Source organism: Leclercia sp. UBA1284, from assembly GCF_002308415.1.
In the GTDB taxonomy this organism is placed as follows: Bacteria; Pseudomonadota; Gammaproteobacteria; order Enterobacterales; family Enterobacteriaceae; genus Enterobacter; species Enterobacter pneumoniae.
Genome location: NZ_DBUS01000005.1, coordinates 57,672 through 114,874, shown reverse-complemented (window position 1 = coordinate 114,874; position 57,203 = coordinate 57,672). Strand labels below are relative to the sequence as shown.

Genomic DNA, 57,203 nt, shown 5'->3' with positions numbered 1-57,203 from the left:
GTACTACTGCACCTGGATTATGGGGTCGCCGGAGGTATTCGTCGCCTTCCTCACCACCTACTGCGTCGGCAACCTTATTGGCTCCGCGCTGGCGAAACCGCTCACTGACTGGAAATGCAAAGTCAGTATTTTCTGGTGGACCAACGCCGCGCTGGCAGTGGTGAGCGTGGCGATGTTCTTCGTGCCGATGCAGGCCACCGTCCTGATGTTCGCTTTTATCTTCGTCATTGGTGTGCTGCACCAGCTGGTAACGCCAATCCAGTGGGTGATGATGTCCGATACCGTCGACTACGGCGAATGGACTAACGGCAAACGCCTGACCGGCATCAGCTTTGCGGGCACGCTGTTCGTACTGAAACTGGGCCTGGCGCTGGGCGGGGCACTCATCGGCTGGATGCTGGCAGGCGGCGGTTACGACGCGGCGGCCAAAACCCAGAATAGCGCGACCATCAGCATCATCATCGGCCTGTTTACCCTGGTGCCGGCGGCCTGCTACGTGCTGAGCGCCATCATCGCCAAACGCTATTACACGCTGAAAACCCCCTTCCTGACCAAAATCATGGGCGAGCTGGCACAAGGCGCGCGCCGCAATCAGCAAGAGTTTGAAGCCCTGCCGGTCAGCAAAGAATTACGGAACTAAGAGGACGAGAGTATGAAAATCAGTGACGGAAACTGGCTTATTCAACCGGGTCTGAACGTGACGTATCCGGTTCAGGTGTTTGATGTGGAGCAGCAGGGCAACGACCTGGTGGTCTACGTGGCGCCGCGTGACGTGCGCGAGCGCACCTGGCAGCTCGACACATTGATGTTCACGGTTCGTCTGTTTGCCCCGCAGGAGGGGATTGTCGGGGTGCGTATCGAGCATTTCCAGGGTGCGCTGGATAACGGCCCGCACTATCCCCTTAACGTTCTCAACGACGTGAAGGTCGAGATTGAAAACAACGCGGATTTTGCCGAGCTGAAAAGCGGCAGCGTTAGCGTGCGCGTCACCAAAGGCGAGTTCTGGGCGCTGGATTTCCTGCGCAACGGGCAGCGCATTACCGGCAGCCAGCTGAAAAATAACGGCTACGTGCAGGACAGTAACACCGATCACAACTACATGTTCGAGCGTCTGGACCTGGGCGTGGGCGAAACGGTCTACGGCCTGGGCGAGCGCTTCACCGCCCTGGTGCGCAACGGTCAGACGGTGGAAACCTGGAACCGCGACGGCGGTACCAGCACCGAGCAATCGTATAAAAACATTCCGTTTTACCTCACCAATCGCGGCTACGGCGTGCTGGTGAACCATCCGGAAAACGTCTCCTTTGAGATCGGGTCCGAGAAAGTTTCTAAGGTGCAGTTCAGCGTTGAAGGCGAATATCTGGAGTATTTCGTGATCGACGGCCCGACGCCGAAAGAGGTGCTGAACCGCTATACGCAGTTCACCGGGCGTCCGGCGCTGCCGCCGGCATGGTCGTTCGGCCTGTGGCTGACTACCTCATTCACTACCAACTACGACGAAGCGACGGTAAACAGCTTTATCGACGGCATGGCCGAGCGCGATCTGCCGCTGCATGTTTTCCACTTTGACTGCTTCTGGATGAAAGCCTTCCAGTGGTGCGATTTTGAGTGGGACCCGGTGACCTTCCCCGACCCGGAGGGGATGATCCGCCGCCTGAAGGAGAAAGGGCTGAAGGTCTGCGTCTGGATTAACCCCTATATCGGCCAGAAGTCGCCGGTATTTAAGGAGCTGAAAGAGAAAGGCTATCTGCTGAAACGCCCGGACGGCTCCCTGTGGCAGTGGGACAAATGGCAGCCGGGGCTGGCGATTTACGACTTTACCAACCCGGAAGCCTGCCGGTGGTATGCCGACAAGCTTAAGGGGCTGGTGGATATCGGCGTGGATTGCTTCAAGACAGACTTTGGCGAGCGAATTCCGACGGACGTGCAATGGTTTGATGGCTCGGACCCGCAGAAGATGCACAACCACTACGCCTACATCTACAACGAACTGGTGTGGAACGTGCTGAAAGAGACGGTGGGTGAAGAGGAAGCGGTACTGTTCGCCCGCTCGGCGTCCGTCGGTGCGCAACAGTTCCCGGTGCACTGGGGCGGCGACTGCTATGCCAATTACGAATCCATGGCGGAAAGCCTGCGCGGCGGGCTGTCGATTGGCCTGTCCGGGTTTGGTTTCTGGAGCCACGATATCGGCGGGTTCGAAAACACCGCTCCGGCGCACGTCTATAAACGCTGGTGTGCCTTCGGTCTGTTCTCCAGCCACAGCCGCCTGCACGGCAGCAAATCCTATCGTGTGCCGTGGGCGTACGATGACGAGTCCTGCGACGTGGTGCGCCACTTTACTCAGCTGAAATGCCAGATGATGCCGTACCTGTATCGTCAGGCGGCGCTGGCGCGCGAGTTTGGCACGCCGATGCTGCGCGCGATGATGCTGGAGTTCCCGGACGATCCGGCGTGTGATTATCTTGACCGTCAGTACATGCTGGGGGAGGCGGTGATGGTTGCACCGGTCTTCTCCGAGGCGGGTGACGTGCAGTTTTATCTGCCGGAAGGGCGCTGGACGCACCTGTGGCATAACGATGAACTTCAGGGTAGCCGCTGGCATAAGCAGCAGCACGACTTCCAGAGCCTGCCGGTCTATGTGCGCGACAATACCCTACTGGCGCTGGGCAACAACAACCAGAAGCCGGACTACGCCTGGAACGAGGGGACGGCTTTCCAGTTGTTTAACCTGAGCGATGGCGCAACGGCGGTGAGCGAAGTGCCTGCGGCAGACGGCACTGTCGTATTTACGCTAACGGCGACGCGCAGCGGCGGCACAGTGAGGGTGAAAGGCGAGGGCGATGCCCGCAGCTGGACGCTGTGCCTGCGCAATGTGCAGCAGGTTGGAGGCGTGCAAGGGGCGTCTCATGCGGGGAGCGAGTGGGGTGTGGTGGTGAAACCGGAGGGGAGTGAGGTGGTGATTCAGCTCTGATGCGGTTTTCCTCCCCTCACCCTAACCCTCTCCCATAGGGAGAGGGGACCGTTATGTGCGGGCTGGGGATTGCCCGCTCTCCCTTTCGTGAAAAGGGGACCGGTAGGTGCGGGCTGGGTTTTACTCCCTCTCCCTTCAGGGAGAGGGCTGGGGTGAGGGTGAAACAGCCGGCGCCGTTGAAACCACGCCACCCGTCATCGTCTGCACCACCTGCTGTTTATCCATATTTATCGCACGCAGCTTGCCGTTCACCGTCGGTTTCAGCGGTGCGTTAGCCTGCACGCTTCCGCTGGCGGTAAGCTGTATATTGCCATCTCCGGTCACAGGCAGCGCGGGCCAGCCCCACTGCTGCAGCACGTTTAGCGGCACGCCGCGTCCGTTGAGGCTGATGGTAGTCTGCCGTGGCGGCAACTGCGAAACGGTGCCGGTGGCTTCCAGAATACCTCGCTCGGTGAAGGCGCTCAGCTCGCTAATATTTACCGTCGAGGCGTTGGCATTGAGCGCCAGCGACGGTCGACGTACATCCACGCGATTAAAGGTCGCCGCTGCGCCGTTCAGCGTCGCGCTACCGCTCCAAACTCCCCACTGACGATCTTTCGCCAGCTGCAGATTCGCGCCGTAGCCATCCAGCGCGGTGATCTGCCATGGGAAGGCGGGATCCACATCAATCACCAGGTTACGGCTCAGGCCGAATTTCTTCAGCGTTACGCTATTCAGCCAGGTCGGTAACTCAGCCATCCACTGATTTTTCCAGTTCTGCGGCAGGGTGTACTCCAGCCCGGCGATGGCCACATCGTCCAGCACCAGCGCCTTACCGTTGCGCAACCAGTTACCGGAAGTACGGATCATCCCCCCCTCCCAGCGGGAGGTAAACTGACGCAGCGCCACGCCCTGCGGGGAAAACTCCGCGTTCAGAATCGGGTCAAACAGGTGCAGCGAGCCATAAATAAACTCACTGGCGTTCATCGACAGGCGGCCATCGTCGCTCTGCCAGTCGCCATTGCGTAACGTCAGGTTGCGCAAGCTCAGATCGAGATCGGTCACCGCCCAGTCCGGCCCCTGCAGCCGGGCGTCGGTCACTTCGAGTCGGCCAATTTTAAAAGACGGCAAGGTGGTGATGGGGGTGAAGAAATCGGCTAAGGCTTTATCGCTCTGCAGGCGAATCTCGTTCAGGCGCAGGTTATCCACCACCCACCCGCCGTCGGCATTGCGACGAGCGGTGCCCGTGAGCGAGCCGCGCGCCATATCGGCGCCGATGGTGCTCAGCACCACCTCTTTGCCATTCAGCTCGCCCTGAATCAGCACGTTGCTGGTCTCTACACCGTTCAGGGTCAGCGACCCGGCGCTGATTTGAATCTGCGCTTTTTTGCCCAGCACATTACCTGCCTCGGGCTGCCATGGGTTAACGCCGCCGGTCACCTTCTGCGCGCTCAGATCCCACTCCATATTCGGGCTGTTAAAGGCCATGTTATTCAACTGCAGGCGATCGGCCTGGAAAGGAAGCGGCGCGGTCTGCGGGGAGAGGTTCAGGGTGCCGTCAGAGAGGGTGATGGTATCCATATGCAGCGGATCGGTCACCTGGCGGCTGCTCAGGCCGATATCCACGGTTTTGGCAACCAGCGTGGCAGGTTTCCCGTCCCGGCCAAAGGTGACATTTTTTAGCAGGATATGCGTCGGAGACGAAAAACGGTGATCCATCAGGTCGAAATTGAGCTCGTAATCGGTATTGACGGTGATCCAGCTACTCACCTGAGCCGCGCCCCAGCGGGTCTGGACCAGAAAATAGAGCGCAATAATCACAATCAATATGGCGACAAGAATATAGACGAGCAGCTTTCCAATAAATTTCATGGTCTTCCATCCCGCAAAACGCACATAGAGGAGTTATGCAACATTTGGGCGCAATGCTCAAGGCGGGATTGGTAAATCGATGTCACGGCAGCCGGACGCGGCTGCCGTGAAAAGGGGATTAGCTCTTCTCTGGCGGGAAGATCAGGTTGAGCACGATAGCGGTGATACCGCCGGCGGCAATGCCGGAAGAGAGCAGGTTTTTCACCCAGTCCGGCGCAAACTGCAGGATCAATGGCTGCTGAGAAACGCCCAGGCCCACGGCCAGAGAGAGCGCAATAATCATGATTGCACGACGGTTCAGCGGCTCACGCGAGACAATGCGCACGCCAGAGGCAGCGATGGTACCAAACATCACTAGCGTTGCGCCGCCCAGTACCGGTTCCGGAATGTGCTGAACAAAGCCGCTCACCGCCGGGAACAGACCCAGCACAATCAGCATCAGCGCCACCACAAAGCCAACGTAACGGCTGGCAACGCCCGTCAGCTGGATCACGCCATTGTTCTGGCCGAAGCAGGAGTTCGGGAAGGTGTTAAAGACCGCAGAAACAAACGAGTTCAGCCCGTTTGCCAGTACGCCGCCTTTCAGGCGTTTCATATACAGCGGGCCAGACACCGGCTGCTCTGAAACATCAGAGGTGGCGGTGATATCACCGATCGTTTCCAGAGAGGTGATCATAAAGACCAGCATCAGCGGCAGCAGCAGACCCCAGTCAATGCCCAGGCCGTAATACAGCGGCGTCGGGACGGTGATCAGTGCACTGTTTGTCGGTGCGGTGTTCTCGGGCAGCATGCCCATAGCCCACGCCGCCAGGTAGCCTGCTGCCATTGCAATCACCAGCGAGGCGACCCGCAGGTAAGGGTTACGCTGGCGGTTAAGCAGAATAATGATGGCCAGTACGATACCTGCCAGCAGCAGATTTTTCGGCGCGCCGAAGGTATGGTCGTTCATCGCTGCATAGCCGCCGCCGATGGACGTCAGCCCTACCTGGATAAGCGACAGGCCGATAATCATCACCACCACGCCGGAGACCAGCGGGGTAATGATGCGGCGCGCCAGATGCAGCACGCGGGAGATAACCATCTCGGTGCAGCTTGCCAGCATCAGGGTGCCAAACAGCGCTGCCATCATTGTCGGCACATCGGCGCCGCCGGTTTTCAGCGCGGTGCCGCCCATAATCAGCGGCGCCACAAAGTTAAAACTGGTGCCCTGGATCGACAGCAGGCCAGAGCCCACCGGACCCCAGGCTTTAATCTGGATAATAGAGGCCACGCCAGAGGCGAACAGCGACATACTGATAATGTGCTGGGTGTCCTGCGCCGGTAAACCGAGCGCCTGGCAGATCAGCAGCGCCGGCGTTATCACCGCGACAAACATCGCAAGCAGATGCTGGCAGGCGGCAAACAGGGTTTGCGCCAGCGGTGGGCGGTCTTCAAGACGGTAAATCAGTTCACTGTTATGCTGCTGCGCAATCGGTTGCGCATCTTGCTGTTCTACGGCGTTAACGGACATCGGCTGCGATCCCAGGAGGAAAAGCGGGCATTCTAGCCGATGGCGCAATAAAAGCAAACGATTGCCAGCGAAATTTACGGATAAAGGCCTCCAGTTTGTGCGGCTTTTTCTATATCGGGAGAAAAAAGTTAATTACACTTCCATCGCCGGGGCTCATGAGGAGCGCAAACCGGCCAGGATAACGCCGTGTGTGCATGGAACATACGCATAAAAGGAGCCTTCTATGATTCATCTCGATACGTTGTCGACGCTTGTTGCGGCAACGCTGGTTTTACTGCTCGGACGTAAGCTGGTTCATCGTGTTTCCTTTCTTCGTCGCTATACCATTCCCGAACCCGTCGCCGGCGGCCTGCTGGCAGCGCTGGCGCTGCTGGCGTTGAAGCAAAGCATGGGCTGGGAAATCAACTTTGATATGACTTTGAAAGAGCCGCTGATGCTGGCGTTCTTCGCGACGATCGGCCTGAACGCAAATCTGGCCAGCCTGCGCGCCGGTGGCAAAGTGCTGGGGGTGTTCCTGATTGTGGTGGTCGGACTGCTGGTAATGCAAAACGCCATCGGCATTGGCATGGCCTCTCTGCTGGGGCTGGATCCGCTGATGGGACTGCTCGCGGGCTCAATTACCCTTTCAGGCGGACACGGTACCGGGGCAGCGTGGAGCAAAGTCTTTATTGAGCGCTACGGCTTTCAGAATGCCACCGAAGTGGCGATGGCCTGCGCAACGTTCGGGCTGGTGCTGGGCGGGCTGATCGGCGGCCCGGTGGCGCGCTATCTGGTGAAACGCTCCTCCACGCCAAACGGCAGGCCGGACGATGAAATGGTGCCGTCGGCTTTTGAAAAGCCCGAGGTTGGCCGCGTGATCACGTCGCTGGTACTGATTGAAACCATCGCGCTTATCGCCATCTGTTTGACCGCCGGTAAACTCATTGCGCAATGGCTGGCGGGGACGACATTTGAATTACCGACCTTCGTTTGCGTGCTCTTTGTTGGGGTCATCCTCAGCAATGGCCTGTCGCTGATGGGGTTCTATCGTGTGTTTGAACGCGCGGTGTCGGTGCTGGGGAACGTCTGCCTGTCGCTGTTCCTGGCGATGGCGTTAATGAGCCTGAAGCTGTGGGAACTGGCCTCGCTGGCTCTGCCGATGCTGGCGATTCTGGCAGTCCAGACGCTGTTTATGGCCTTTTATGCCATCTTTGTGACCTGGCGATTGATGGGTAAAAACTACGATGCGGCGGTGCTGGCGGCAGGGCATTGCGGGTTTGGTCTGGGGGCCACGCCAACGGCGATTGCCAATATGCAGGCGATAACCGAGCGGTTTGGTCCATCACATATGGCGTTTCTGGTGGTGCCGATGGTCGGTGCGTTCTTTATTGATATCGTGAACGCGCTGGTCATAAAACTCTATCTGATGCTGCCCATTTTTGGCTAAGCCTCAGGCGTTGGAGTAGCGCTCGGTCTCGGGCATCCAGCGATCAATTAACGCTGCCGCTTGCTCAGGGTAGCGTTCGTGAATATGCCGCGCCAGGCGCTGAACTTCGGGGATCATTGCCTGGTCGCGCAGTAAATCGGCCACTTTGAATTCCGCATTCCCGGTCTGGCGTGTGCCCAGCAGTTCGCCAGGCCCGCGGATTTCCAGATCTTTTTGTGCAATCACAAACCCGTCGTTACTGTCGCGCAACACCTGCAGGCGCATTTGGGCGGTTTTCGAGAGCGGGGATTTATAAAGTAATACACAATGAGACGCCACCGCGCCACGGCCGACGCGGCCACGCAGCTGGTGGAGTTGCGCAAGGCCCAGACGCTCCGGGTTCTCGATAATCATCAGGCTGGCATTAGGCACGTCTACGCCCACTTCAATGACCGTGGTGGCAATCAGCAAATGCAGCTCGCCCAGTTTAAATGCCTGCATCACCGCCTGTTTATCGGCCGGCTTCATACGGCCATGTACCAGGCCGATATTCAGCTCCGGCAGGGCGAGCTTTAGCTCTTCCCAGGTCGCTTCGGCGGCCTGCGCTTCCAGCAGGTCGGACTCTTCAATCAGGGTGCAGACCCAGTACGCCTGCCGCCCTTCCTGCATGCAGGCGTTGCGCACGCGGTCGATAATCTCGCTGCGGCGCGTATCCGGAATAGCGACCGTGGTCACTGGTGTTCGGCCTGGCGGCAGCTCGTCAATGGTGGAGGTATCCAGATCGGCGTAGGCGGTCATCGCCAGGGTGCGCGGAATGGGGGTCGCGGTCATGATCAGCTGATGCGGGTGGAAACCCTGCTGCAGCCCTTTCTCCCACAGCGCCAGGCGCTGATGCACGCCAAAGCGGTGCTGCTCATCAATAATGACCAGCGCCAGGCCATTAAACTGCACCTGTTCCTGGAATATGGCATGGGTTCCGACAATCATCTGCACCTGGCCGCTGGCGATCGCCTCTTGTTGCGCAAGGCGCGCTTTGCCTTTTTGCTTTCCGGCCAGCCAGCCGACTTCGATGCCCAGCGGGGCAAACCAGTTGCGGAAGTTATTGGCATGCTGTTCGGCCAGCAGTTCGGTGGGCGCCATCAGCGCCACCTGTTTACCGTGCGCAATGGCGCGCAGGGCGGCAAGCGCGGCAACCAGCGTTTTACCGGAGCCCACATCCCCCTGAACCAGACGCATCATCGGTACGTCGAGCCCCATGTCGCGCTCAACTTCAGCCACCACCCGGGCCTGGGCACCGGTGGGTTTGAACGGCAGCGAGGCCAGCAGCTTATCTTTTAAATCATCGCGCGGCGTAAGAGGCAGAGCGTGGAAGCGCTGGGCGCCCGCACGCAGGGCCAGCATACTGAGGTTATGCGCCAGCAATTCTTCAAGGATAAGCCGCCGCTGGGCGGGATGTTGTCCGCTCTCTAAATCGCTAAGCTGCAATGACGGCGGCGGACGGTGCAGGGTGCGCATCGCTTCCGGCAGGCTCATCATCCCTTGCGCCAGCTCTGGCGGCAAAAGCTCGGCGATAGCGCAGGTATCCAGCAATTCCAGCGCCTGGTCGGTGAGTTTACGCAACGTCGCCTGTTTAACCCCTTCGGTGGTGGGATAAACCGGCGTCAACGTCTCTTGCAACTCAGGCGTACTGAGATCCCCCTGCACACGATACTCCGGGTGGATCATCTCCGCGCCGTATTTGCCGCGTTTGGCTTCGCCATAGGCTAAAACCCGTCGCCCGGTGGCGAGACTGTTTTTCATCGCCGCGCTGAAGTTGAAGAAACGCATCGTAAGAACGCCGGAGCCATCGCTAATCTGGCAGGTCATCATCCGGCGGCCGCCGAAGGTGATGTTGCAGTTCAGGACTTCGCCTTCAACTGTGGCGTATATGCCAGGCAACAGGTCGTCGATGCGGTAGAGATGGGTGCGATCTTCGTAACGCAGGGGGAAGTGAAGCAGCAAATCCTGCACGGTATGCAGGCCAATCTTCGCCAGTTTACTGCTTTGCGCCGCACCCACGCCCGTAAGCGTGTTAAGAGGAACGGCGTCGAGCAGGCGGCCTTTCATGATTTATCCCGCGTACTGCATGGTAGCCCACCACCCGGCATCGGCTTCGATCTCGCCCTGCGCGTTGACGTGGGGGTAGGGTAACTTTTTCTGCTTCGCCACGCGGGCCAGCACCGGATAACCACCTTCGAACAGCAGACGCTGTTGCTCCTCTTCCGGCAACATGCTGTTGCTACGCTGGTACATACCGGCGTTCTGACGCTGGCGCTGTGCTTCGTAGAGAATCAGAGCGGAGGCCACCGAGACGTTCAACGACTGCACCATGCCGATCATCGGGATGATAATGTCCTGATCCGCCAGATCTAACGCTTCCTGGGTGATCCCAGTCTTTTCCTGACCCATCAAAATGCAGGTAGGACGGGTGTAGTCGATCTCACGAAAATCGACGGCCTTATCGGAGAGATGGGTCGCCAGCACCTGCATTCCGCGCCCTTTAAGGTGCGAAACGGCTTCGCTGATGGTTTTGTGATTTTTTACCTGCACCCAGCTGTTGCTGCCCGCCGCCGCAGACACCATCGGGCGCATGCGGTGATCCTGCCAGACGGCGTGCACTTCGTGCACACCCACGGCATCGGCGGTACGGACGATAGCAGAGACGTTATGCGGCTTATGTACCTGCTCCATGCACACCGTCAGATCCGGCTGTCGCCTGGCGAGCATCTCACAGATACGCTCGTAACGTTTCGCGTTCATCAGCTTAGTTTCTGTTACGGGTGACTTTGATAACGTCCGGCATCACGCGGATTTTGCGCATAATGTTTGCCAGATGCACACGGTCACGGGCCGTCAGACGAATGAAGGCGCTGTAGACGCGGCCATCTTTCTCTTCCGTGTTCAAACTCTGGATATTGGAGGATGCCGTATTGATGGCAGCCGTCAGGTTCGCCAGTGCCCCCTGGTGGTTGAACATATCGACCTTAATTTCGGTGATAAATTCTTGCTCGGTCTCTTTATCCCACTCAACCGCCATGAACTTCTCAGGCTCTTTCTGGTAGCCGCGGATGTTACGACAGGATTCGTGGTGAATAACCAGGCCTTTACCTGGGCTGACGTGCGCCAGAATCGGGTCGCCAGGGATCGGGCGGCAACATTTGGCGAAGGTGATAAGCACCCCGTCTGCGCCTTTGATGGGCAGATGGGTGTGGCCAGACGCGCCAGGCGCTATCGGCGTGGCTTCGCCCTGTTGCAGGTTCTTCGCCACGACCACGCTCATGGCGTTGCCAAGACCGATTTCCGCCAGCAGATCGTCCATCGTGGCGAGCTTCATGCGCTCAAGCTCACGCTGAATGTTCTCTTTCGGAATCTCGTTCAGTTTACGACTGCCGCCCAGCGCATGGTTGAGCAGACGACGCCCCAGGCTGACGGAGTCGTCACGCTTGAGGTTCTTCAGCAGCTGGCGAATTTTGGCGCGGGCTTTGGAGCTGACGACAAAGTTAAGCCACGCCGCATTTGGGCGAGCGCCGGGTGCGGTAATGATTTCCACGGTCTGACCGCTGGTCAGCGGCTGCGACAGCGGATACGGCTGTCTGTCGACGCGGGCACCTACGCAGGCATGACCGATATCGGTGTGCACGGCATAGGCGAAGTCAACCGGCGTGGCGCCGGCAGGCAGTTCGACAATACGCCCTTCCGGCGTGAAAACATAAATCTCATCCGGGAACAGATCGGATTTAACGCTCTCGATAAATTCAAACGAGCTGCCGGCGCTTTGTTGCAGCTCCAGCAGGCTTTGCATCCAGCGCTGGGCGCGAATTTGCGCCGTAGTGCTGGTTTCACCGTGCTCTTTATACGCCCAGTGTGCCGCAACCCCCATCTCTGCCATCTGATCCATATCTTCGGTACGGATCTGCACTTCGACCGGCACGCCGTGTGGCCCGATCATCGAGGTGTGCAGAGACTGATAGCCGTTCGCTTTAGGAATGGCGATATAGTCTTTCATGCGCCCCGGACGCGGCTTGTAGAGGCTGTGCATCTGGCCCAACACGCGATAACAGGTGTCGGAATCATGGACGATGACGCGGAAGGCGTAGATATCCATGATCGAGTGAAAACGTTGCTCTTTAAGCACCATTTTGCAGTAGATGGAGTAGAGATGTTTTTCGCGACCGCTGACGCGGCACGGAATACCCGCTTCCTGTAGACGCCCTTCGATTTCAGAGAGGATTTTTTGAATCATCTCTTTACGGTTGCCACGTGCGGCTTTCACCACCTCTTTGATCACGCGGAAGCGGTTCGGGTACAACGCTTCAAAGCCCAGCTCTTCAAGCTCGGTCTTGATGTGATGAATACCTAAACGGTGCGCCAGCGGGCTATAGATTTCGAGGGTTTCACGGGCGATGCGGCGACGTTTATCCGGGCGAAGTGAGCCCAGCGTGCGCATATTGTGGGTACGGTCAGCGAGTTTAATGAGAATGACGCGGATATCCTGCACCATCGCCATTATCATCTTGCGAAAGTTTTCGGCTTGCGCCTCTTTCTTATCCTGGAATTTAAGCTTATCCAGCTTAGAGACCCCTTCCACCAGCTCGGCAACGCTTTTGCCAAACAGCTGTTCCATATCCTGGTAGGTGGCGGGGGTATCTTCGATCACATCATGCAGCAGCGCGGCCATCAGCGTTTCATAGTCGAGTTTCATCTCGGCCAGAATGCAGGCAACCGCCACCGGGTGCGTGATGTAGGGTTCACCGCTTGAACGTGTCTGGCCCTCGTGAGCGTCACGTGCAACGAGATACGCCTGCTGAAGACGCTTAATCTGGTCTTCAGGCAGGTAGGTTTGAATCAGTTGATTCAGGCTTTCAAACAGATACAAGGGCGACCCGCAGGTTTAATTAACGACGACCTTCAGCAATGGCGGTAACGGCCTGCAGTTCTGCGGCTTCCTGCTCTTGCTGCTCCTGGCGCTCACGCACGTCGAGGATCTGGTTGTTGATCAGACCTTCTTCGATTTCGCGAAGTGCAATAACGGTGGTTTTATCGTTTTCTTCCGGTACCAGCGGATCTTTACCGCCAACCTGCATCTGACGAGCGCGACGCGCGGCGACCAGCACCAGGTCAAAACGGTTACCAATTTTCTCTACAGCGTCCTGAACAGTTACGCGTGCCATACTTGAAATGCTCCACAGATGAAGAAATGACTGGGCATGATACTGAATGTAGGTTCAGTCTGCCAACAGTTTGGTGATTAATGCGTCATGACGCTGCTTCTGGCGGCTCATACGCAGACGTTCGGCGCGAAGAATGGTTTTGAGATCGCTCAGGGCGGCATCAAAGTCATCATTCACAATCAGGTAATCATATTCAGCGTAATGGCTCATTTCCGCAACTGCCTGAGCCATACGTTTGGCGATCACCTCTTCGCTATCCTGACCACGGCCACGCAGGCGGCGGTCTAGCTCATCTTTCGACGGCGGTAAAATAAAGATGCTACGCGAATCAGGCATTTTATTGCGGATTTGCTGCGCGCCCTGCCAGTCGATATCCAGAAACACATTTACGCCCGTAGCCAGAACTTGCTCAATGGTTTCGCGGGATGTGCCGTAATAGTTGCCAAAGACCTCGGCGTGTTCAAGAAACGCATCTCTGGCAATCATCGCTCTGAATTCGTCGTGATTAACAAAGAAATAGTGTTCACCGTGCACCTCACCTGGACGCGGCGCTCGCGTGGTATGAGAAACGGACACCTGCGTGTCGTACAACGGTTGGGTTTTTAACAGCGCCTGAATCAGACTGGATTTACCCGCGCCACTAGGGGCAGAAACAATATAAAGCGTGCCTTGAGCCATGAGAGTCTTTTGTATGTGTTAGCGAAGAAAGTCCTACATACGGGCTTATTATACACGTCGCCGCTGCGCGACGTAGCCTTTGTCACATTTTTTCCCTCTCTTGCAGATTTTTGCCTGCTTTTTTCCAGATTTATTGCCCGTTTGCTGCAACAAAAACAATTTCTGGATAACGCCTCGTGGAATTGGCTTTTGCCCATCGCACCCGGGAGTCGGTCTGCGTTATACCCATTCTCATTGCAGGGAGGGGTAACAATGTGGCGATGGGCTGGAGCAGTAATGATGGTATGGAGCGGCTACGGAATGGCGGTTTGCCCTGTCTGGTCGCACGCAAAAGCGGAGCAAGAGATAAACCGGCTTAGTGCGCAGATTGCCCGCTGGGATAAGGCTTACTGGCAGGATGGGGTGAGCAACGTCAACGACGAGGTATATGACCAACTGAGCGAGCGGTTAAAACAGTGGCAGCGCTGTTTTGGCGATGAGCACGCGGCACTAATGCTGCCCGCCACGCGGGGCACAACCCGTCATCCTGTTAGCCATACCGGAGTGGAAAAAATCAAAGATAGCGCGGCGCTTCGCAAGTGGATGCGAAATCGTGGCGATCTCTGGGTGCAACCTAAGGTTGATGGGGTGGCGGTCACGCTGGTTTATCGCCAGGGGCGACTGGTGCAGGCGACGAGCCGCGGAGATGGCCTGAAAGGAGAGGACTGGACAACAAAGGTGCAGGCGTTGCCGCGGATACCTGTTCATACGACGGGTCTGCTGGCAAACAGCGTCTTGCAGGGAGAGCTCTTTTTACGCCGTGAGGGGCACATTCAGCAGCAAATGGGAGGGATGAACGCGCGGGCCAGGGTTGCCGGGGCAATGATGCGACATGGTGAAAGCGCACTACTTAACGATATTGATGTTTTTATCTGGGCCTGGCCTGATGGGCCCGCTTCGATGCCGCAGCGGCTGACGGCGCTCACCCAGGCCGGTTTTCTCTGGACCGAAGCATGGACACGAAAAATCACCCGTGCAGAAGAGGCAGAAGCGCTCCGCCAGCAGTGGTATCACTCGCCATTGCCCTTCGTAACGGATGGCATTGTGGTTCGCTCGGGGCGAGAGCCAAAGGGAGAGGAGTGGTTGCCGGGCGAGGGGCGCTGGGTCGTGGCGTGGAAATATGCCCCGGCGGCCCGGGTGACAGAAGTGAAGGCAATTACTTTTACCGTGGGACGCACCGGGCGAATAGCGGTAGTCGCCACGCTGGAGCCCGTACAGCTGGATGACAAGCGTGTCCAGCGGGTTAACCTCGGTTCTGTGGCGCGCTGGCAGAGGCTGGATCTTGCGCCGGGAGATCAGATTCAGGTTAGCCTGGCGGGGCAGGGCATACCGCGCATTGACAGCGTGGTCTGGCGAGGGGCGGATCGTACAAAACCTGAACCTCCTGCCTCCGGGTATACCCCGCTAACCTGTTTTTATGCCACACCGGCTTGTCGTGAACAGTTTATCGCCCGGCTCGTACGGCTGAGCGCGCCATCGGTTTTGAATATCGAAGGCGTAGGGGAGGCAGGATGGCGTCTGCTTCATCAGATCCACCATTTCGAACATCTGTTTTCGTGGCTGACATTGAGCAAGGCGCAGTTGCAACAGACGCCGGGGCTATCAGCCCAGCGCGGGCTTCAGCTTTGGCACCGCTTTGATCTGGCGCGCCAGCTGCCTTTTACTCGCTGGCTGGAAGCCCTTGGGGTGCCACTACCGCGCACCGCTTTGAATGCGCTTCGCGACCAGGATTGGTTAACACTTCAACAACGAGATGAACGCAGCTGGCAGCAGGTTGCCGGGGTGGGACAAGCGAGGGCACGCAGGCTTATTGAATTTGTTCATCACCCTACGCTAATCGCCCTGACCTCATGGCTGAGGACGCAGGGCGTAAAAGGGTTCCAGGCGGAGGAGATTAGTGGCTGTCGTGGCGATAATGGAAAACCGGCAGACCCAGCTTCAGGCGCAACGCCAGCATGCGAGCCGTAAAGCCAAACAATAGAGTAGAGATAATCACCACATCCTGGCTGGAAACGTAATGTTGTAAGGCCACATATAACACGGCAGAGGCGAATGACACGCCGGCGTATAGCTCTTTCTGGAACACCAGCGGGATGCGCTTGCAGAACATATCCCGCAATACGCCGCCAAACACGCCGGTCACTACGGCAGCAATGGTCGCAATGACCGGGCCTTCGCCCATATCCAGGGCGATTTGGGCACCGATAATGGAAAAGACGATCAGGCCCAGGGCGTCCAGCACCAGGAACAGGCGGCGCAAATGCGGCATGACGGGGGCGACAATGGTCGTCAGCACGGCTGCTACGGCGACAATAATCACGTATTCAGGATGCTTTACCCAGCCAAGCGGGTAGTGACCCAGCAGGATATCGCGCACTGAACCGCCGCCAAGCGCCGTCGCTGTGGCAATAATGATCACGCCGAAAGTATCCATCCGTCGGCGGCCTGCGGCCAGCGCACCGGTCATGGCTTCGGCGGTGATACCAATAAGATAAAGGATATGTAGCAGCATATAACCCCCAGATGTGAGGGCGTCAGGGTAGCGTTTTGTGGGTTAGCTCACGATTTAGATTTTTTTGTGTGAGGCGCTTTCCCATACTTTTTCTAATGCGTGGATGGCGATAATGCAGGGGTTGAGTGATTTAAGGGAGAAATTAGGATTAGATTTACTCGGGGAAAATGAGTAAATGGCCCCAGACGGGGCCATAGGAGACAACGCGGGTTATTCGATGTTTTGAATCTGCTCGCGCATCTGCTCGATCAGCACTTTCAGCTCAATAGCAGAGTTGGTCACTTCAGAGTTAATAGACTTTGAAGCCAGAGTGTTCGACTCACGGTTGAACTCCTGCATCATGAAGTCGAGACGACGGCCTACTGCCTCTTTCTTCTTCAGGATGTTATAGGTTTCTTTTACGTGCGCTTCCAGACGGTCCAGCTCTTCAGCAACGTCTACGCGCTGAGCCATCAGCACCAGCTCTTGTTCCAGGCGATTGTTTTCGAGCTGAACTTCGGCCTCTTCCAGTTTGGAAACCAGGCGTTCACGCTGCCATTGCAGGACTTCTGGCATGTGAGTGCGTACTTTCGCCACTTCACCGCTCACCCCTTCCAGACGCTGCTCAATAAGCGCCTTCAGTGCCTGGCCTTCGGTTTCACGTGCGGTGATGAAATCATCCAGGGTGCTGTCGAGCGCGGCGAGGATTTCTGCGGCAATGGCGTCCAGATCCTGTTCCTGAGCCGCCATCACGCCTGGCCAGCGCAGGATATCAACCGGGTTAATTTCCCCTTCGTCACTCTGCATTTTGACCCAGTTCGCGGCATTAACCAGCTGTTTAGCCAGTTTTTCGTTCAGGACCAACTCCCCCTGTGCGCTGGCATCGGGTTCGTAGCGCAGGCTGCACTCGATTTTGCCGCGAGTCAGACGGGAGCGGATACGCTCACGAATCACTGGCTCGAGGCCACGGAACTGCTCCGGCAGACGAAAATAGGTCTCCAGGTAGCGCTGGTTTACCGAGCGCATTTCCCATGTGGCGCTACCCCATGCACCTTTGATTTCACGCCGGGCGTAGGCGGTCATACTGCGGATCATAGTCGTTCCTGTTTTTAAAGGAGAGATGGGGGGATTATAGCTTTCGGGGCCTTCCCAGGATAGGAATAAGCGGCATTAATCCGTATAATGCGCAGCCACATTCGTTTCAAGCCGGAGATTCCATCATGCGTCCAGCAGGTCGTAGCGCCAATCAGGTGCGCCCCGTCACCCTGACCCGTAATTACACAAAACACGCTGAAGGTTCCGTGCTTGTTGAATTTGGTGATACCAAAGTGCTCTGCACCGCCTCGATTGAAGAGGGCGTTCCACGCTTTCTGAAAGGCCAGGGCCAGGGCTGGATCACCGCCGAGTACGGTATGTTGCCGCGTGCCACACATACCCGTAACGCCCGCGAAGCGGCGAAAGGTAAGCAGGGCGGCCGTACTATGGAAATCCAGCGACTGATCGCGCGTGCGCTGCGCGCAGCTGTTGATTTGAAAGTGCTGGGTGAATTTACCATTACGCTGGACTGCGACGTTATCCAGGCCGATGGCGGTACCCGTACAGCCTCTATTACCGGTGCCTGCGTGGCGCTGGCCGATGCCCTGAACAAGCTGGTGGCGGCTGGTAAACTGAAAACCAACCCAATGAAAGGGATGGTGGCGGCGGTTTCCGTCGGGATTGTTAATGGCGAAGCGCTATGCGATCTGGAATATGTAGAAGATTCCGCTGCAGAGACCGACATGAACGTGGTGATGACCGAAGACGGGCGCATTATCGAGGTGCAGGGCACCGCAGAAGGCGAACCCTTCACCCATGAAGAACTTCTTACCTTGCTGGCGTTGGCCCGAGGGGGGATTGAGTCCATCGTAACGACGCAGAAGGCGGCGTTGGAAAACTGATTTTAAGGGCGACGTTGTCGCCCTTTTTTTTGTCTGTAGAAAAGTGAATGAGGAGCGAATCCATGAAAGCATATCAGCGCCAGTTTATTGAATTTGCGCTTAACAAGCAGGTACTGAAGTTTGGCGAGTTTACGTTGAAATCCGGGCGCAAGAGCCCCTATTTCTTCAACGCCGGGCTGTTTAATACCGGGCGCGATCTGGCACTGTTAGGCCGTTTTTATGCCGAAGCGCTGATGGATTCCGGCATTGACTTCGATCTGCTGTTCGGCCCTGCTTACAAAGGCATTCCGATTGCGACCACCACGGCAGTGGCGCTGGCTGAACACCATGAACGCGATGTTCCATACTGCTTCAACCGTAAAGAGGCCAAAACACACGGCGAGGGCGGCAACCTGGTCGGTAGCGAACTGCAGGGACGTGTCATGCTGGTGGACGATGTGATTACGGCGGGAACTGCGATTCGTGAATCGATGGAGATTATCCAGGCAAATAACGCGGAGCTAGCAGGCGTGCTCATTTCGCTGGATCGCCAGGAGCGTGGTCGCGGCGAGATTTCTGCCATTCAGGAAGTGGAGCGTGATTACGGCTGCAAAGTGATCTCTATCGTGACCCTGAAAGATCTGATTAGCTATCTGGAAGAGAAACCGGAAATGGCAGATCACCTGGCGGCGGTGCGTGCGTACAGGGAAGCATACGGCGTGTAATAAATAGCCCGGTGGCGCGATGCTTACCGGGCTTATACTTTTTGCAGAGTGAAACGGATGTTATTGCAATTGCGCGGCGACGAGCGGCCAGCGGGCATCGAAATCGTCGGTTGGGCGATATTTGAACTCGCTGCGCACGAAACGGGAGAGCATGCCTTCACAGAAAGCCAGCACCTGGCTTGCCAGCAGCGTTTCATCGATGGTGTAACCTTCACCTTCACGCATTCTCTTTTCGCGTAGCACTTGACGCAATTGCGCTTCGATACGCTCAAAAAGCTGGTTAATCCGCCCCTGCAGTCGATCTTGTTCGAACATCAGCGCGTGTCCGGTCAGGATACGGGTTAGCCCGGGGTTACGTTCACCGAATCCCAGAATCAATAGGACAATCAGGCGCAGGCGCGCAGAGGTGTCTTTCTCATCTTTCAGAATCAGGTTGATACGTGTAATCAGACTGTCTTCGATAAACTCGATCAGACTGTCGAACATGCGTGTCTTGCTGGGGAAATGACGATACAACGCCGCTTCCGACACGCCGACAGAGGCGGCCAGCTTAGCGGTGGTGATGCGTTGACTGCCGTCGCTGGATTCAAGCATCAGAGCCAGAGATTGAAGTATTTCTTCGCGACGATTCCTTTTCGCAGTTTGTTTTTCTGCCATGTTACAAAATACCCCTGAAAATAAGCACTTGTCAGGCTCGCATCCACACAGCGACCGCAAACTGGCGTTTGCGGTTTGTTATGACATTATGGCGCTGTGAAATACGGAGTGTTCGGGCGTTTATTTGCGCCCGGAATGGCCGAAGCCGCCTTCGCCACGGTCGGTGGCATCAAAGTCTTCCACCAGGTTAAATTCTGCCTGTACTACGGGTACAAACACCATCTGCGCGATACGCTCGCCCGGTTCAATGGTAAAGCTGTCCTGACCACGGTTCCAGACAGAAACCATCAACTGGCCCTGGTAATCGGAGTCAATCAGCCCGACCAGGTTGCCCAGGACGATACCGTGTTTATGGCCAAGGCCAGAACGCGGCAGAATAACCGCTGCCAGAGAAGGATCGGCAATGTGAATTGCCAGGCCAGTCGGTAACAGGGTGGTGGCGCCCGGAGCCAGTTCTACGGCGTTGTCGAGACAGGCACGCAGGTCAAGACCGGCAGAGCCGGAGGTGGCATAGGTTGGCAGCGGAAATTGCTGTCCAACACGCGGGTCCAGAATCTTAACGTCGATTTTTTTCATCATAACGGGTAACGATCTCGTCCAGTAATTGTTGGCCCAGGAGCGCTTTTCGCTCAAGCGGTAAGCGTTTTTCTCCATCCTGCCAGAATAAGTGCAGCGCGTTGCTGTCGCTGTTAAATCCTTGTGTAGCCAGCGATACGTCATTCGCACAAATCAAATCGAGATGTTTGCGGGTACGTTTTTGCCGGGCGTATTCTTCCACATTATTTGTTTCAGCAGCAAATCCAACAACAAAAGGTCGATTGATCTTTAATGCCCCCACATTCGCAACGATATCGGGGTTTTTGACCATTTTTATTGTAATTTCATCGCCTTGCTTTTTGATTTTCTGCTCGGCGATGTCAGCTGCGCGGTAATCCGCGACGGCGGCGCAGCCGATAAAAATATGCTGCTGCTGGACGTCTGACTGAACAGCCGCATCCATCTCCAGCGCGGTGGTCACATCAATACGGTGGACCTGCGGCGGCGTGGGTAGTGAGACCGGTCCGCTGACCAGCGTCACTTTTGCCCCGCGCTCTGCAGCGGCGGCAGCGATAGCGAAACCCATCTTACCGGAGCTCTTGTTCGTGATGTAACGCACCGGATCCAGGGACTCACGTGTCGGGCCCGCGGTAATCATGATGTTGAGATGTTGCAGATCGTTTACAGGCGAAAAATGGTCAGCGGCAAGATCGACAATCGCAAGCGGGTCGAGCATGCGCCCTGGACCGACATCGCCACAAGCCTGGCTGCCGCTGTCCGGACCCCAGGTAAGCAGACCGCGCGACGCAAGCGTCGCAAGGTTATGTTGGGTTGCGGCATTGCGATACATCTGCTGGTTCATGGCCGGAACTACCGCTACGGGGGCCGGTGTAGCCAGGCAAATTGTCGATACAAGGTCGTTAGCCATGCCCGCTGCAACGCGGGCGATTAAATCTGCCGTCGCCGGGGCAAGAATCACGAGGTCTGCCCATTTCCCCAGCTCAATATGGCCCATGGCGGCTTCTGCTGCCGGGTCGAGAAGACTATCGGAAACCGGAAAACCGGAGACGGCCTGTAAGCTCATGGGCGTGATAAAGGCTTTACCGCCTTCGGTGATCGCCACCCGTACTTCCGCTCCGCGCTCGCGCAAACGGCGCACCAGCTCTGGCGCTTTATAGGCAGCAATACCGCCGCTCACGCCAAGAACGATTTTTTTACCGGCCAGGCTCTTCATGATTCTTTCCTGTTGGGTTCACCAGAGAGTGGGGCATTTTATCACAATCCGAAAAGCATCGTGTTGTTGTCCCTTGAATCACTTTGCGAAGCGCTACGCAAGACGGCAAATTTCAGGTCGAGTGCTGTCCAGGCCTGTGGCAGCATGCTTTTGCAATAGTAAGGAGATAAGCATATGGAAATAACCTGCCCGATGCTGCCCCGGGAAAAGCTGCTGAAAGATGGCGTTGCCACCTTAACAGATACCGAGTTACTGGCGCTGTTTTTGCGCACCGGTACGCGCGGCAAAAACGTCTTTACGCTTGCCAGCGAAATGCTCGAACACTTTGGCTCATTGTATAGCTTGCTGTCGGCCGAGCTGGTTGATTTTGAGCGTGTCGAAGGTATCGGCATCGCGAAATACGCGCAGTTAAAAGGAATTGCTGAGCTGGCCCGTCGTTACTACGTGTCACAGATGCACGAGGATGACTCGCTGCTGAGCCCTGACCAGGCCCTCACCTTTTTACAAAGCCAGCTAAGTGAAGAAGAACGTGAGATCTTTATGGTGATCTTTCTGGATAATCAGCATCGAGTCATTCATCATTGCCGTCTGTTTTCAGGAACGCTGAATTCTGTTGAGGTGCATCCGCGTGAAATCGTGCGGGAGGCAGTAAAAGTAAATGCAGCCGCCGTGATCCTCGCGCATAATCACCCCTCGGGGCGGGCAGAGCCGAGCAAAGCCGACAAAGAAGTGACCCAACGTATCATAAAATGTTGTCAATTCATGGACATTAGAGTCGTTGACCATCTGATCATTGGCCGCGGAGAGTACGTTTCTTTTGCAGAACATGGTTGGATTTAGGCCATTTCACGCGATCCATAGGGATCTTTGTCTGTTCGGGACTTGAGCACACCGCCGAGTCAGCGTATACTACGCCACCTTTGAGAATCTCGGGTTTGGCATTTGGGCCTGGCAATCGAGAGTTCACTTAGAACTGCGATGACCGGGCTGTAAAGCCTGACGAGGCGCCGATACCCCATACGAAGCTCGAGCTAATTTGATTTTTGGAGAATAGACATGTCCCGAGTCTGCCAAGTTACTGGCAAGCGTCCGGTGACCGGTAACAACCGTTCCCACGCACTGAACGCGACTAAACGCCGTTTCCTGCCGAACCTGCACTCTCACCGTTTCTGGGTTGAGAGCGAGAAGCGTTTTGTCACCCTGCGTGTATCTGCTAAAGGTATGCGTGTTATTGATAAGAAAGGCATCGATACAGTTCTGTCCGAACTGCGTGCCCGTGGCGAAAAGTACTAAGTACTTAAAGAGGAAATAAATCATGGCTAAAGGTATTCGCGAGAAAATCAAGCTGGTTTCTTCTGCTGGTACAGGTCACTTCTACACCACCACGAAGAACAAACGTACTAAGCCGGAAAAACTGGAACTGAAAAAATTCGATCCAGTTGTACGCCAGCACGTACTGTACAAAGAAGCTAAAATTAAATAATTTTAGACTCCTTGTAGAAAAACCCCGCTTCGGCGGGGTTTTTTGCATTCTGCGTAGCCCAACGGAGGAAACATGCCTGAATTACCCGAGGTAGAGACCAGCCGCCGCGGTATTGAGCCTCATCTGGTCGGCGAAACCATTCTTCATGCGATTGTGCGCAACGGTCGCCTGCGCTGGCCTGTCTCAGATGAGATTCATGCGTTGAGCGACAAACCCGTGCTCAGTGTGCAACGTCGCGCGAAATATCTGCTTCTGGAGTTGCCTGATGGCTGGATTATTATCCACCTCGGCATGTCCGGGAGCCTACGCATCTTGCCTCATGAGCTGCCACCAGAGAAGCATGACCATGTTGATCTGGTCATGAGCAACGGTAAAGTGCTGCGCTATACCGATCCGCGTCGCTTTGGCGCCTGGCTGTGGACGAAAGAGCTGGAAGGGCACAATGTACTGGCTCATCTCGGCCCTGAGCCGCTGAGCGAAGATTTCGATGCTGATTACCTGAAGGCTAAGTGCGAGAAGAAGAAAACCCCTATCAAACCCTGGCTGATGGATAACAAGCTGGTCGTGGGTGTCGGTAACATTTATGCCAGTGAATCGCTGTTTGCTGCCGGGATCCATCCGGATCGCCTGGCCTCGTCACTCTCTGCTGATGAGTGCGCGTTGCTGGTAAAAGTGATTAAAGCCGTTTTACAGCGCTCGATTGAGCAGGGCGGCACGACGTTGAAGGATTTTCTGCAAAGCGACGGTAAGCCAGGCTACTTTGCGCAAGAACTGCAGGTTTATGGACGCAAAGGTGAGGCTTGTCGTGTATGCGGCTCGCCCATAGTGGCGACAAAACATGCCCAGCGAGCAACATTTTATTGCCGCCAGTGCCAGAAATGACATGGCAAGCCAGGCGATTATTTCAGCCTGGCTAACAGCGCCTGATGGACATTTTCTGGCAGGAAGTGTGTGACATCCCCGGCATGACGCGCCACTTCTTTCACCAGCGATGAAGAGATAAATGACCACTCTTTTGAGGGCATCAGAAAGACACTTTCCAGCTCGGGCATCAGATGGCGGTTCATATGCGCCAGCTGCATTTCATACTCAAAATCAGCAATGGCACGCAGGCCACGTATCAGGATGTTGGCCTGCTGTGTGCGGGCAAAATTCGCCATTAAATCGCTAAAACCGACCACTTCGACATTGGGCAGGTGAGCCGTAGCGCTTTCCGCAAGGGCGACACGTTCATCCAGGTCGAACAGCGGCTTCTTGCTGGGACTGGCAGCGATGGCCAGGATAACCTGATCAAACATGCTGGCTGCGCGCGTGACAATATCAATGTGACCGTTGGTAATGGGATCGAAAGTGCCCGGATAAATCGCCCGTTTAAGCATAACAGCCCTCAATGCGTTTTAGGTGGCAGATACGGTTCCAGTAACTGGAGTAGGCGTTGCAGAGCGCCCTGGTTTTGATACAGCACTTCAACGGCATGGCGGCCGTAAAAATTGCGGTAATCGGCATCGGTTAGCAAAGAGGAGACCTCTTTCGCCAGCGTCGCAGCATCGGTCACGGTAATCAGACCGCCTGCACTATCGAGACGGGCACAAATATCTTTAAAATTAAAAGTATGTGGCCCCATCAAGACGGGAATAGCATGCGCTGCCGCTTCGAGGGGGTTATGCCCACCACGTTCAACCAGCGAACCGCCCACGAAAGCGAGATCGGCAATGCCGTAAAGCAGCATCAGCTCGCCCATTGTGTCGCCGACCACAACCTGCGTGCTGGCAGAAGGCACTTCGCCAGATGAACGTGTGATATAGCTTAGACCCGCGCCACGCACAAGGTTAACGGCATCCGGGAATCGCTCGGGATGACGTGGCACCAGAATCAGCAGCAGATTAGGAAACTGTTCTAACAATGCCTGATGGGCTGCGATCACCGCGCTCTCTTCGCCATCGTGCGTGCTGGTAGCAATCCACACTGGACGGTGCGGCGCCCATTGACGACGCAGCGTGACGGCTTTCGCTGCAAGCTGCGGCGTGACGGAAATATCGAACTTAAGGCTGCCGGTGACGGTAACCTGATTGTTCTTTGCACCTAATGTCACAAAGCGTTCGCCGTCCTCTTCATTTTGTGCGGCAATCAGGGTAATACGACGTAGCAGTCGGCGTACAAATTTGCCCAGCTTTGCATACCCCGCCGCCGAACGAGCAGAGAGACGCGCGTTGGCAATCACCAGGGGAATTTTGCGTTTATGCAGGGCCGCAATCAGGTTTGGCCATAGCTCCGTCTCCATAATTAACACCAGCTTCGGGTCAACTTTATTCAGGAAACGGCCAACGGCATCAGGTAGATCGTAAGGCAGGTAAACATGCTGAACATCGCTACCAAAAGCTGACTGCACGCGCTCTGACCCTGTTGGAGTCATGGTAGTTACGGTGATCGGCAGATCGGGGTAACGGTGGCGTAAAGCACGAACGAGTGGGATTGCGGCCAGCGTTTCGCCCACAGAGACCGAATGCAGCATGATGCCGCCTGGCTTGAGTGGACGACGGTAGAACCCGTAGCGTTCCGCCCAACGTTTACGATAAGCCGGTGCTTTACGTCCACGCACCCATAGCCGTATCCAGATCAGTGGCTGAATGAGGTATAGAAGGGCGGTGTAAAGCAATTCGAGCATAGTAAATCGCTGGGTTATGGATGTGCTGGGGATTCTATGTATTTAGCTGCGCCTTTGCCATTACTTTTCCTGTTTTTGGTCTATTTAGACGCCTGTACCCCGCCACTTGCGATGCCTATGATTTTTGTATTTTTATGCGATTTGTTGAATTTTACCGCCAGGGGCACCCGGAACCAACGGGAATAAGCCGCTTTTACCGTAAATTATCATGTTTATCATGCTGATTTAACTGCATAAAATGAATGCTCTGATTAAATTTTATTCGTATCGGATTGAAGCGAAAGAAGTGTTACACTAGCGCACAAAAGTGAGTGCGGTATCAGTATTCAGGTAGCTGTTGAGCCTGGGGCGGTAGCGTGCTTTTTTCTGCCTGCCTTTACCGGACAATCACAACAAAAGAGCCGCTTGTGGAAAAGTCATTTCGAAAAATTCTGGTTATAAAGATGCGTTTCCATGGAGATATGTTATTAACAACTCCTGTCATCAGTACGCTAAAACAGAATTATCCTGACGCAAAGATTGATGTGCTTCTTTATCAGGATACGATGCCGATATTGTCTGAGAATCCTGAAATTAATGCGCTGTATGGCATTAAAAATAAGAAGGCCAACGCGGCAGAGAAAATAGCGAACTTCGCAAATTTAATTAAAACCCTCCGCGCTAATCGGTATGACCTGATTGTTAACCTGACAGATCAGTGGATGGTTGCGCTATTAGTCAGGCTTCTCAACGTACCCGTTCGGATTTCACAAGATTACAGCCATCGCCAGTCATCGTTCTGGCGCAATAGCTTTACTCATCTTGCCCCTTTAGTAGGCGAGAATGTGGTTGAAAGTAACCTCTCAGTACTGGCTCCCCTGAACCTGACCTCGTTCGTCAGCCGTACCACGATGAGTTATAACCCGTCATGCTGGGAACGCGTGCGTAATGAACTGGATAAAGCCGGAGTCGGCGAACATTATGTTGTCATCCAGCCTACGGCACGTCAGGTATTTAAATGCTGGAACAACGAGAAGTTTTCCGAGGTCATCGATGCCCTGCATGCAGAAGGCTATCAGGTCGTACTCACCTCCGGGCCTGGTAGTGATGATCTGGCCTGTATAAAGGCGATTGCCGAAGGCTGTAAAACACCTCCCGTAACGGCGCTTGCCGGTAAAGTGACTTTCCCGGAGTTGGGGGCGCTGATTGATCATGCGGAACTGTTTATTGGCGTGGATTCCGCGCCCGGACATATCGCGGCGGCGGTTAACACACCTCTGGTGTGCTTATTTGGTGCGACAGACCATAATTTCTGGCGCCCCTGGTCTACGAATATGATTCAGTTTTGGGCCGGTGATTACCGACCAATGCCGCCGCGCGAGCAACGCGATCGCAATGAGATGTATCTGTCCGTCATTCCTGCCAGTGATGTTATTGCGGCGGTAAAGAAAATGTTGCCTGTAAATCATGTGACGACAGTGGAAGGTGACGCACTATGATCGTTGCTTTCTGTTTATATAAATATTTCCCGTTCGGCGGTCTGCAGCGTGATTTTATGCGCATTGCTCAGACCGTTGCGGCTCGTGGGCATCATGTTCGCGTGTACACCCAGTCCTGGGAAGGTGAGTGCCCGGACGTATTTGAGTTGATACGCGTCCCGGTAAAATCCCGCACCAATCATGGACGTAACGCGGAATATCATGCCTGGGTACAGGCACATCTTCGTGACCATCCGGTGGATCGGGTCGTTGGCTTTAATAAGATGCCTGGCCTCGATGTCTATTATGCAGCCGATGTCTGTTACGCCGAGAAAGTGGCGCAGGAGAAGGGATTTTTCTATCGTCTGACTTCGCGCTATCGGCACTATGCGGCCTTTGAACGTGCGACCTTCGAGAACGGCAGGCCAACGCAATTACTGATGTTGACGGATAAGCAGATCGCTGATTTTCAGAAACATTATCAGACTGAAGCTGAGCGTTTTCACATCCTTCCGCCCGGTATTTACCCCGACCGGAAGTACAGCCAACAGATTCCAAACAGTCGCGAAATCTATCGTCAGAAAAATGGCATTAACGAGCAGCAGCACTTAATCCTGCAGGTCGGCTCTGACTTTAGCCGTAAGGGCGTAGACCGTTCTATCGAGGCGCTGGCGTCGCTACCTCAGGCGCAGCGTCAGAATACCCAGCTTTTTGTCGTTGGCCAGGACAAGCCGCGGAAATTCGAGGCGCTGGCGGAAAAACTCGGCGTTCGCAGTAATGTTCATTTCTTCTCCGGACGTAACGATGTTGCAGAGCTGATGGCAGCGGCAGATTTACTGCTGCATCCTGCCTATCAGGAAGCCGCCGGTATCGTATTGCTGGAGGCGATTACCGCAGGCTTGCCCGTACTGACAACGGCAGTTTGCGGCTATGCACACTATATTGAGGATGCTAATTGCGGCGTCGCCATTGCAGAGCCTTTCCGGCAAGAAGCGTTGAATGAAGCGTTACGCAAAGCGCTGACACAACCGTCACTGCGCGCTGCCTGGGCGGAAAATGCGCGCCATTATGCGGATACCCAGGATTTATACAGCCTGCCGGAGAAAGCGGCGGATATCATAACAGGTGGTTTAGATGGTTGAGCTGAAAGAGCCGTTAGCCACATTATGGCGCGGTAAAGATGCTTTCGAAGAGGTCAAAAATCTGCAGGGTGAGGTCTTCCGGGAGCTGGAAACTCGCCGTACCTTGCGCTTCGAGCTGGCTGGTAAAAGTTATTTTCTGAAATGGCACCGCGGGACGTCCCTGAAAGAGATCGTGAAAAATCTGCTCTCGCTGCGTATGCCGGTTTTAGGTGCCGACAGAGAGTGGCACGCCATTCATCGGCTGAGCAAGCTGGGCGTAGATACCATGTATGGTGTCGGCTTTGGTGAGAAAGGCCTCAATCCGCTCACGCGTACGTCCTTCATCATAACGGAAGATTTAACCCCGACGATTAGCCTGGAAGATTACTGTGCGGATTGGGCAACCAATCCTCCGGACGTGCGCGTGAAACGTATGCTTATCGATCGTGTTGCGACCATGGTTCGTAAAATGCACGCGGGAGGGATCAATCACCGCGATTGTTATATTTGTCACTTTCTTCTGCATCTGCCGTTCAGTGGCGGCGAAGCGGATTTAAAGATCTCAATGATTGACCTCCATCGTGCGCAAATTCGTGAACAAGTCCCACGCCGCTGGCGCGATAAGGACCTTATTGGGCTCTATTTTTCGTCAATGAATATTGGATTGACGCAGCGGGATATCTGGCGATTTATGAAGATTTATTTTGAGTTGCCATTAAAAGACATTCTTCGCCAGGAGAGCGATCTACTAACGCAGGCAGAAGAAAAAGCCAGTAAAATTCGCGAAAGAACGATTCGCAAGTCGTTGTAACCCGCCCGGGGCTATCCTTTCTCTTTATATTTAGCGGACAAGAATTAACATGTCTCAGTTTAGTGACAAAGATGTCATCCTTTCAGTATTTGATTATGACTATCGAGAAATTAAATCGAACGATAGCCTTAATATTGCATTCGGCATCGATAAAAACTTCCTCTTTGGCTGTGGTGTTGCGATAGCATCAATATTGCTGAATAATAAATCGCTAAATTTTGAATTCCATGTATTTACCGATTATTTTAGCGACGAAGATAAAGTACGTTTTTCCGAGTTGGCTGCGCAATACCACACTTCTGTTAAAGTTTATCTGATTAATTGCGATAAACTTAAGACGCTTCCGTTTACCAAAAATTGGTCTTATGCAACTTATTTCCGTTTTGTTATAGCGGATTATTTTTATCATAAAATTGATAAGTTATTGTATCTTGATGCAGACATCGCCTGTAAGGGCAGTATTCAAGAACTAGCCGAATATACGTTTGCGGAAAATGAAGTTGCAGCGGTGGTAACAGAAAGGGATAGCGAATGGTGGACCAATCGCGCGAATACCCTTACTACCCCAGCCCTGGCTTCAGGGTATTTTAATGCCGGATTTTTGCTAATCAACATTAATGAATGGCAAAAAAATGACATTTCTACCCGAGCGATTGAAATGCTGCGTATACCTGAGTGGGTAGAGAAAATCACGCATTTGGATCAGGACGTACTGAACATTTTACTGGCAGGTAAAGTGAATTTTATCGACGGGAAGTACAACACACGTTTTAGTATCAATTATGAACTGAAAGATGATGTTGTGAATCCTGTGAATGATAAAACAGTATTTATTCACTATGTTGGTCCTACAAAACCCTGGCACGAATGGGCAAATTATCCGGTATCGCAAAGTTTCCTTGATGCTAAGAAGCATTCTCCATGGCAAAACGTTGAGCTTTTAAAACCAGTAAATAGTAATCAATATAGATATTGTGCAAAGCATAAATTCAGGCAAGGAAAGACCTTGCAGGGTATTTTGAGTTACATTAATTATTATAAAAATAAACTTATTAAGTAATGATAAATACTTACTAAAAATTTAAAAATAACGGTTTCATTATGATTCAAAAAAAGACAATAGATAATTTAGTGGTTTTTGTAAAAGATAACGATCCCTTTTATGAAAATATTTTGAAAGATTTTCTTCGTTTTAATCTTAAAGTGACAAAAGTATTTCGTTCAATTGAAGATACTAAAGTCATACTGATCGAAACCGAACGCGGGCCGATAGTACTAAAAGTCTTTGCGCCGAAACATAAAAAAGTAGAGCGATTCCTGAAATCGTGCATAAAGAGAGATTACTACGAAAACTTAATTTATCAGACTAATAGAGTCAGAAGCGAGGGTGTATCCTCAATTAATGATTACTATCTATTGGCTGAGAAAAAGACATTGAATTTCTCCCATTACTTTATAATGTTAATTGAATACATTGAAGGTACAGGTTTAGAACAATATATTGACGTCCCTGAACATATTAAGAAAGAGATTTCAGATTCAATAAAAGAGTTACATGATCATGGTATGGTGTCAGGCGACCCACATAAGGCTAATTTCATTGTGTCGGAGCAGGGATTACGCTTGATAGATCTTTCTGGTAAAAAAACGAGCCCATTATTGAAAGCGAAAGACAGGCTTGATCTTGAGCGTCATTACGGAATCAAAAATACACTGCATGATTCTGGATATAACTCGCTCCTCTTTAAAAAGAAAGTTAAAAATATTATTAGAGAAATAAAGGTTAAGCTGGGTCTGAAGAAACGCTAGTTATTTCTGAAGACTTAGTAAGTAACAGTACGTGTAGATAATACGCCTGAAAGGTAAATAACTTGGATTTTAAACAATTAACCCGGTTTAAAGACATAATTGTGCTGGATAAACGCATTGAAAAATGCGACGACCGCGATACTTTTAATATTTCATGGGGTATCGATAAAAACTATCAGGTCGGTGCAGCAATATCCATCGCATCGATCCTGGAGAATAACAAGCAGCATGACACGCCGTTTACCTTTCATATTATTTCGGATGTCTTAGATCCTGAGTTTGTTCATCTGCTTACTGAGCTTGCTGAACAGTACAGAACAGTTATTAAGCTCTATCATATTGATGCAGCACCTTTATCGACACTACCCAAAACGAATATCTGGCCCGTGTCGATTTATTATAGACTGCTCTCGTTCGATTACTTCTCTGAACGGCTGGATAAACTGTTGTACCTTGATGCTGACATCACCTGTAAAGGCTCACTAGAAGAGTTGATTGCTCTGGAGTTTAACGATCAGTACGGTGCGGTAGTTGTTGATGTCGATTCTATGCAGAAGAAGAGTGCCGAGCGACTGAAAAATCCAGAGTTCGAAGGTCATTATTTTAACTCTGGTGTGATGTATATTAATCTGAAGCAGTGGTTGAATTCGCATCTGACGGAAAAGTTTTTTGATTTGCTTTCTGATCCTCAAGTGACAGAGAATATAAAGTATCCAGACCAGGATATTTTAAATATTATGTTCCTCCACCATGCTGAACTTCTTCCACGGGAATATAATTCAATTTATTCTCTTAAATCTGAGTTTGAAGAAAAGAATAAAGAGTATTACCTTTCATTTATCACAGATAAAACAGTGTTTATACACTATACAGGCGTGACGAAGCCTTGGCATGACTGGGCAAACTATCCGTCAGCCCGTTTTTTCCGTGATGTTTATGCGCTTTCGCCATGGAAAGTAAAGCCCTTGCAGCCAGCCGTAAGAAAACACGAGTGCCGCGAGAAATACAAACATTTATTATATCAAAATAAGTACTTTGCCGGTTTATACACAGCAATTAAATATAATTTGATGAAGAGCTAAATTAGAATGGTTGATAAAATCATCTTTACGGTTACGCCGATATTCTCTATTCCTCCTCGGGGCGCCGCAGCAGTAGAGACATGGATGTATCAGGTAGCTCAACGAACCACCATTCCTAATCGTATTGTGTGTATTAAAAACGAAGGATATTCTGATTATACGCAGGTGAACGATAACTGCAGTATACATCGCATCGGTTTTAGTCGGGTTTACAAACGCATTTTTCAGAAATGGACGCGTCTCGATCCTTTACCCTATTCGCAACGTATTCTTAACATAGCAAAAGATTTTCCGATTACCGATAAAAGCGTCATTGTCGTACATAACAGTATGAAGCTGTATCGACAGATCAGGGAGCGCGCGCCACAAACTAAAATTGTTTTACACATGCACAACGCGTTGGAAGTCAAAGGTCTTGACGCTGATGTCAAAATGATTGTACCAAGTATCTTCCTTAAAGATTTCTATCAAGCAAAATTGCCGCAGGCGAATATAGCAATCGTACCAAACGGGATTGATCTTGAAGCGTATCAGGCAAGTTATGAAGAAAAATCCAAAGTCGATCTGGGTCTTTCTGCAAATGATACGGTCATATTCTATGCAGGGCGTATTGTTCCTGATAAGGGGATTTTGCAATTACTTCAAGCATTCGAGAAAATATCCGAATCTCACGAGAATTTAAAACTCGTCGTGGTGGGCGATCACTTAGAAGTGAGTAAAAGTGATAAAGGTGCATACCAGCGTGAAGTGAGAAATATATCCGAGCGACTAAATGGAAAGTGTTTATTGCTTGGCAGTATGTCTCCCGAGCAAATGAATAATTACTATGCCGTTGGAGATTTGGTTGTAATTCCATCACAAGTACAAGAAGCTTTTTGCATGGTAGCAATAGAAGCTATGGGTGCGGGAAAACCCGTTTTGGTAAGTACGCGTGGAGGTATGACTGAATTTGTGAAACATAAACAGACAGGTTTTCATCTTAGAGAACCGATGACCGTTGATTCTATTGCAGAGGATATCGTTAATACCCTTAAGGATAAGAAATTGACGAATATTGCAATGAATGGAAAAAAATTTGTTTATGAGCACTACAGTTGGTTAGGAGTAACACAAGTTTTTGAAGATGTCATACGCCAATGGTTTGATTAAAGAACACGTTAATAAAAAATAATACCAGTCAGTTAAGCAACTGGCTGGCCCTTTTTTCGGGGCTGTAGTGTATTTCCAGATCTTCTCCCGGGCACCCTCAGAAAAGTTCCTTCTCTTCTTGTCGGTAACCTGACCGGCTGCCACCATGCTTCCTGGTCTTCAGCGTCAGCCTATTCAGCTGTATCGTCTGCTTTATCTACCTGTATCCCAGTTCGATTTCCCAGCTATGGCTGTGCAGGTCTGTCATTTCTGCGGCGGGGTAACGCATCGCATCTGCCATCGACGTCAGCAGGTGGCTGACTTTCCTTTGCGCATCAAAGATAGCAGGCGACGTATGTACAGGGTGACAGTGCCAGCCTCAGCAAGGCAACAGGAGAAAAGCTTCGGGTCCAGATAACTTCAATAAACTAGCTATTTAAGCGATGAGCCGTAACGGGATACCAGATCCAGAGCCTTTTAAATGTGCATAAAAAAACCGGAAACGAGTGAACATTTCCGGATTCTTACACAGCCATAGGATTCATCAACTGATCCTTAACTGATCGATAATACTGCCTTAAGTAGCCTTTATAACATCAAGCTTTTTTCCCTTCATTGCTAACAGAAATCCGACAAAAATCCCCAATAGATCTAACTCGATCTGCTCAACGTTACCGCGAATTATAAAGTATCCAATGAAAGATAGTAAAATAATCATATAAGCATTTAGAGGAGAATAATGATCCTCCTTAAAGGCATGTTTTATACACTCTCTTAAAATACCCGCATATAAAAGAATTAGAGAAAGAAGTCCTGCAATGCCCATTCCGAACCACACAAATAAGGCAAGGTTATGAGGGCCAATCGATTTTTTAAACTTCCAGCCAGGATAGTCTACAACTCTGTTATTATAAACATAGTCATAAGCTTTATTTCCGAAACCGTAGCCTACCACAGGGTTTTCTTTAATTAAATCCAGAGCGCTGCCCTGCGTTCCATTTTCATAACGGTATGAACTGTCGGTTTGCTGCAACTTAAAAACTAACCTTGCAGTTATGTCTTTATGTGAAAATATGGCCGTTAATGCGAGCACCGCAATGATTCCGCCCAAAACCAATAACTTCCACTGTTTATACATTAGCGTCCACACAACGCCAACGATAAGCACAGCCAACCACGCGCCTCGCGAGAGCGTACCTAACATTAAGAAAAGATAAATGACACTTAATGCCAAAAATGCAATACGTGCTTTTGTCGTTTTGAATAGCCATAGGTTCAGCAGCGCTGGAAACAAAAATACCATTGAGTCAGAAATCGTACGATGCTTAAATGTCGTAAAAGGCATAATACCTTGCTGGTAATCTTGTAAATATAGAACCAGTTCGGTAAGTGAGCGTAAGCACAATGCGGTTAAAAATGAAAATAATATTATTTTAGATATTATTTCTCTACTTTCATTTTTTAATAAAACCGAAATTGTTATAGAGCTTAATAGAAGGTTTTCAACAACAGAGTTATTGATGGCTTTGAAGCTTGCTTTAAGATCTGGTGTGTGAAACAACGAAAAAAACGCCAAAACTGTTAATAATACTACGCTACCAAAAATGAAAGTCTTAAATAACGTTGCATAATGACTGGGTTGTTTGTACAAATAGACTATTGTAGAAATTGTCATCAAAATGACAATAAGATGCTTATAGCGAGTAATACCATCTAAAAAGTAAGTCGCAATGAACAAAAAAACCAATGCTCTGTTCCAGTATTGCTTCCAGTTTTTATTCTCATTATTGAAAAGTAATGCTAAGGCCATTTTTTCTCCGACGTTTGCTCACGAGAGTTAAAATTTAGACGTTAATTGGTCAAACACAATAGAAGCGGGTAAGTTCGCAAGCATTTTATTTGCAGAACGGCACTCCAACTGGTTCATCCCATAACCCCCTATCAACCCAGGATCCGTTGGGCCATATAAAGTGATATTTGGGCGATCCAGCGCCGCGGTAAGATGGCTCAGACCTGTATCCACCGACACAACAAATTTCGCGCCAGCCAGGACCTTCGCCACCTCTTCAAGACTCATTCGTGGCAACACTTCCACGTAGTCAAACCCGTCTGCCAGCCTTTTGGCGCGCGCCTCTTCATGCGGCGCACCCCACGGCAGTTTGATTCGAATCCCTGACGCTGCCAGTAATCCGATCAACTCTCTCCAGTTTGCTTCCGGCCAGTGCTTATCATCACGGGTCGTGGCGTGTAAAAATACCGCATACTGGCCTGCATCTGCATTAAGATGATTCAAAAAATGCTGCGCTATCGCATAGTCGCCCTGTGATTGTGGTTTGCTGTAGCCCAGACTGAGCGCAAAAAGTTCACGAGTACGTTCCACCGCATGTTGCTGCTTTGGGACAGAGTGACGTTGGTTATAGAAAAGCGAAGCCAGGGGTTCGCGGGCGGACTGCCAGTCCATGCCGTGCTTAATCCCGCGCGCGAGGCGGGTGACCAGCGCAGCGCTTTTAACCAGACCCTGCGCGTCTATAATCACATCGTATTCTTCAGCCTGTACAGCCTCACGAAACGCTTTACGTTCCGCTTTTACCGCCGCTGAAAACCATGCTTTACGCCAGCGACGAATGGCTACCGGGATAACGCGATCGACCGCTGCATGCCAGGAGGGGATTTGAGCGAAACCTTCCTCAACCACCCAGTCGAATCGAATACCCGGTATTGCCTGCTGTGCGTCAGTCAGCGCAGGTAGCGTATGTAATACATCGCCCATTGAGGATGTTTTGACGATCAGAACCCGCATCTGTCAGCTTTCCTCTTGCAGTAACAGGCTGTTGAGTTCTTCAAGCACGCGCTGTGGAGTAATGTCGATGAGGCTTTGATGGTAACCCTCAGGCGCATCGCCTTTACGCACTTTGTGATAGCCCGTAATCAGGCGGATCACACGAGCCTTATGCGACAACGGTGGCGTAAAGTCCGGGCTGCTGGGACCATAAAGGGCAACCAGCGGGCGGTTAAGTGCGGCAGCGACGTGCATCAGCCCTGAGTCGTTAGTGACTACGGCTTTACAGGCGGCTATCAGAATGACCGCCTGCTCCAGCTGAGTCTCTCCTGCCAGGTTACGGCACCACGCCTGCTGCTCGTTGCTGAGTGTGGCGAGAATTTCATTGCCGGCTTCGTGATCTTTGGCTGAGCCAAACAACACGATTTGGAAGCCTTCATCAATAAGCTGTTTTGCCAGTTCGGCATAGTGGTAGTGTGGCCAGCGCTTCGCCGGGCCAAATTCTGCGCCCGGACAGAAGCCGATCATCGGACGTTCTGAAGAAAGACCAAACGTACTGCAAACCTGGGACTTTTCACCGTCATTCACCTGCAGTTGAGGCCAGAGCAGGGGCTGCGGTAAGTCCTTCGCTGTTTGCATCACGCCTTTATCATAGGCCAGCGCCACATAGCGCTCGACCATGAGTGGCCAGGCATCTTTATCCAGCACGCGCGCGTCATTGAGCAGGCCGTAGCGCATTTCGCCGCGCCAGCCTGTACGATGAGGAATACTGGCAAAAAAAGGCACCAGAGCAGATTTAAAGGAGTTGGGCAGCACATAGGCGCGGTCATAGCGTCGTTCACGCAGACTGTGGCCGAGCTTACGTCGCTCGCCAATTTCCAGCGCCCCGTGGCCGAGCGGCATCGGGATCGCTTCGTTCACTTCTGGCATACGCGATAAGAGCGGACGGCACCACGCAGGTGCCATCACATCAATAATCGCCTGGGGATAACGCGCCTTGAGCGTGCGATAGAGACTTTGCGACATCATCATGTCGCCCACCCATGACGGGCCGATCACCAGTATCCTCATTGCTTGCCTGCCTTACGCGTCGCGGTTCAGCCAGGCCATATATTCCGTTACCCCTTCGGCAACGGTCTTGAACGGCTTGTCGTATCCCGCTTTACGCAGGTTCGTCAGATCAGCCTGCGTGAACGCCTGGTAGCGGCCTTTCAGTTTGTCCGGGAACGGGATGTATTCAATGCTGCCTTTTTTGTGGTATGCCAGCGTGGCGTCAGCGACTGCCTGGAAGGACTCTGCGCGGCCTGTGCCCAGGTTATAGATACCGGACACACCGTTTTCCCAGAACCACAGGTTCACCGCTGCCACATCGCCCACGTAGACAAAGTCGCGCTTGAAGCCGTCGCTGCCTTCGAACAGTTTCGGACTTTCACCGTTATTCAGCTGAGTGTTCAGGTGGAACGCCACGCTCGCCATGCTGCCTTTGTGGCCTTCGCGCGGTCCGTAGACGTTAAAGTAGCGGAAGCCAACAATCTGGGAGTTCGCTTCTGGCAGGATCTGACGGACATATTCATCAAACAGGAATTTGGAGTAGCCGTAGACGTTCAGCGGCTGCTCATACTCGCGGGATTCGATAAAGTCAGATGTACGGCCGCCGTAGGTGGCTGCAGAAGAGGCATACAGGAACGGGATTTCACGTTCCAGACAGTAGTGCAGGATCTCTTTGGAGTACTGATAGTTATTGTCCATCATGTACTTGCCATCCCACTCGGTGGTGGAGGAGCATGCCCCCTCGTGGAAGATGGCTTCGATCTCGCCGAACTCTTCACCCGCCATAATCTGGATAAGGAAATCTTCTTTATCCATATAGTCAGCAATGTTCAAATCCACCAGGTTGACGAACTTGGTGCCATCTTTCAGGTTGTCCACCACCAGGATGTCGGTGATGCCTTTGTCATTAAGGGCTTTAACGATGTTACTTCCGATGAAACCTGCGCCGCCGGTAACGATGATCATAACTGTAACCTTTGAAGTGTGGAGCCCGGGGACAATCCCGGATGCTAATGGTTCTATCATATCATTAGTATGGCGACCCTTCAGCCATTCACCGATACACCACAGGGATACACGTGATTTATGCTGCAAAAACGACAACTGATGATGCGTCATCTCGTATCCCCGTATAGCTTTGGGTAATATGTGCCAAAATTTGCCGAGTCTGGAGAATTGCAATGCGTGGGGATTTTTACAAACAGTTAAACAGCGACCTGGAGACCGCACGTGCGGAAGGGTTGTTCAAAGAAGAGCGTATTATTACCTCTGCTCAGCAGGCCGACATCACCGTTGCCGACGGCAGCCATGTGATCAACTTTTGCGCCAACAACTACTTAGGTCTTGCGAATCATCCTGAGCTGATTGCCGCTGCCAAAAATGGCATGGACTCCCACGGTTTCGGTATGGCCTCCGTGCGCTTCATCTGCGGCACGCAGGATAGCCATAAGCAGCTTGAGCAAAAGCTGGCGAACTTCCTCGGGATGGAAGATTCCATTCTGTACTCCTCCTGTTTCGATGCTAACGGCGGTCTCTTTGAGACGCTGCTTGGCGCAGAGGATGCAATTATCTCCGACGCGCTGAACCACGCCTCCATTATTGACGGTGTGCGCCTGTGTAAAGCGAAGCGTTACCGTTACGCCAACAACGACATGGTTGAGCTGGAAGCCCGTCTGAAAGAGGCGCGTGAAGCCGGCGCTCGCCACGTGCTGATTGCCACCGACGGCGTATTTTCCATGGACGGCGTGATCGCCAATCTGAAGGGCGTATGCGACCTGGCGGACAAATACGACGCGCTGGTAATGGTTGATGATTCTCACGCCGTCGGCTTCGTGGGTGAGAATGGCCGTGGCTCGCACGAATACTGTGAGGTGATGGGCCGCGTGGACATCATCACCGGCACGCTGGGCAAAGCGCTCGGCGGTGCGTCCGGCGGCTATACCGCTGCGCGTAAAGAGGTGGTGGAGTGGCTGCGTCAGCGTTCTCGCCCATATCTGTTCTCCAACTCGCTGGCCCCGGCGATTGTTGCGGCCTCTATCAAAGTGCTGGAGATGGTAGAAGCGGGCAGCGAACTGCGCGACCGTCTGTGGTCCAACGCCCGTCTATTCCGCGAGAAAATGAGTGCGGCAGGTTTTACCCTGGCGGGTGCTGACCACGCGATCATCCCGGTGATGCTGGGCGATGCGGTGGTGGCACAGAACTTTGCTCGCGAGCTGCAAAAAGAAGGAATTTACGTTACCGGGTTCTTCTTCCCGGTGGTGCCAAAAGGTCAGGCGCGCATCCGCACCCAAATGTCTGCGGCGCATTCGCCTGAACAAATTGAACGTGCGGTAGAAGCCTTTACCCGCATCGGTAAACAGCTGGGCGTAATTGCCTGAGGACGTGTAATGAAAGCGTTATCCAAACTGAAAGCGGAAGAAGGGATTTGGATGACCGACGTGCCGGAGCCGGAAGTCGGTCATAACGATCTGCTGATCAAAATTCGTAAAACCGCCATCTGCGGCACAGACGTTCATATCTACAACTGGGACCAGTGGTCACAGAAGACCATCCCGGTGCCGATGGTTGTAGGTCATGAATATGTGGGCGAAGTGGTCGGTATCGGGCAGGAAGTCAAAGGCTTCAAAATTGGCGACCGCGTCTCTGGCGAAGGTCATATTACCTGCGGTCACTGCCGTAACTGCCGCGGTGGACGTACGCACCTGTGTCGTAATACCGTCGGTGTAGGGGTGAACCGTCCGGGTTGTTTCGCAGAATATTTGGTGATCCCGGCGTTCAACGCCTTCAAAATCCCGGACAACATCTCTGACGATCTGGCCTCCATCTTCGACCCGTTCGGTAACGCGGTCCATACCGCCCTCTCTTTCGACCTGGTGGGCGAAGATGTGCTGGTCTCCGGTGCCGGCCCGATTGGGATTATGGCGGCTGCGGTTGCGAAGCACGTGGGGGCGCGTAATGTTGTTATCACTGACGTGAATGAGTATCGCCTGTCGCTGGCACGTAAAATGGGCGTGACCCGCGCGGTAGATGTTTCGAAAGAAAGTCTGAATGATGTCATGGAAGAGCTGGGTATGACCGAAGGTTTTGACGTCGGTCTGGAAATGTCCGGCGCGCCGCCAGCGTTCCGTACCATGCTCGACACCATGAACCACGGCGGTCGTATCGCGATGCTGGGTATTCCGCCTTCGGATATGTCTATCGACTGGAACAAGGTCATCTTCAAAGGGCTTTTCATCAAAGGCATTTATGGCCGTGAGATGTTCGAAACCTGGTACAAGATGGCGGCGCTGATCCAGTCTGGCCTGGATCTGACTCCGATTATCACTCATCACTTCTCTGTCGATGAGTTCCAGAAAGGCTTCGACGCCATGCGTTCCGGTCAATCCGGCAAAGTCATCCTCAGCTGGGACAAATAATAAAAAAGGCCGAATTATTCGGCCTTTTCTTATAAGGCTTGTCCGAAATGTTGTAAATAAATGTCATTTGTCATAAATATTGCGTAATTGAGTTATTGTCTCGTTGTGCTGCTAATTTTAATTACCTAACCTGAACGTCAATACACTTTACACTTAGACGCCGCATACATTGCCAGCCTTAATACTTTCTTAATATAAGGGCTGTACAATGCCGCGTAACCTCAAGGGTATTTGGTAAGTGATGATGAATAGTTCAATCAGGCTCAGTGTGATTATTCCGTTGTACAATGCGGCAAAGGACTTTAATGCCTGCATGGAATCATTAATCGGGCAGACATGGACTGCTCTGGAAATTATTATTGTCAACGACGGTTCTACAGATAACTCCGTTGAAATTGCACAATATTATGCTGAAAACTACCCCCACGTTAAGCTGATTCATCAGAGTAACGCCGGGGCCTCTGTCGCCCGTAACCGCGGGCTTGCCGTCGCTACAGGCGACTACGTCGCCTTTGTCGATGCGGATGACCTGGTCTATCCAAATATGTACGAAACGCTGATGAAGATGGCGCTGGACGACGATCTTGATGTCGCCCAGTGTAATGCTGACTGGTGCGTGCGAGAAACGGGCAGTACCTGGCAATCCATCCCCACCGATCGTCTGCGTTCAACGGGTGTATTAACCGGCCCGGACTGGTTGCGCATGGCACTGGCATCACGCCGCTGGACGCATGTTGTCTGGATGGGTGTATATCGGCGTGAGGTTATTCTCAAAAACAAAATTATGTTTGTTCCGGGTTTACACCATCAGGACATTGTGTGGACCACTGAATTTATGTTTAACGCTGTCCGCGCAAGATATACCGAAGAATCTTTATATAAATATTTTTTACATGACCAGTCGGTAAGTCGCCTTAAAAGACAAGGGGATAAAAACCTTAATTACCAGCGTCATTATATGAAGATCACACGATTACTTGAGAAATTAAATTGTGACTATGCAAATCGCATTACGATTTATCCTGAGTTTCATCAGCAAATCACCTATGAAGCATTGCGCGTATGCCACTGCGTACGTAAAGAAAAAGATATCTCAACGCGCCAACGTATGATTGCTGAGATTTATGCTTCCGGGATGTATAAACGTATGGTCATGAACGTGCGCAGCGTGAAACTGGCCTGGCAGGCGATGCTGTGGACATATCGCCTGTGGAAATGGCGCGACAAAACGCTGTCGCCCCACCGTATTACCCGCAAAGTGCTCAATCTACGCTAACGTTTTTGCTACCGGGGGATCGCCCCCATCCCTGCCACTGATGCTGGAAATAGCTCACCAGCATGCTGTGAGCGATGCTGTCGCTCAGTACGCTAAAGAATCGGTCTGCATATACCGGCGCAGGCGCTCCCTTCGGTTTACAGATATTCACGCCGCGGAACGGATTTCGCGGGGTGTCAGGTGCACTGCCTTTCGGCGGCGTCATATTGGGTGTGGAAGTATCCACCTGCGGCTCGTTTAACAGGCTGCTTGGGCGCACCAGCGTAATGTCAGAGGGCAACGTCGGTAGCATCTGCTGCAATACGCGCACGGTAGAAGGGTGGGGATGCCCAATCGCAATGGCAGAACCATTGCGGCGTGCCAGCTGAACGGCACGATTAAACTGCACGCGGATATCCGCCTCGTTTTGCGTATCATCCAGAAACACTTTGCGCTTAATCACTTTCACACCTGTACCCTGTGCCGCACGCATCGCCTGGCTGTTGCCAATGGTCATGCTGTCGAGGAAATAGAGGTTATAGCGCTCCAGCGCCTGCATCACTTTCTGCATTCCAAACAGGCTTGAGGTCATGGCGCTGCCCATATGGTTGTTAAGCCCCACCGCGTACGGTACTTTGCCGTAGGCATCCCGAATGATCCGTTCAACCTCGTCGCTGCTCATTTCCGGGCGCAGTGTATCTTTTTCTAAGGGCTGTTTGCTTAGCGGTGCCATCGGCAAATGAATCAAGACCTCGTGACCGCTATTGTGCGCTTTGGTGGCCATTTCGCGAGCGTGGGGCGCGTTCGGTAATACCGCTACGGAGATGGCGGAAGGCATCGCCAGCACCTGATTTTCATTGTGCGGACGATAACCGAAGTCATCAATGACGATGGCAAGTTTGCCTGCGTAAACGGGTGCAACCAGCGCCAGTGCGCTGGCGACGGAGAGAACGATACGACGAAATTGAAGCAAAACTTATCTTCCCAACCACGGCTGTGGATTGACCGCCTGACCCTGGCGACGAATTTCGAAATAGAGTGACGGGCGGCCCTGACCGCCACTGCTGCCCACAAGGGCGATAGGTTGGCCGGCGCGCACCTGGGTGCCCACGCTGACCAGAGCGCTCTGGTTATAGCCGTAAAGACTCATATCGCCTTTACCGTGTTCCACCACTACCACCAGCCCGTAACCCTGCAGCCAGTCGGCCAGAATTACGCGGCCATCGGCAATGGCTTTCACTTCGCTACCTTCAGACGCACCGATAACAATCCCTTTCCAACGTAGCTCACCCTGCAGTTGTTCGCCATAGCGATGCAGAATTGTACCGCGTACAGGCCAGTAAGCCTGACCGCGCGGGGAGCCCAGGCCACCGGTACGCGACATCAATGAACGTTCGCTTTCAGTTGGTTTATAGGTGGTGCCTTTACGGGACGCTTCCTGCTGTTTGTTACGTACAGCCTGCGCCTCGCGCGCCTCTTTTTCGGCACGCGCTTTGGCAGCTGCTTCCGCACGGGCAATGCTGTTACGCAATTTAGATTCGTTAGCGCGCATTTCGCTGAGCTGACTCTGACCTGCCTGAATAGAAGACTCCAGCCCGCTCAGCGTTTTTTTACGCTCGTTGCGCGCCTGCTCCAGCTTCGCCTGCTGCGCCTGCTGTTCGTAGAGCAAGGTCTGCTGTTGGCTCTGCTTCTCTTCCAGCTCGGCTTTTTGTGAGGAGACCTCTTCGCGCGTCTGTTTCAACTGCGCAATGGTCTCCTGACGCGCCTGGTTCAGATAGCCAAAATAGGCCTGCAAACGCTGGCCACGCTGACTCTCTTCACCGCTCAAAATCAATTGAATGCCGGTATGTTCGCCCTGACGGAAGGCCGCGTCGAGCTGCGCCGCAAGATTACGCTCCTGGCTAATGCGCTGGCGTTCAAGTTTGGCGATCGACGCGTTCATTTCATCGATTTGCTTGTTGAGCTGAGTGAGGGTGTTTTGAGTTTCGCGCAATTTACGCGTCGCGGCAGAAATCGCCTCTTCCTGCTGCTTAAGTTGCGCAAGCAGTGCGGCGCGCTGCTGCTGTTGCTGGCGTACCGCACGCTCTTTCGCGGCGATATCGGCCTGAATAGATTTAAGCTGATCCCGGTCATCCGCATGGGCGGACGCAGCGCACAGCAATACGCCAGCGCTGAGCGCGCTGGCGTAAAGCAGAGGTCTGACTGATAACCGTATCGGCTTCACGACCCATGTGATTGAAAAAATCGCCTTTCCCCTCATGGGGAAGGATTATTCCACGATGAACAGCGCCTTGCCAGTCATCTCTTTCGGGATTTCCATACCCATCAGCGTCAGCATAGTGGGCGCGATGTCAGAAAGCTTGCCGCCTTCGACCGCTTTCACTGATTTATCACCCACGTAGATCAGCGGAACGGGCAGGTTCGTGTGCGCCGTATGTGCCTGCCCGGTAGACGGATCGCGCATCTGCTCGGCATTGCCGTGGTCGGCGGTGATCAGCAGTTGTCCACCCACCGCTTCCACCGCTTTCGCGACCTGCTCAACGCAGTGATCCAGGGCTTCAACGGCTTTCACCGCGGCTTCCATTACACCGGTATGACCAACCATGTCGCCATTTGGGTAGTTACAGATGATGGTGTCGTATTTCCCGCTCTCGATTGCCGCCACCAGTTTTTCAGTCAATTCTGCAGAGCTCATTTCAGGCTGCAGATCGTAGGTCGCTACTTTCGGGGAGTTAATCAGAATACGATCTTCGCCGCTGAACGGCTCTTCAACGCCGCCATTAAAGAAGAAGGTAACGTGAGCATATTTCTCGGTTTCGGAGATACGTAGCTGGGTTTTGTCATTCTTCGCCATCCACTCACCGAAGGTATTCTCCAGCGAAGCAGGGGGATAGGCGCAAGGGGCATTGATGTCAGCGGCGTATTCGGTCAGCTGGATGTAGTCGAGATTAACCACTTTTTTACGGGCGAAGCCGTCGAAATCGTGATTTACAAACGCACGGGTAATTTCACGGGCACGGTCGGCGCGGAAATTCATGAAGATCAAAGCATCGCCATCGTTCATGGCGGCATCAGGCTGGCCTTCAGCGCGAATGACGGTCGCTTTCACGAATTCGTCGTTTTCATCCCGTGCGTAAGCGGCTTCCAGGCCTTCGACGGCGGTCGCGAACTGGAATTCACCTTTTGCCAGCGTCATCAGGTCATAGGCCTGCTCAACGCGATCCCAGCGATTATCGCGGTCCATGGCGTAGTAACGGCCGATGAGAGAAGCCACGCGCCCTTTACCCAGAACAGCAAACTTCTCTTCAAACAGCTGCAGAGAGTGTTTAGCGCTACGCGGTGGGGTATCGCGACCATCAAGGAAGGCGTGAAGATAGATTTTTTCTGCACCGCGTTCTGCCGCCAGCTCGACCATCGCCAGAATATGATCTTCGTGGCTGTGCACACCGCCTGCAGAAAGCAGACCCATAATGTGTACTGCTTTGCCTGCCGCTACCGCTTTATCTACCGCGCCGCACAGGGTCGGGTTAGCAAAGAAAGTCCGTTCTTTAATTTCAACATCCAGACGGGTGAGATCCTGGTAAACAATGCGCCCGGCGCCCAGGTTTACGTGTCCGACTTCGGAGTTGCCCATCTGGCGATCCGGCAGACCAACTTCCAGACCGGAAGCATCAATCAAGGTATGAGGACGTTTAGTCCACAGTGCATCCATGACCGGGGTTTTGGCGTTGAGAATGGCGTTATCCTGACTCTCTTCACGGTAGCCATAGCCATCCAGGATCACCAGTACCATAGGTTTTTTCGAAACCGACATTGCGACAACCTCTGTGCGTAATAGACAAAAAATTTGCGTAATTTTACTACAGCTGAATCGTGCAAATAGCCGCAGAAGATCAAAGAAACCCGCGGGGCAGAGGTTCTTCAGGGCAATTTTGGTCTTTTTTTTCGTGGCAGGCCGCAGAAAATGGATTAGCTTAGTGTCGCTGGCTGTATTTGCTCCAACGCGCAGGTATACTCCTGTCCTGGTTTTTTATTCACTTAGTCGGGAGTCGTTACCCCCCATGCAAGAAATTATGCAATTTGTTAGCCGCCACCCCATACTTTGTATCGCGTGGATTGGTTTACTGGCCGCTGTGCTGTTCACTACTTTCAAAGGCCTCACGTCTAAAGTGAAAGTGATCACTCGTGGCGAAGCAACGCGTCTTATTAATAAAGAAGACGCGGTGGTTGTCGATCTGCGTCAGCGTGACGATTTCCGTAAAGGGCACATTGCAGGCGCTATCAACCTGCTGCCCGCTGAAATCAAAGCAAACAATTTTGGCGAACTGGAAAAGCATAAAGACAAACCGATTATCGTTGTGGACGGTACCGGCATGCAGGCTCAGGAGCCCGCCAATATTCTCTATAAGGCAGGCTTTGAAAAAGTGAGCGTCCTGAAAGAGGGTATCTCCGGCTGGAGCGGCGAGAATCTGCCTCTGGTTCGCGGCAAATAAACAGGAGTCAAGTCATGGCCAATATCGAAATCTATACCAAAGCGACCTGCCCGTTCTGCCATCGCGCAAAAGCGCTGCTGGACAGCAAAGGTGTCTCATTCCAGGAGTTGCCGATTGATGGCGACGGCGCGAAGCGTGAAGAGATGATTAAGCGAAGTGGCCGCACGACGGTTCCGCAGATTTTTATCGATGCGCAGCACATTGGCGGCTGTGATGATTTATATGCGCTCGACGCGCGCGGCGGGCTTGATCCTCTGCTGCGCTAAGGCGTTTTAAGACAATAAAAAAAGGGTTTTTTTCATGTCAGAACAAAACAACACCGAAATGACTTTCCAGATCCAGCGCATTTATACCAAGGATGTCTCGTTTGAGGCTCCAAATGCGCCGCATGTTTTCCAGAAAGACTGGCAGCCAGAGGTTAAACTTGATCTTGATACCGCATCCACCCAACTGGCGGATGACGTGTATGAAGTCGTGCTGCGTGTGACCGTAACTGCTTCTCTGGGCGAAGAAACGGCGTTCCTGTGTGAAGTACAGCAGGGTGGTATCTTCTCTATCGGTGGCATTGAAGGCAACCAGATGGCGCATTGCCTGGGTGCATACTGCCCGAACATTCTGTTCCCGTATGCCCGTGAGTGCATTACCAGCCTGGTTTCTCGTGGTACATTCCCGCAACTGAACCTTGCGCCGGTGAACTTCGATGCGCTGTTCATGAACTATCTGCAGCAGCAAGCTGGCGAAGGTACTGAACAACATCAGGATGCCTGATGAGTACTGTTAATGCGTCAATGACTGTGATCGGTGCCGGCTCTTACGGCACCGCTCTTGCCATTACTCTGGCAAGAAATGGCCACCAGGTTGTGCTCTGGGGCCATGACCCAAAACATATCGCAACGTTGCAAGCCGATCGCTGTAACGTGGCGTTCCTCCCTGATGTGCCTTTCCCCGACTCACTGCACCTTGAAAGCGACCTCGCGACGGCGCTGGCGGCCAGCCGTAACATTCTGGTTGTGGTACCCAGCCATGTGTTTGGCCAGGTTCTGCGTCAGATAAAACCGCTGATGCGAGCCGATGCGCGTATCGTCTGGGCGACCAAAGGGCTGGAAGCCGAAACCGGACGTCTGCTGCAGGATGTGGCGCGCGAAGCGCTGGGGGATGAGATACCGCTGGCGGTGATCTCCGGTCCGACATTTGCGAAAGAGCTGGCAGCGGGTCTGCCTACGGCCATCTCTCTGGCGTCCACCGATGAGACTTTTGCCGACGATTTGCAGCAGCTTCTGCACTGCGGTAAGAGCTTCCGTGTCTACAGCAACCCCGATTTTATCGGCGTGCAGCTGGGTGGTGCGGTGAAGAACGTGATTGCCATCGGTGCCGGGATGTCCGACGGTATTGGCTTTGGTGCCAATGCGCGAACGGCGCTGATCACCCGCGGCCTGACCGAGATGTCCCGACTGGGCGCTGCGCTGGGTGCCGATCCTACGACCTTTATGGGCATGGCGGGGCTGGGCGACCTGGTGCTTACCTGCACCGACAACCAGTCACGTAACCGCCGCTTCGGCATGATGCTCGGACAGGGCATGGATGTCACGGGCGCGCAGGAGAAGATTGGTCAGGTGGTTGAAGGCTACCGCAATACCAAAGAAGTTCGCGAATTGGCGCACCGTTTTGGTGTCGAAATGCCAATAACCGAGGAAATTTATCAGGTATTGTATTGCGGAAAAAATGCGCGCGAGGCAGCATTGACCTTATTAGGTCGTGCGCGAAAGGACGAGCGCAGCAACGAAGCCTCCCCGAAATAACCGGGGCCGCAGGGTAATAACCAATAACCCTGCAGCCTGATGTCGGTCGGGGATAATCGCAGGGATCCTTTGTCATCCAACGACACGGCCAGCAGAGACTGGCCGGTCGTACCATTACGTCTGGAGTAAGCAATGCCGTGTGAAGAACTGGATATCGTCTGGAACAATATTAAAGCCGAAGCCCGGGCTTTGGCCGACTGTGAGCCTATGCTGGCCAGCTTTTATCACGCGACGCTCCTCAAGCATGAAGATCTTGGCAGTGCCCTGAGTTATATGCTCGCCAATAAATTGTCTTCCGCCATTATGCCCGCCATTGCCATTCGCGAAGTGGTCGAAGAGGCCTATGCCGCCGACCCGGAAATGATCGCCTCTGCCGCCTGTGATATTCAGGCTGTACGCACGCGTGACCCGGCGGTGGATAAATACTCCACCCCTCTGCTTTACCTGAAAGGGTTTCATGCGCTGCAGGCCTACCGCATCGGCCACTGGCTGTGGAATGAAGGCCGCCGCGCGCTGGCGATTTTTCTGCAAAACCAGGTTTCGGTCACCTTCCAGGTCGATATTCACCCGGCCGCGAAGATTGGGCGGGGCATCATGCTCGACCACGCCACCGGTATTGTGGTGGGTGAAACGGCGGTGATCGAAAATGATGTTTCGATCCTGCAGTCGGTGACCCTGGGCGGTACCGGTAAAACCAGCGGCGATCGCCACCCGAAAATTCGTGAAGGGGTGATGATTGGCGCCGGGGCGAAGATTCTGGGGAATATCGAAGTGGGGCGCGGTGCGAAAATTGGTGCCGGCTCAGTGGTATTGCAACCTGTTCCTCCTCATACCACCGCCGCAGGCGTTCCGGCGCGTATTGTCGGTAAGCCCGATAGCGACAAGCCGGCGATGGATATGGATCAGTTCTTCAACGGTATTCACCATACCTTTGAGTATGGTGATGGCATCTAACTTCTGAGGATGGCGCCGGCATAACCTAGCTGGCGCCAGGCTTCATAAACCACCACCGACACCGCATTAGAGAGGTTCATACTGCGGCTGTCCGGCATCATCGGAATACGAATTTTTTGCTCAGCAGGCAGCGCATCCAGAATCGTTGCGGGCAGGCCGCGCGTCTCTGGGCCAAACAGCAGATAATCCCCTTGCTGATAGCTCACGGCACTGTGCGCTGGCGTACCTTTGGTGGTCAGGGCAAACATGCGCTGGGGTTTCTCTGCATCCAGAAAAGCCGCGAGATCCCGATGGCGAACCACAGCGGTAAATTCATGGTAATCCAGCCCCGCGCGACGCAGGCGTTTGTCGTCCCACGTAAAGCCCATTGGCTCAATGATATGCAGGCGAAAACCGGTGTTAGCGCACAGGCGGATGATATTGCCGGTATTCGGCGGAATTTCTGGTTCGAAGAGTACGATGTTAAGCATGCTGACTGCCCCCTTATTTGCGGGGGGCAGGATAGCATTTTCACTACGCCGCGTCGCCCTGCGACAAGGGGGCCAGTGCAGCCGGAAGCTTACTCAACTCTTGCACCAGAGAGTCTTTGCTGATCTCACTAATCGACCTCGCGCCGGTTAGCGTCATCGCCACCCTCATCTCTTTCTCGATCAGGTTCAGCAGATTCGCCACGCCCGCCTGGCCGTGCGTCGCCAGCGCATAGAGATAAGCGCGCCCCAGCAGCACGCTGTCTGCGCCCAGCGCAATCATGCGTACCACATCCAGCCCGTTGCGGATGCCACTGTCGGCCAGGATGGCGATATCCCCTTTCACCGCGTCGGCAATGGCAGGCAATGCCCGTGCTGAAGAGAGCACCCCATCCAGCTGGCGGCCACCGTGGTTAGAGACCACAATGCCATCGGCACCAAAACGGACCGCATCGAGGGCATCTTCCGGATCGAGGATCCCTTTGATCACCATCGGGCCGTCCCAGAATTCACGGATCCACTCCAGGTCTTTCCAGGAGATGGAGGGATCGAAGTTATTCGCCAGCCAGCCGATGTAATCCTCCAGCCCGGTGGGTTTCCCCAGATAGGTAGAGATATTCCCCAGATCGTGTGGACGGCCGTTAAGCCCCACATCCCATGCCCACTGAGGATGGGTTACAGCCTGCCAGTAGCGACGCATCGCTGCATTGGCGCCGCTCATACCTGAGTGGGCATCACGGTAGCGCGCGCCGGGGGTGGGCATATCCACCGTAAAGACCAGCGTCGAACAGCCCGCCGCTTTAGCGCGCTCCAGCGCGTTGCGCATAAAACCGCGATCGCGCAGGACATACAGCTGGAACCACATCGGGCGCTTAATGGTCGGCGCCACCTCTTCAATGGGGCAGACGGAAACGGTGGAGAGGGTAAACGGAATACCTTTCGCATCGGCCGCCGCCGCGGCCTGCACCTCTCCACGCCGGGCATACATGCCGCACAAACCCACCGGCGCCAGAGCCACCGGCATCGAGAGCGTTTCGTTAAACAGCGTTGTCTCGAGGCTAAGATCGGACATATTCTTCAGCACGCGCTGACGCAGGGCCACTTCCGACAGGTCTTCTACATTACGGCGCAGGGTGTATTCGGCATAAGCACCGCCGTCGATATAGTGAAACAGGAACGGGGGCAGGATGCGCTTCGCTGCGGCGCGGTAGTCACTGGCTGCGGAAATAATCATGCTTTGGTCTCCCTGGTAGTGTCGTTGTCGCCAGGCAGACGGGTAATACGCGCCTGTCGGGCCTGATCTTCATCGAATTGTTTGATGGTGGTGTGGACAAAGCCCAGGTGCGCCATCATCGCCTTGCGCGCCGCTTCGGCATCTCCGTTCAGAATGGCGTTCAGCACCGCCTCGTGCTGCTCAGTCAGGCGGGCAAAGACCGGCGGTACCTGATACATACGCTGGCGGCTCTGCTTCACGGAGGATTGCAGCAGGTCGAAAAAACCGCGCATGGTCTGCAGCAGCACCACGTTGTGCGAGGCTTCAGCAATGGCAAGGTGAAAACGGACATCCGCCTGGGAGGCGATATCCGGGTCGGGGCTTTGCGTCGCGTCGAAGCAGGCTTTTAGCTTCTCTTTGTCGGCCTCCGTCGCCCGCATGGCCGCATGCCATGCCGTGCTGGTTTCGATTGCGTGACGCGCTTCCAGGATATCGAAGCTGTAGTCCGGATCGTTCTCCATCAGCGTTTTTAACGGTTGAACAATGTTTTGTTCCGACCAGTCATCATGCTGCCAGCGCACAAAAGTGCCGCCGCCACGACGGCTCAGCAGCACCCCTTCATTCACCAGCGTCGCCAGGGCTTCACGTAACGAGTTACGCGAAACGCCAAGCTGGGCTGCCAGCTGGCGCTCGGCGGGCAATTTCATGCCCGCCTCCAGCTGTTGTTCTTTAATCAGCGTCTTTACGCGAGAGGCAATCTCGTCGGAAAGACGTCTGGGCATCACTATCATGGAATCATCCAGGTTAAGACGTAGGCCTGTAGCGTGGTGATCACGCCCACCATACAGGTGAATATCAGGCTGTGTTTGACGGTAAAGCGGAACAAATCGGACTCCTTGCCCACCAGGCCTACCGCCGCACAGGCGATAGCGATGGACTGCGGCGAGATCATTTTGCCGGTCACCCCGCCGGTCGTGTTAGCCGCGACAAGCAGGACGTCGGAGACGCCAATCTGCTGGGCCGCCGTCGCCTGTAGCGCAGCAAACAGGGCGTTGGACGAGGTATCTGACCCGGTCAGGAACACACCCAGCCAGCCGAGGAACGGCGAGAAGAAGGTAAACGCGTGCCCAGTATGCGCCAGGGCCAGGGCCAGCGTCGACGACAGCCCGGAGTAGTTCGAGATAAACGCGAACGCCAGAACCATCCCGATGGAGTAGATCGGCAGCGCCAGCTCTTTCAGCGTGCTGGCAAACGTCTGCACCGCGGCGGCAGGCTTCATGCGCAGCCACACCACAGAAAGAATAGCGGCAAACAGGATGGCCGTACCGGTGGCGGAGAACCAGTCGAACTTATAGACCGCCGCATAGGGTGTCGCCTCGCTAACCACCGGCGGCATACGCGCGACCATCTTGTCGAGGAAGGGCACGGAGATATTAATCACCATGTCATACAGCGCGCCGCCTGGGGCGAACAGGGCTTTAAACGGCGGAATGCTCCACAGGGTGACGGTTGCCGTCAGGAACAGGAAGGGCGACCAGGCGCGAATGATTTGTCCTGGAGTATAACCGGTACGCGCCAGGGTCTGATCGACGTGTGAGGCGCCCATATCGGCAAAACGGAAAATACGCACCGGCTGCCAGCGCTTGAGGAACAGCGTCAGGCATACCAGAGAAACCAGCGACGAGATAATGTCCGGCAACTCCGGGCCGAGGAAGTTGGAGCTGAGGTACTGAGCGATGGCGAAGGAACCGCCTGCGACCATCACCGCAGGCCAGGTCTCTTTCACGCCGCGCCAGCCGTCCATAATCGCCATGATCCAGAACAGCACAATAATGGTCAGGAACGGCAGCTGACGTCCTACCATCTGGCCAATCTCAAAGCTGTCCAGCCCGGTCACCTGACCGGCCACCAGAATCGGGATCCCCATTGCGCCAAAGGCGACCGGCGCGGTGTTAACGATCAGACAGAGACCGGCGGCATAGAGCGGGTTAAAGCCTAAACCTACCAAAAGGGCTGCGGTGATGGCCACCGGCGCGCCAAAGCCAGCCGCCCCCTCCAGGAATGCCCCAAAAGAGAAGCCGACAATCAGCATTTGTAGGCGCTGGTCCGGGGTGATGGAGAGAATCGACGAACGGATAATGTCGAACTGACCGGTTTTTACCGAGATTTTATAGACAAATACGGCGGCAATAATAATCCAGGCGATGGGCCATAGACCGTAGAAGAAGCCATAGACAACCGAAGCCAGCGCGCGATCGACCGGCATTTTATAAAAGAACAGCGCGACCAGCAGGGCGATGGCGACAGTCCAGGTCGCGGCAAGGTAGCCCTTCAGCTTGAGCTTAATCAGCGCAAAAAAGAAGAACAGAATGGGTAGCGATGCGATCAGGCTCGATAGCCAGATATTGCCGGCCGGATCGTAGTTTTGTTGCCAGAGGCTCATTGCAGGTCTCCTGAGGACCACCCGCCCTGTACGCGGTGAGTCTGCGCTCATCTCAGCGTCACAATACGTGTAAAAGTGGTCCTGCCAATAGGGTGATGTAGGGGTAATGACAATGAATGGTTAACCAGATGTTATGGTTGGGCAACGATTTTGTGATGGGAAATAATGGAAATGTGAACCAGTGGACAGTCAAAGGGGGAATTGGTTGGGCCAATTTTGGGCGGGGTAAGGCCTGATGCCCTCACCCCGGCCCTCTCCCCGGAAGGGGGAGAAAGGCGCAGTTCCCTCGCCTCTTTAGGAAGAGAGGGAGGGGAAATTATCAGAACGCCGTCTTACAAAAGCCGGTCATCTCTTTCAGGCCCATTTCACGGCCAAGTTCGGTCATCGGGTGCACGACGACCAGACCACGAACGCTTTTCTTCAGCTTGCCCATATCAGCCTGCTCTTTTTTGGTGATCGGGCGGCGGTGCGGCATGTCCATCAGCTTCTGCGCTTCTTTACTCAGCTTGTGGTTTTTCACTGCGCGCAGGCGATCAATTTCGGCTTCCAGCGTCGCGGTCTCTTTTTCCAGCTCGGCATACTTCTCGGCAGACTCAACCAGCGAGAGGCCAGCCATCTGGTGGCGGATCAGATCCAGGCGGTCGCTCAGGCGTTTAATTTCGTTCTTTTCGACTTCTTTCATCACAAATAACTCTAAAAACGGGGGAGATTACAGGGAAGGATACACCAATGTGCGCAGGCTTACTTCTGAAACGCTTTTTTTAAGCTGATCCGGGAAATCAGCTCAGTTAAAGAGAGCACCATGGTGGAGCGCACCATCTGCTGATAACGCTGCTTCTGCATGGCGTAAAGCTCAGGATCGCTGGTATCGAACTGCGGCGCCGGGGGAAGAGCCGTGACGCAATGTAGCTCACCCAGCGGCCCGAGGATCTCGTCGTCGGTGAAACCATACTCATTGCCGTCGTGATTTAGCTCTTCCCGCAAGGCCATCAACAGTTCGGCATCTTCGTACTCCGGTCGGCTAATAACGCCCAGACCGTAGATTAACTTCAGGCGGACAGATAAATCGCCCAGCGGTCCGTCGCCGTCCAGTAACGGTTCTACCGCATATTTCACCGCGTAATCGTCTTTGCGAAACACCTGAAGCACCAGGATATTCACCGCCTCGGTGAGTAACTCGACGGCGGAAATCAGGAAACTTCGTACAGTTTTGCCAGCATTCAGACGTTCAAGCACACGATTTTCAAAGGCCTGGGTTTGTTCCATTATTGCCTGCATATCTGACAATCTTTTATCCGGGCGCAGGATGACCTGCGCCAGTTCCTGCATCATTTGGTTGCGTTGTAAACGTTAACCGCCTCCACAACCACTTCGCTATTTGCATCCAGTCCGGATACCTGCGCCAGTGCGGCCTGTGGGCCATTATCGTTAATTAATTGCGCCAGTTCCTGAGCTTGCGGATCCTCTGCGCTACGGTAATGCATGGCGGCGGCAATCCCCGTGACCAGGTTTTTGTTAGGCAGGCCATATTCCAGGGTGCCCAGTACCGGTTTAATCAGACGGTCGCCTGCGCTTAGCTTACGCAGCGGCTGACGGCCCACGCGCTCGACGTCATCTTTCAGATACGGGTTTTCAAAACGACCGAGGATTTTCTGAATGTATGCCGCATGTTTTTCGGCATCAAAACCGTAGCGTTTGATCAGCACCGCGCCGCTCTCTTCCATGGCACCTTTTACCACAGCGCGAATTTTCTCATCGAGAATCGCGTCACGGATGGTCTGATGGCCGGCCAATTTTCCGAGGTAGGCGGTTATAGCATGCCCGGTGTTCAGCGTGAAGAGTTTGCGTTCGACAAAGGCCATCAGGTTGTCGGTCAACTCCATACCCGGAATGGTGGGCAGGGGGCCTTTAAACTGGGTTTTATCGACGATCCACTCGCTGAAGGTCTCAACGGTCACTTCCAGCGGGTCATTGGTCGCGGAGGCAGACGGCGGCACAATACGGTCTACGGCGGAGTCCACGAAACCAACGAGCTCTTCAACCCAGGCTTTATCTTCTTCAGCCACGGCGGCCAGCACATGGCCTTTCAGCTGGGAGGTGCCACGCACCATGTTTTCACAGGCGATAATGTTCAGCGGCGCGTTGTTGCCCTGGGCTTTACGTTTGGCCAGCCCTTTTGCTACGGCGGGGGCGATACGCTCCAGGACGACAGGGCCAACGGCGGTGGTCACCAGGTCTACTTCAGCGATCAGGTCAATGACCTCGTCGCCAATGCTGCTGACCGCGTTAACACCGCTCACGGTATCTACCTGTTCGTTTTCACCCACCACGTGCACCTGATAGCTATGACGGGCATTCAGGGCATCAAGGACTACCTGATTCACATCGGCGAATGTCAGCGTAATGCCCGCGTCTGCCAGCAGTTTGCCGATAAATCCACGACCGATATTACCTGCGCCAAAATGTAATGCTTTCATAGTGTTAACCTTCATTAATGTTTTTACCCGAGAGGGCTGGGGTGAGGAACTTTTCCCCTCACCCTAGCCCTCTCCCCATGGGGGAGAGGGAAGAGAACGAACTTACTTATTCAACAGCGCCAGCACTTCTTCAACGCTGGTGGTGTTAGCCAGACGCTCAATGACGGTTTCATCGTCGAGGGCGTTGGTCAGGCTGGTAATCACCTGGATGTGCTCGTTGTTGCGTGCGGCGATACCAATCACCAGACGGGCGATGTCATCTTCTTCTTCACCGAAACGTACGCCCTGCGGATACTGGCAGAACACAACGCCGGTTTTCAGCACGCGGTCTTTCGCCTCAACCGTACCGTGTGGAACCGCAATGGATTCGCCCAGGTAGGTCGGGGTCAATTTTTCACGTTCCAGCATCGCTTCAACGTACTCTGGCTGAACGTAACCGCCGGCAACCAGCTGCTCACCTGCAAAGCGAATGGCTTCTTCTTTCGTAGTAGCAGTACGGCCAAGGAAGATGTTTTCCGCGCCCAGTCGGAACAGATGCGCGTTGCTCTCGTCGAAGCTGTCCTGCAGGCTGGTACGCACTTTCACTTCGTTGCTTTCGTGACGCTGCGCAGCAACCAGACGTTCGGTCAGGCTGGTATACAGGCCGCTGTCGAGGAAGTTGGTCAGCGAAATGTGCTGCGCCTGCGGCACCTGGCGCATCGCGCGTTCGGTCAGGTCGCGGTGGGTGATGACCAGGTCAACGTCCCCTGGCAGGCTGTTAATAGCACTGTTGGTGACGGAGATGTTGGTCAGGCCCGCGTCCTGCACTTTCTTACGCAGTACGCCTGCACCCATTGCGCTGGAGCCCATACCGGCGTCGCAGGCAACGATGATTTTACGCACGTGGCTCAGGTCGTTAGAGACATCGCCAGCCGCCAGCGGGGTTACGCCTTTGGATTCCGCTTTCATGTCGTGCATACGACGGGTTGCCGCTTCGATATCGTCTTCTTCTTTCACCTTGCTGGTTTTCAGCAGGATAGCCGAGACCACGAAGGAGACCGCCATGGCTGCACAGATAGCGGCGATGTTAGCGAAGTAAGCGCCTTTCGGGGTCATCGCCAGTACCGCCAGGATAGAACCTGGGGAGGCCGGAGAAACCAGACCACCGCCCAGCACGCTCAGGGTGAACACGCCGGTCATACCGCCAAGGATAACGGCAAGGATCAGACGTGGGTTCATCAGCACGTACGGGAAGTAAATTTCGTGGATACCACCCAGGAAGTGGATGATCGCCGCGCCGCCTGCAGACTGTTTTGCACTGCCGCGACCGAAGAACATATACGCCAGCAGCACGCCCATACCCGGACCCGGGTTGGCTTCAATCAGGAAGAAGATGGACTTGCCGAGGTCATGCGACTGCTGAATACCCAGCGGGGAGAAGATACCGTGGTTAATGGCGTTGTTGAGGAACAGGATTTTCGCCGGTTCAACAAAGATAGACGCCAGCGGCAGCATGTCGTGCGCCACCATGAAGTTAACGCCTGCCGCCAGAATTTTGGACAGAACTTCAACCGCAGGGCCAATGCCGAGGAACGCCAGAATCGCGAGGATCATCCCGATGATGCCCGCAGAGAAGTTGTTCACCAGCATTTCGAAGCCGGACTTGATCTTACCATCCACCCAGACGTCGAATTTCTTAATCGCCCAGCCGCCCAGAGGACCGGCAATCATCGCGCCGAGGAACATTGGCATATCTGCACCGACGATCACGCCCATAGTGGTAATGGCACCCACTACGCCGCCGCGGTCACCGCCCACCAGACGACCACCGGTATAACCGATGAGCAGTGGCAGCAGGTAAGTAATCATTGGGCCAACAAGTTTTGCCAGCGTTTCGTTAGGCAACCACCCTGTCGGAATGAACAATGCAGTGATGATACCCCACGCGATAAACGCGCCGATGTTTGGCATCACCATATTGCTGAGGAAACGACCAAAGCTTTGAACTTTGATCTTGAAATCGGATGACATAAAACACCCCTTCTTCTGTGTACGCAGGCTAGTAGCCCGAGGTTTGTTGTTAATGCGGTGGCAGAGG

At 53.5% G+C, this 57,203-nt stretch carries 54 protein-coding genes and 1 pseudogene (1 of these 55 only partly in view); 25 read left to right on the top strand and 30 right to left on the bottom strand.

Translation table 11 applies throughout. The features are described 5' to 3' along the window. On the top strand, positions 1–640 hold the 3' end of the coding sequence (locus tag B3511_RS02570; RefSeq protein WP_286775647.1) for a glycoside-pentoside-hexuronide family transporter. The gene continues 752 nt to the left of window position 1, outside the view; only the last 640 of its 1,392 coding nucleotides appear in the window; the start codon falls outside the window, past its left edge; the stop codon is at positions 638–640. A gap of 12 nt (positions 641–652) precedes the next feature. Beyond that, complete coding sequence (gene yicI, locus B3511_RS02565; RefSeq protein WP_286775646.1) at positions 653–2,971, top strand: alpha-xylosidase; 2,319 nt, start codon at positions 653–655, stop codon at positions 2,969–2,971. Between the two features lie 135 nt (positions 2,972–3,106). Here yicI and B3511_RS02560 read toward each other — a convergent pair whose 3' ends face one another. Together B3511_RS02560 and B3511_RS02555 are read right to left on the bottom strand one after the other, a co-directional pair. After that, positions 3,107–4,822 (bottom strand): AsmA family protein, encoded by a 1,716-nt coding sequence (locus B3511_RS02560; RefSeq protein WP_286775645.1) that lies wholly within the window; start codon positions 4,820–4,822, stop codon positions 3,107–3,109. A gap of 118 nt (positions 4,823–4,940) precedes the next feature. Then, positions 4,941–6,332, bottom strand: a complete 1,392-nt coding sequence (locus B3511_RS02555) for a nucleobase:cation symporter-2 family protein (protein WP_040077815.1) — start codon at positions 6,330–6,332, stop codon at positions 4,941–4,943. Between the two features lie 223 nt (positions 6,333–6,555). On the opposite strand from B3511_RS02555, the gene gltS reads away from it, so the two are divergent. Beyond that, a complete protein-coding gene (gltS, locus tag B3511_RS02550; protein ID WP_207292723.1) occupies positions 6,556–7,758 on the top strand; it encodes a sodium/glutamate symporter in 1,203 nt (400 codons plus the stop codon). 3 nt (positions 7,759–7,761) lie between these two features. Here gltS and recG read toward each other — a convergent pair whose 3' ends face one another. Genes recG through gmk form a run of 5 tightly spaced genes read right to left on the bottom strand, consistent with a single transcriptional unit; the run spans position 7,762 to position 13,625 of the window. Then, positions 7,762–9,843 carry an ATP-dependent DNA helicase RecG gene (recG, locus tag B3511_RS02545; protein ID WP_263616511.1) on the bottom strand — a complete coding sequence of 694 codons (2,082 nt, stop codon included), beginning with the start codon at positions 9,841–9,843 and terminating at the stop codon, positions 7,762–7,764. A gap of 3 nt (positions 9,844–9,846) precedes the next feature. After that, entirely contained in the window at positions 9,847–10,536 is a 690-nt protein-coding gene (gene trmH / locus B3511_RS02540) for a tRNA (guanosine(18)-2'-O)-methyltransferase TrmH (RefSeq protein ID WP_040077819.1), read from the bottom strand. A 4-nt stretch (positions 10,537–10,540) separates the two neighbouring features. Next, positions 10,541–12,652, bottom strand: coding sequence for a bifunctional GTP diphosphokinase/guanosine-3',5'-bis pyrophosphate 3'-pyrophosphohydrolase (gene spoT / locus B3511_RS02535; RefSeq protein WP_040077821.1), 2,112 nt, complete (start codon positions 12,650–12,652; stop codon positions 10,541–10,543). Positions 12,653–12,671: 19 nt separating this feature from the next. After that, positions 12,672–12,947 (bottom strand): DNA-directed RNA polymerase subunit omega, encoded by a 276-nt coding sequence (rpoZ, locus tag B3511_RS02530; protein WP_000135058.1) that lies wholly within the window; start codon positions 12,945–12,947, stop codon positions 12,672–12,674. Between the two features lie 54 nt (positions 12,948–13,001). Beyond that, complete coding sequence (gmk, locus tag B3511_RS02525) at positions 13,002–13,625, bottom strand: guanylate kinase (protein WP_040077822.1); 624 nt, start codon at positions 13,623–13,625, stop codon at positions 13,002–13,004. Positions 13,626–13,877: 252 nt separating this feature from the next. Here gmk and ligB point away from each other — a divergent pair, with 252 nt between their 5' ends. Beyond that, on the top strand, positions 13,878–15,632 hold the full coding sequence (ligB, locus tag B3511_RS02520; RefSeq protein WP_286772630.1) for an NAD-dependent DNA ligase LigB: 1,755 nt from the start codon (positions 13,878–13,880) through the stop codon (positions 15,630–15,632). Here the strand turns inward: ligB and B3511_RS02515 are convergent. Together B3511_RS02515 and B3511_RS02510 are read right to left on the bottom strand one after the other, a co-directional pair. Next, a complete protein-coding gene (locus B3511_RS02515) occupies positions 15,559–16,176 on the bottom strand; it encodes a trimeric intracellular cation channel family protein (RefSeq protein WP_040077823.1) in 618 nt (205 codons plus the stop codon). The two genes, ligB and B3511_RS02515, sit on opposite strands and share 74 nt — an antisense overlap. A 210-nt stretch (positions 16,177–16,386) precedes the next feature. After that, positions 16,387–17,250, bottom strand: coding sequence for a YicC/YloC family endoribonuclease (locus B3511_RS02510; protein ID WP_040077824.1), 864 nt, complete (start codon positions 17,248–17,250; stop codon positions 16,387–16,389). A 125-nt stretch (positions 17,251–17,375) separates the two neighbouring features. Between B3511_RS02510 and rph the strand changes: the two genes are divergently transcribed. Together rph and pyrE are read left to right on the top strand one after the other, a co-directional pair. Further along, positions 17,376–18,092: a ribonuclease PH gene (gene rph, locus B3511_RS02505; protein WP_040077825.1), complete on the top strand. Its 717-nt coding sequence runs from the start codon at positions 17,376–17,378 to the stop codon at positions 18,090–18,092. Positions 18,093–18,154: 62 nt separating this feature from the next. Next, a complete protein-coding gene (gene pyrE / locus B3511_RS02500; protein ID WP_040077826.1) occupies positions 18,155–18,796 on the top strand; it encodes an orotate phosphoribosyltransferase in 642 nt (213 codons plus the stop codon). A 60-nt stretch (positions 18,797–18,856) separates the two neighbouring features. On the opposite strand, the gene slmA is transcribed toward pyrE, so the two are convergent. The 3 genes from slmA to coaBC form a co-directional block, all read right to left on the bottom strand. After that, on the bottom strand, positions 18,857–19,453 hold the full coding sequence (gene slmA, locus B3511_RS02495) for a nucleoid occlusion factor SlmA (RefSeq protein ID WP_040077827.1): 597 nt from the start codon (positions 19,451–19,453) through the stop codon (positions 18,857–18,859). Between the two features lie 120 nt (positions 19,454–19,573). Further along, entirely contained in the window at positions 19,574–20,032 is a 459-nt protein-coding gene (gene dut, locus B3511_RS02490; protein ID WP_040077828.1) for a dUTP diphosphatase, read from the bottom strand. Further along, on the bottom strand, positions 20,010–21,224 hold the full coding sequence (coaBC, locus tag B3511_RS02485; RefSeq protein ID WP_040077829.1) for a bifunctional phosphopantothenoylcysteine decarboxylase/phosphopantothenate--cysteine ligase CoaBC: 1,215 nt from the start codon (positions 21,222–21,224) through the stop codon (positions 20,010–20,012). The genes dut and coaBC overlap by 23 nt, the downstream gene beginning before the upstream one ends. Before the next feature lie 174 nt (positions 21,225–21,398). Between coaBC and radC the strand changes: the two genes are divergently transcribed. The 4 genes from radC (at position 21,399) to mutM (ending at position 23,589) form a co-directional block, all read left to right on the top strand. Next, positions 21,399–22,064, top strand: a complete 666-nt coding sequence (radC, locus tag B3511_RS02480; RefSeq protein WP_212478178.1) for a RadC family protein — start codon at positions 21,399–21,401, stop codon at positions 22,062–22,064. Between the two features lie 216 nt (positions 22,065–22,280). Further along, entirely contained in the window at positions 22,281–22,517 is a 237-nt protein-coding gene (gene rpmB / locus B3511_RS02475; protein WP_002436699.1) for a 50S ribosomal protein L28, read from the top strand. Between the two features lie 22 nt (positions 22,518–22,539). Then, the gene (rpmG, locus tag B3511_RS02470; RefSeq protein ID WP_003024094.1) at positions 22,540–22,707 is read left to right on the top strand and encodes a 50S ribosomal protein L33; all 168 of its coding nucleotides are present in this window, start codon (positions 22,540–22,542) and stop codon (positions 22,705–22,707) included. 72 nt (positions 22,708–22,779) lie between these two features. Beyond that, positions 22,780–23,589, top strand: coding sequence for a bifunctional DNA-formamidopyrimidine glycosylase/DNA-(apurinic or apyrimidinic site) lyase (gene mutM / locus B3511_RS02465; RefSeq protein ID WP_046886307.1), 810 nt, complete (start codon positions 22,780–22,782; stop codon positions 23,587–23,589). Between the two features lie 17 nt (positions 23,590–23,606). Here the strand turns inward: mutM and coaD are convergent, their stop codons facing one another. Then, positions 23,607–24,086 (bottom strand): pantetheine-phosphate adenylyltransferase, encoded by a 480-nt coding sequence (gene coaD / locus B3511_RS02460; protein ID WP_286772320.1) that lies wholly within the window; start codon positions 24,084–24,086, stop codon positions 23,607–23,609. An 8-nt stretch (positions 24,087–24,094) separates the two neighbouring features. Beyond that, positions 24,095–25,372, bottom strand: coding sequence for a lipid IV(A) 3-deoxy-D-manno-octulosonic acid transferase (gene waaA / locus B3511_RS02455; protein ID WP_040077834.1), 1,278 nt, complete (start codon positions 25,370–25,372; stop codon positions 24,095–24,097). A 407-nt stretch (positions 25,373–25,779) separates the two neighbouring features. On the opposite strand from waaA, the gene rfaQ reads away from it, so the two are divergent. The 7 genes from rfaQ (at position 25,780) to B3511_RS02420 (ending at position 32,801) form a co-directional block, all read left to right on the top strand. After that, positions 25,780–26,850, top strand: a complete 1,071-nt coding sequence (gene rfaQ / locus B3511_RS02450; RefSeq protein ID WP_286772319.1) for a lipopolysaccharide core heptosyltransferase RfaQ — start codon at positions 25,780–25,782, stop codon at positions 26,848–26,850. Continuing rightward, entirely contained in the window at positions 26,847–27,971 is a 1,125-nt protein-coding gene (locus B3511_RS02445; RefSeq protein ID WP_046886304.1) for a glycosyltransferase family 4 protein, read from the top strand. The genes rfaQ and B3511_RS02445 overlap by 4 nt, the downstream gene beginning before the upstream one ends. Next, entirely contained in the window at positions 27,964–28,761 is a 798-nt protein-coding gene (gene rfaP / locus B3511_RS02440; RefSeq protein WP_286772318.1) for a lipopolysaccharide core heptose(I) kinase RfaP, read from the top strand. The genes B3511_RS02445 and rfaP overlap by 8 nt, the downstream gene beginning before the upstream one ends. Positions 28,762–28,810: 49 nt before the next feature. Continuing rightward, positions 28,811–29,821, top strand: coding sequence for a lipopolysaccharide 3-alpha-galactosyltransferase (waaO, locus tag B3511_RS02435; RefSeq protein ID WP_286772317.1), 1,011 nt, complete (start codon positions 28,811–28,813; stop codon positions 29,819–29,821). A 41-nt stretch (positions 29,822–29,862) separates the two neighbouring features. Then, on the top strand, positions 29,863–30,570 hold the full coding sequence (rfaY, locus tag B3511_RS02430) for a lipopolysaccharide core heptose(II) kinase RfaY (RefSeq protein WP_286772316.1): 708 nt from the start codon (positions 29,863–29,865) through the stop codon (positions 30,568–30,570). Between the two features lie 62 nt (positions 30,571–30,632). Then, positions 30,633–31,652, top strand: coding sequence for a glycosyltransferase family 8 protein (locus B3511_RS02425; protein ID WP_286772315.1), 1,020 nt, complete (start codon positions 30,633–30,635; stop codon positions 31,650–31,652). Between the two features lie 6 nt (positions 31,653–31,658). Next, on the top strand, positions 31,659–32,801 hold the full coding sequence (locus tag B3511_RS02420; RefSeq protein WP_286772314.1) for a lipopolysaccharide N-acetylglucosaminyltransferase: 1,143 nt from the start codon (positions 31,659–31,661) through the stop codon (positions 32,799–32,801). A 199-nt stretch (positions 32,802–33,000) separates the two neighbouring features. Here the strand turns inward: B3511_RS02420 and B3511_RS02415 are convergent. The 5 genes and pseudogenes from B3511_RS02415 to rfaD form a co-directional block, all read right to left on the bottom strand. Further along, a pseudogene (locus tag B3511_RS02415) lies at positions 33,001–33,131 on the bottom strand (IS4 family transposase); the annotation flags it as partial. A gap of 226 nt (positions 33,132–33,357) precedes the next feature. Beyond that, positions 33,358–34,590, bottom strand: coding sequence for an O-antigen ligase RfaL (rfaL, locus tag B3511_RS02410; protein WP_286772313.1), 1,233 nt, complete (start codon positions 34,588–34,590; stop codon positions 33,358–33,360). A gap of 27 nt (positions 34,591–34,617) precedes the next feature. Beyond that, positions 34,618–35,580 (bottom strand): lipopolysaccharide heptosyltransferase RfaC, encoded by a 963-nt coding sequence (rfaC, locus tag B3511_RS02405; RefSeq protein WP_286772312.1) that lies wholly within the window; start codon positions 35,578–35,580, stop codon positions 34,618–34,620. Between the two features lie 3 nt (positions 35,581–35,583). Continuing rightward, a complete protein-coding gene (gene rfaF, locus B3511_RS02400) occupies positions 35,584–36,630 on the bottom strand; it encodes an ADP-heptose--LPS heptosyltransferase RfaF (protein ID WP_286772311.1) in 1,047 nt (348 codons plus the stop codon). Between the two features lie 12 nt (positions 36,631–36,642). Further along, a complete protein-coding gene (gene rfaD / locus B3511_RS02395) occupies positions 36,643–37,575 on the bottom strand; it encodes an ADP-glyceromanno-heptose 6-epimerase (RefSeq protein WP_286772310.1) in 933 nt (310 codons plus the stop codon). Between the two features lie 215 nt (positions 37,576–37,790). On the opposite strand from rfaD, the gene kbl reads away from it, so the two are divergent. From kbl to B3511_RS02380, 3 genes are all read left to right on the top strand, one after another. Then, positions 37,791–38,987 (top strand): glycine C-acetyltransferase, encoded by a 1,197-nt coding sequence (gene kbl, locus B3511_RS02390; protein WP_046886295.1) that lies wholly within the window; start codon positions 37,791–37,793, stop codon positions 38,985–38,987. A gap of 9 nt (positions 38,988–38,996) precedes the next feature. Next, entirely contained in the window at positions 38,997–40,025 is a 1,029-nt protein-coding gene (tdh, locus tag B3511_RS02385; RefSeq protein WP_040077852.1) for an L-threonine 3-dehydrogenase, read from the top strand. Positions 40,026–40,266: 241 nt separating this feature from the next. Then, positions 40,267–41,301, top strand: a complete 1,035-nt coding sequence (locus tag B3511_RS02380) for a glycosyltransferase (RefSeq protein WP_286772309.1) — start codon at positions 40,267–40,269, stop codon at positions 41,299–41,301. On the opposite strand, the gene B3511_RS02375 is transcribed toward B3511_RS02380, so the two are convergent. The 3 genes from B3511_RS02375 to gpmM are packed head-to-tail and all read right to left on the bottom strand — an operon-like array spanning position 41,288 to position 45,094. After that, complete coding sequence (locus B3511_RS02375; protein WP_286772308.1) at positions 41,288–42,253, bottom strand: divergent polysaccharide deacetylase family protein; 966 nt, start codon at positions 42,251–42,253, stop codon at positions 41,288–41,290. The two genes, B3511_RS02380 and B3511_RS02375, sit on opposite strands and share 14 nt — an antisense overlap. Positions 42,254–42,256: 3 nt before the next feature. Continuing rightward, positions 42,257–43,516 (bottom strand): murein hydrolase activator EnvC, encoded by a 1,260-nt coding sequence (gene envC / locus B3511_RS02370; RefSeq protein WP_242637326.1) that lies wholly within the window; start codon positions 43,514–43,516, stop codon positions 42,257–42,259. Between the two features lie 33 nt (positions 43,517–43,549). Further along, positions 43,550–45,094, bottom strand: coding sequence for a 2,3-bisphosphoglycerate-independent phosphoglycerate mutase (gene gpmM / locus B3511_RS02365; RefSeq protein WP_286772307.1), 1,545 nt, complete (start codon positions 45,092–45,094; stop codon positions 43,550–43,552). A 247-nt stretch (positions 45,095–45,341) separates the two neighbouring features. Between gpmM and B3511_RS02360 the strand changes: the two genes are divergently transcribed. The 5 genes from B3511_RS02360 (at position 45,342) to cysE (ending at position 48,526) form a co-directional block, all read left to right on the top strand. Then, complete coding sequence (locus B3511_RS02360; RefSeq protein ID WP_207292744.1) at positions 45,342–45,773, top strand: rhodanese-like domain-containing protein; 432 nt, start codon at positions 45,342–45,344, stop codon at positions 45,771–45,773. Positions 45,774–45,787: 14 nt separating this feature from the next. Continuing rightward, positions 45,788–46,039: a glutaredoxin 3 gene (grxC, locus tag B3511_RS02355; RefSeq protein ID WP_040077862.1), complete on the top strand. Its 252-nt coding sequence runs from the start codon at positions 45,788–45,790 to the stop codon at positions 46,037–46,039. A 34-nt stretch (positions 46,040–46,073) separates the two neighbouring features. After that, a complete protein-coding gene (gene secB / locus B3511_RS02350) occupies positions 46,074–46,541 on the top strand; it encodes a protein-export chaperone SecB (protein WP_014168079.1) in 468 nt (155 codons plus the stop codon). Beyond that, the gene (gene gpsA / locus B3511_RS02345; RefSeq protein WP_046886289.1) at positions 46,541–47,572 is read left to right on the top strand and encodes an NAD(P)H-dependent glycerol-3-phosphate dehydrogenase; all 1,032 of its coding nucleotides are present in this window, start codon (positions 46,541–46,543) and stop codon (positions 47,570–47,572) included. Before secB ends, gpsA begins: the two co-directional genes overlap by 1 nt. 132 nt (positions 47,573–47,704) lie before the next feature. After that, positions 47,705–48,526 carry a serine O-acetyltransferase gene (cysE, locus tag B3511_RS02340; RefSeq protein ID WP_040077864.1) on the top strand — a complete coding sequence of 274 codons (822 nt, stop codon included), beginning with the start codon at positions 47,705–47,707 and terminating at the stop codon, positions 48,524–48,526. On the opposite strand, the gene trmL is transcribed toward cysE, so the two are convergent. The 8 genes from trmL to B3511_RS02300 all read right to left on the bottom strand — a co-directional run bounded on the left by trmL (position 48,523) and on the right by B3511_RS02300 (position 57,136). After that, positions 48,523–48,996 carry a tRNA (uridine(34)/cytosine(34)/5-carboxymethylaminomethyluridine(34)-2'-O)-methyltransferase TrmL gene (gene trmL / locus B3511_RS02335; RefSeq protein WP_040077865.1) on the bottom strand — a complete coding sequence of 158 codons (474 nt, stop codon included), beginning with the start codon at positions 48,994–48,996 and terminating at the stop codon, positions 48,523–48,525. The genes cysE and trmL overlap by 4 nt on opposite strands. Positions 48,997–49,039: 43 nt before the next feature. Then, entirely contained in the window at positions 49,040–50,227 is a 1,188-nt protein-coding gene (gene lldD, locus B3511_RS02330) for an FMN-dependent L-lactate dehydrogenase LldD (protein WP_286772306.1), read from the bottom strand. Beyond that, positions 50,224–50,997, bottom strand: a complete 774-nt coding sequence (gene lldR / locus B3511_RS02325; protein ID WP_040077867.1) for a transcriptional regulator LldR — start codon at positions 50,995–50,997, stop codon at positions 50,224–50,226. Before lldR ends, lldD begins: the two co-directional genes overlap by 4 nt. Then, positions 50,994–52,649, bottom strand: a complete 1,656-nt coding sequence (gene lldP / locus B3511_RS02320) for an L-lactate permease (protein ID WP_040077868.1) — start codon at positions 52,647–52,649, stop codon at positions 50,994–50,996. Before lldP ends, lldR begins: the two co-directional genes overlap by 4 nt. Positions 52,650–52,968: 319 nt before the next feature. Further along, positions 52,969–53,331, bottom strand: coding sequence for a YibL family ribosome-associated protein (locus tag B3511_RS02315; protein WP_046886287.1), 363 nt, complete (start codon positions 53,329–53,331; stop codon positions 52,969–52,971). A 59-nt stretch (positions 53,332–53,390) separates the two neighbouring features. Further along, positions 53,391–53,981, bottom strand: coding sequence for a mannitol operon repressor MtlR (gene mtlR, locus B3511_RS02310; protein ID WP_040077870.1), 591 nt, complete (start codon positions 53,979–53,981; stop codon positions 53,391–53,393). Next, positions 53,978–55,141 carry a mannitol-1-phosphate 5-dehydrogenase gene (mtlD, locus tag B3511_RS02305; protein WP_286772305.1) on the bottom strand — a complete coding sequence of 388 codons (1,164 nt, stop codon included), beginning with the start codon at positions 55,139–55,141 and terminating at the stop codon, positions 53,978–53,980. The genes mtlR and mtlD overlap by 4 nt, the downstream gene beginning before the upstream one ends. 87 nt (positions 55,142–55,228) lie before the next feature. Then, positions 55,229–57,136: a PTS mannitol transporter subunit IICBA gene (locus B3511_RS02300; RefSeq protein WP_286772304.1), complete on the bottom strand. Its 1,908-nt coding sequence runs from the start codon at positions 57,134–57,136 to the stop codon at positions 55,229–55,231. Positions 57,137–57,203: the final 67 nt, after the last annotated feature.

What these genes read in the sequence shown, in the direction of transcription:
- B3511_RS02380 (WP_286772309.1), top strand. Translation starts at nt 40,267, where the DNA reads ATGATGAATAGTTCAATCAGGCTCAGTGTGATTATTCCGTTGTACAAT.
- rfaF (WP_286772311.1), bottom strand. Translation starts at nt 36,630, where the DNA reads ATGAGGATACTGGTGATCGGCCCGTCATGGGTGGGCGACATGATGATG.
- B3511_RS02300 (WP_286772304.1), bottom strand. Translation starts at nt 57,136, where the DNA reads ATGTCATCCGATTTCAAGATCAAAGTTCAAAGCTTTGGTCGTTTCCTC.
- mtlD (WP_286772305.1), bottom strand. Translation starts at nt 55,141, where the DNA reads ATGAAGGTTAACACTATGAAAGCATTACATTTTGGCGCAGGTAATATC.
- B3511_RS02445 (WP_046886304.1), top strand. Translation starts at nt 26,847, where the DNA reads ATGATCGTTGCTTTCTGTTTATATAAATATTTCCCGTTCGGCGGTCTG.
- B3511_RS02360 (WP_207292744.1), top strand. Translation starts at nt 45,342, where the DNA reads ATGCAAGAAATTATGCAATTTGTTAGCCGCCACCCCATACTTTGTATC.
- trmL (WP_040077865.1), bottom strand. Translation starts at nt 48,996, where the DNA reads ATGCTTAACATCGTACTCTTCGAACCAGAAATTCCGCCGAATACCGGC.
- gmk (WP_040077822.1), bottom strand. Translation starts at nt 13,625, where the DNA reads ATGGCTCAAGGCACGCTTTATATTGTTTCTGCCCCTAGTGGCGCGGGT.
- rfaD (WP_286772310.1), bottom strand. Translation starts at nt 37,575, where the DNA reads ATGATCATCGTTACCGGCGGCGCAGGTTTCATCGGAAGTAACATCGTT.
- lldP (WP_040077868.1), bottom strand. Translation starts at nt 52,649, where the DNA reads ATGAGCCTCTGGCAACAAAACTACGATCCGGCCGGCAATATCTGGCTA.
- B3511_RS02515 (WP_040077823.1), bottom strand. Translation starts at nt 16,176, where the DNA reads ATGCTGCTACATATCCTTTATCTTATTGGTATCACCGCCGAAGCCATG.
- rph (WP_040077825.1), top strand. Translation starts at nt 17,376, where the DNA reads ATGCGTCCAGCAGGTCGTAGCGCCAATCAGGTGCGCCCCGTCACCCTG.
- recG (WP_263616511.1), bottom strand. Translation starts at nt 9,843, where the DNA reads ATGAAAGGCCGCCTGCTCGACGCCGTTCCTCTTAACACGCTTACGGGC.
- lldD (WP_286772306.1), bottom strand. Translation starts at nt 50,227, where the DNA reads ATGATTATTTCCGCAGCCAGTGACTACCGCGCCGCAGCGAAGCGCATC.
- gltS (WP_207292723.1), top strand. Translation starts at nt 6,556, where the DNA reads ATGATTCATCTCGATACGTTGTCGACGCTTGTTGCGGCAACGCTGGTT.
- coaD (WP_286772320.1), bottom strand. Translation starts at nt 24,086, where the DNA reads ATGCTTAAACGGGCGATTTATCCGGGCACTTTCGATCCCATTACCAAC.
- pyrE (WP_040077826.1), top strand. Translation starts at nt 18,155, where the DNA reads ATGAAAGCATATCAGCGCCAGTTTATTGAATTTGCGCTTAACAAGCAG.
- coaBC (WP_040077829.1), bottom strand. Translation starts at nt 21,224, where the DNA reads ATGAAGAGCCTGGCCGGTAAAAAAATCGTTCTTGGCGTGAGCGGCGGT.
- ligB (WP_286772630.1), top strand. Translation starts at nt 13,878, where the DNA reads ATGTGGCGATGGGCTGGAGCAGTAATGATGGTATGGAGCGGCTACGGA.
- rpmB (WP_002436699.1), top strand. Translation starts at nt 22,281, where the DNA reads ATGTCCCGAGTCTGCCAAGTTACTGGCAAGCGTCCGGTGACCGGTAAC.
- tdh (WP_040077852.1), top strand. Translation starts at nt 38,997, where the DNA reads ATGAAAGCGTTATCCAAACTGAAAGCGGAAGAAGGGATTTGGATGACC.
- rfaL (WP_286772313.1), bottom strand. Translation starts at nt 34,590, where the DNA reads ATGGCCTTAGCATTACTTTTCAATAATGAGAATAAAAACTGGAAGCAA.
- B3511_RS02420 (WP_286772314.1), top strand. Translation starts at nt 31,659, where the DNA reads ATGGTTGATAAAATCATCTTTACGGTTACGCCGATATTCTCTATTCCT.
- kbl (WP_046886295.1), top strand. Translation starts at nt 37,791, where the DNA reads ATGCGTGGGGATTTTTACAAACAGTTAAACAGCGACCTGGAGACCGCA.
- B3511_RS02315 (WP_046886287.1), bottom strand. Translation starts at nt 53,331, where the DNA reads ATGAAAGAAGTCGAAAAGAACGAAATTAAACGCCTGAGCGACCGCCTG.
- B3511_RS02555 (WP_040077815.1), bottom strand. Translation starts at nt 6,332, where the DNA reads ATGTCCGTTAACGCCGTAGAACAGCAAGATGCGCAACCGATTGCGCAG.
- rpoZ (WP_000135058.1), bottom strand. Translation starts at nt 12,947, where the DNA reads ATGGCACGCGTAACTGTTCAGGACGCTGTAGAGAAAATTGGTAACCGT.
- grxC (WP_040077862.1), top strand. Translation starts at nt 45,788, where the DNA reads ATGGCCAATATCGAAATCTATACCAAAGCGACCTGCCCGTTCTGCCAT.
- B3511_RS02510 (WP_040077824.1), bottom strand. Translation starts at nt 17,250, where the DNA reads ATGATCCGCAGTATGACCGCCTACGCCCGGCGTGAAATCAAAGGTGCA.
- mutM (WP_046886307.1), top strand. Translation starts at nt 22,780, where the DNA reads ATGCCTGAATTACCCGAGGTAGAGACCAGCCGCCGCGGTATTGAGCCT.
- waaA (WP_040077834.1), bottom strand. Translation starts at nt 25,372, where the DNA reads ATGCTCGAATTGCTTTACACCGCCCTTCTATACCTCATTCAGCCACTG.
- lldR (WP_040077867.1), bottom strand. Translation starts at nt 50,997, where the DNA reads ATGATAGTGATGCCCAGACGTCTTTCCGACGAGATTGCCTCTCGCGTA.
- rpmG (WP_003024094.1), top strand. Translation starts at nt 22,540, where the DNA reads ATGGCTAAAGGTATTCGCGAGAAAATCAAGCTGGTTTCTTCTGCTGGT.
- cysE (WP_040077864.1), top strand. Translation starts at nt 47,705, where the DNA reads ATGCCGTGTGAAGAACTGGATATCGTCTGGAACAATATTAAAGCCGAA.
- B3511_RS02560 (WP_286775645.1), bottom strand. Translation starts at nt 4,822, where the DNA reads ATGAAATTTATTGGAAAGCTGCTCGTCTATATTCTTGTCGCCATATTG.
- trmH (WP_040077819.1), bottom strand. Translation starts at nt 10,536, where the DNA reads ATGAACGCGAAACGTTACGAGCGTATCTGTGAGATGCTCGCCAGGCGA.
- radC (WP_212478178.1), top strand. Translation starts at nt 21,399, where the DNA reads ATGGAAATAACCTGCCCGATGCTGCCCCGGGAAAAGCTGCTGAAAGAT.
- rfaY (WP_286772316.1), top strand. Translation starts at nt 29,863, where the DNA reads ATGATTCAAAAAAAGACAATAGATAATTTAGTGGTTTTTGTAAAAGAT.
- gpmM (WP_286772307.1), bottom strand. Translation starts at nt 45,094, where the DNA reads ATGTCGGTTTCGAAAAAACCTATGGTACTGGTGATCCTGGATGGCTAT.
- mtlR (WP_040077870.1), bottom strand. Translation starts at nt 53,981, where the DNA reads ATGATGCAGGAACTGGCGCAGGTCATCCTGCGCCCGGATAAAAGATTG.
- gpsA (WP_046886289.1), top strand. Translation starts at nt 46,541, where the DNA reads ATGAGTACTGTTAATGCGTCAATGACTGTGATCGGTGCCGGCTCTTAC.
- yicI (WP_286775646.1), top strand. Translation starts at nt 653, where the DNA reads ATGAAAATCAGTGACGGAAACTGGCTTATTCAACCGGGTCTGAACGTG.
- waaO (WP_286772317.1), top strand. Translation starts at nt 28,811, where the DNA reads ATGTCTCAGTTTAGTGACAAAGATGTCATCCTTTCAGTATTTGATTAT.
- rfaP (WP_286772318.1), top strand. Translation starts at nt 27,964, where the DNA reads ATGGTTGAGCTGAAAGAGCCGTTAGCCACATTATGGCGCGGTAAAGAT.
- secB (WP_014168079.1), top strand. Translation starts at nt 46,074, where the DNA reads ATGTCAGAACAAAACAACACCGAAATGACTTTCCAGATCCAGCGCATT.
- rfaC (WP_286772312.1), bottom strand. Translation starts at nt 35,580, where the DNA reads ATGCGGGTTCTGATCGTCAAAACATCCTCAATGGGCGATGTATTACAT.
- slmA (WP_040077827.1), bottom strand. Translation starts at nt 19,453, where the DNA reads ATGGCAGAAAAACAAACTGCGAAAAGGAATCGTCGCGAAGAAATACTT.
- dut (WP_040077828.1), bottom strand. Translation starts at nt 20,032, where the DNA reads ATGATGAAAAAAATCGACGTTAAGATTCTGGACCCGCGTGTTGGACAG.